Source organism: Flavobacterium sp. DW-iso2, from assembly GCF_058725285.1.
This window is the reverse complement of sequence record NZ_JBZXDY010000017.1, coordinates 1-57,671: the sequence shown is the minus strand read 5'-3', so window position 1 is coordinate 57,671 and position 57,671 is coordinate 1. Positions and strand designations below refer to the sequence as shown.

Genomic DNA, 57,671 nt, shown 5'->3' with positions numbered 1-57,671 from the left:
AAAATATCTTGCTCAAGATTTTGACTTGATGCCTTATATTACCGTGGCTGAAAATGTGGGTAAGTTTTTATCTAACGGATTTAACTGCATGAAAAAATTGCGTGTTGAGCAATTGCTAGAAATGGTCGAAATGACTGAATTTGCTAATGTTCAAGCTAAGTATTTAAGTGGAGGACAGCAGCAACGTGTGGCACTAGCTAGAGTTTTGGCGCTAGAACCTGAAATACTGTTATTAGACGAGCCATTTAGTCATATTGATAATTTTAGAAAAAATGCTCTTAGACGTAATTTATTTGCATATTTAAAAACTAAGGAAATCACTTGTATTATAGCTACTCATGATAGTACAGATGCATTGTCTTATGCAGATGAAACTATTGTTTTACAAAGCGGAATGATGATCGATAAAGCAAATTCATTCAGCTTGTACAACAATCCTATAAATAAATATGTAGCATCTCTTTTTGGAGAAGTAAATGAACTTAAATTGTCGCAATTAGTTCCTGTAGACGGGGAAGATGAAATGGTATTGCTCTATCCACATCAATTAAAAGTGGTCGACAATGGAATGTTAACAGCAATAGTGAAACAATCCTTTTTTAAAGGAAGCCATTATTTAATTAAGGCAGTTTTTGACAGAAAGGTAATTTTCTTTGAGCATGAAACTCCACTAGAGATCAATCAGGAAGTCAGTTTAATGATTTCATAAAAACAAAGCCCCGAAATTTAAAATTTCGGGGCTTTGTTTTTAATTAGTTTTTTAAATATTTATCTAAGAATTGCTCTTGTTCCCAAAGTAGGTGTAAAATATTCTCTTTAGCGGCATAACCATGAGCTTCTTTAGGTAAGATTACCATTCTTACAGGTGCTCCTAAACCTTTTAATGCCTGGAAGTAACGTTCCGTTTGTAAAGTGAATGTTCCTGGATTATTATCAGCTTCTCCATGTATAAGTAATATCGGAGTCTTCATTTTATCTGCGTTCATAAATGGAGACATGGTATTGTAAATTTCAGGTACTTCCCAGTAATTGCGTTGCTCTGATTGGAACCCAAAAGGAGTTAACGTTCTGTTATAAGCACCACTTCGTGCAATACCGCAAGCAAATAAATTAGAGTGCGTCAATAGATTCGCAGTCATAAAAGCGCCATATGAATGACCGCCAACAGCCACTTTCTTTCTGTTGATATAACCTAAAGCATCAACCGCGTTTATCGCAGCCTCAGCATTATCTACTAATTGTGAAATGAAATTATCGTTTGGTTCCGTAGTCCCTTCACCAATAATAGGAAAAGAAGCGTCGTCTAATACCACATATCCTTTGGTTACCCAATATACAAATGATCCGTAATAAGGAAAGGTAAATTCATTTGGGTTTTGGTTGTTTTGTCCTGCAGAGTTTTTGTCTTTAAATTCTGTTGGGTAAGCCCAAATTAATAAAGGCAACTTCTCTTTTTTTACTTTATCGTATCCTGCTGGTAAGTATAACGTTCCTGAAAGCGCTACACCATCTTTTCTTTTATATTGAATCACCTCTTTACTTACATTTTTAATGCTTTCAAAAGGATTTTTGAAACTTGTGATTTGAGTAAGCTGGTCTTTTTTCTTGATGTTTCTAAAGTAATAATTAGGATATTCATTCTTAGATTGAATTTGTACCAAAACCTCTCCTTTTTTAAAATCTTCTATAGACAGTAATTCTTCTTTTTTGTCTTTATATGTTGAGGTATACAGTCTGTTTGTGTTTAGACTTTTTAGGTTAAATTCAGCTATGAAAGGGAACTGCCCGTCTTTAGTAAAACCATCTCCTAACAAATAAAGATTGTTGTTTTCAATCGCAAGAACTTTTTTAGCATATGCGTTTTTAATAGTTTCAAAATTCCCTGGATCAGAGTAGATGTCTTGCGAGTTTCTATCTGTAATTATTTTTGGCTCTTGAGTAGCATCTGATGGATCGAATAAATACGTTTTAGTATTTCGAGTATCGTACCATTGATCAAAAGCAATTGCTGTAGTTTCATTACCCCAAATAATTCCTCCAAAACGTTGTTTGGTTTTAAGTATTTGCGAAGGGTTTTTGTCGAAAGGGGCTTTCCATTGGAATACTTCATCTCTAAAGTCGACTTTGTTTTCTGGATTTCCTTCATCGAGCGCTTCCACATAATATAAGGTCGCCGCTTCGTCATTTCTCCAATTCATATTTCTTTTACCGGTACGAGTTGCCATAAAACCTTTTGGCATAATTTCATTTAAGGCCACTTCGTTAACCATCTTAACTTCTTTTCCCTCTTTATCATAAACCACAGTTTTAGAAGGGAAACGGTTAAGCGGAACGATGTACGAAAAAGGTTTATGAATTGTGCTTATCATCAGGTAGTTTCCATTTGGAGAAAAGTTTTCGCCGGCATACATATCAGCCGATTTAAATAAAATTTTGCTTCCGTTAAGATTTACTTTGTACAACTCAGCAGTTATTATATTTTCAAAATTTGCGTCGTCAGTTTTATTTTTCAATAAATCTTGATACGTTCTATTTTGAGAAATTGTTCCACTTGCATTTGAAACAATTGGACCTGTTGGTAGGTTTTTCTTTTCATCTAATAAAACGGGTCTATTTTGGGGTAATATTTTTACCAAAATATTTTCGTTGTCGCTATACCAGCTAAAAGGATTTCCAAGGTTAGCATTTACATTGTTATCAGTAAGTTGAGTCGCTTTCGCGGAAGCAACATCAACAACCCATAGGGCTACCCCTAAATTTGTAGTATGTGAAAAAGCGATTTTCTTTTCATTAGGCGACCAAGAGATGTTAGTGATGCGAGGATTTTCGGGTAATCCGCTCACTTGAATTTCATTTTTATCTTTAATCTTGCGAAGCTTGATATTGTTGATATAGGTAACCGTACTGGAAATGTTTGTGGTAGGGTTTATTCGTAGACCGCCCAAACGCATTTCATCTTGATTTAAATCGTCTAACGTTTTATAGGTATTTCTATATGTTAGGAGCATGTATTCCTTTTTGGTATCCATGCTTACTGATGGTGCGCGCTCGTAGTCTGCTAAATCAAGAATTGACTTAGATGGTTTTTGATACGTAAGATTTTCTTGTGCAAAAGTAGGTAAGCTTAATGCAAGAAATAAAATCAGGCTAAATTTTAATTTCATAAATAAGGTTCGTTTTTTGATTAATTAGAAGTATAAGTGTAGTTTCTTTTTCACTTGTTACATTTATTGCCAGTTTATTGTAAAAATACTTTATTTTTTATTCTTTTAATATCTTTTTTAAAACGTATGTAACGTTCTACTTAAATTTATAAATTGTTAATTGCTAAAAAAAAGAGTAATTTGGTCGCTAATATTTTACAGTACAATAAAATTTACATTCTTATTATAATAAAACAACAATTATATGTATCATTCAAAAATTGCAGGATTAGGATTTTATGTTCCTTCCAATGTGGTCACTAATGACGATTTGTCAAAAATTATTGATACCAATGACGAGTGGATTCAAGAAAGAACAGGTATTCAAGAAAGAAGACACATTATAAGAGGAGAAGATACAACGACTTCAATGGGAGTAAAAGCTGCCGAAATTGCTATAGAACGTTCTGGCGTTGCCAAAGAAGATATTGATTTTATTGTTTTTGCTACCTTAAGTCCTGATTATTATTTTCCTGGGCCAGGAGTTTTAGTACAACGTGATTTAGGTTTGAGAACCGTAGGGGCATTAGATGTTAGAAATCAATGTTCGGGATTTATCTATGCTTTGTCTGTTGCGGATCAATATATTAAAACCGGAATGTATAAGAACGTTTTAGTTATTGGATCAGAAGTACATTCGACTGGATTAGATATGACATCACGTGGTCGTGGAGTTTCTGTAATTTTTGGAGATGGAGCAGGAGCAGCCGTTTTGAGTAGAGAAGAAGATTTAACGAAAGGAATTCTTTCTACGCATTTGCATTCTGAAGGTCAACATGCTGAGGAATTAGTCCTTACAGCACCAGGAATGGGAGCGAGATGGGTGACTGATATTCTTGCGGATAATGATCCTGATGATGAAAGTTATTTTCCGCATATGAATGGACAATTTGTATTTAAAAATGCAGTGGTTCGTTTTGCTGAGGTAATTAATGAAGGGCTTGAAGCGAATAATCTATCGGTTTCTAATATTGATATGTTGATACCACATCAAGCAAATTTGAGAATTTCTCAATTTATACAAAAGAAATTTGGTCTGAATGATGATCAAGTTTATAATAATATTCAACAATATGGAAATACAACAGCCGCTTCTATTCCAATTGCTTTGACTGAAGCTTGGGAAAAAGGAAAAATTAAATCTGGAGATACAGTAGTTTTGGCTGCTTTTGGAAGTGGATTTACTTGGGGAAGTGCAATTATTAGATGGTAATTTCTTATTTAAAAAAAAACATCCTTATCATATACAATAAAACCCGAAGTCATAACGACTTCGGGTTTTTATTTGGGAAACCTAGTTTTTAAATTTTATACTATAGAAGTCCGCCTCCTTGGCTTTCATTTTTGTCTCTTTGCTTTCTTTCAGCAGCTTTGTTTTTGCCACTCCCAAAACGATAATTGAATCCTAGATATACGGTTTGACTTTCCCAATTGAACTGTCCTTTTGACTTGTAGGGTCTGTCATTATCAAATGCAAAACGCATGGTGTTAAAAATATCACTTAAGCGCGCACTAATCGTTCCGTTACCTTTTAAGATATTATAACTGGTTCCAACGTCCATTTTCCACATGTTAGCAACGTCAAACTGAAGACTACGATCTCTACCTTTGTACATAGCAAATAATTGAATACGTAAATCTTTTGTCGCTTTAAAAGTATTATTTATTCGAGCATTAAATGTTGTAGCATTAATTTCTTCAAATTCGTAGTTTCCAGGAGTTGTTTCAATTGTTCCTTTTATTTTTTTCTGATAAGCGTCTAAGCTAATATTGGCACTCCACCATTTTTTAAAATCTAAATTACCTGACACTTCTAATCCGTACGCATTATTATTGTCAAAATTAGCATACGATAGTACTTGCTTGTTAGGGTTCACTAAATTTGTAAATAGAACTCTCGTTATTTCGTCTTCAATTTTTCTATAAAAAATACCCGAAGTAATAGAACCAATTTTTGTCTTTCTAGTATAGTTCAGTTCATAAGAATTTGTGAATTGTGGGATAAGGTTTGGATTTCCTTCTGAATCTATCGTAGCGGTGCTCCATTCTCTAATAGGGTTTACTTGATCAATACTCGGTCTGTCTACTCTTCGTGAAAAACTTAGATTGAAAGAGTTGTTGTCACTTGGATTATAACTCAAAAAAGTAGAAGGATAAATACTTAAAATGTCATCTTTAAATTGTCCATCAGCTAAAGTGACTTGTTTAAAGATGGCTTCAACATTGTATTTCTCCAAGCGGGCTCCAGCTTGAAAACTCCATTTTTTCCATTGTTTGCCAAGAGTAGCGTATCCTGAATAGATATTTCGATCATATGTAAAATTAGAACTATACGCATTATCTCGAAACAAATTGTTATCAGTAGTTTCATTTCTTAGTTCTAATCCAAGTTCTAATTTTATGGTTTCAGTCAATGGATTTACATAATCAAGATTGATAATTGTACTTTTGCTAAGTACACGCACATCGTTAGTGAAAGAGTTGATAACAGTATTGTTGTCTCTATTTAAGTTGGTATAGATTGCGTTTTCACGACTGTCATCTTCACCATAATTGGCCTCTAGTTCTAGATTGTGTCCTTCTTTTTTGAATTTTATTTTATAGTCAAAATTGTAAGTTTGACCTTGATTGTCTTGTTTGTTTTCATAAGGTTGTAATAGATCTATAGTAGTGGAGTTTGAAGTATAATCTACATCATTTCCGCCATAGCCTTTCGCTTTATAAAAAATTTGATTGGTGTAAAAAGAAACAGTATTGTTGTCGTTGATGTAGTAATCAAGACCAACTTTAGCTAGATGTGAGGTGGTAAGATTATTGAATTGAAAAAGCTGTGTATTTTCTTTGTTTTTTTCTTCACTTTTAATGATACCATGATTGTTGTTTTTACCGTGATTTAAACCGTAATTTCCGTAGAAATTAAATTTTCCATTTCTGTAATTTAAGTCGAAAGCTGAATTTACTTTTGGTGTTTTTCCAAAAGTGACCCCGTTATTGATACTTCCATTAAGACCGATTTTACTGTTTTTGTTCAAGACAATATTGATAATACCGCTCATTCCTTCTGGATTGTACTTTGCAGAAGGGTTTGTAATTAATTCAATTTGTTTGATTGAAGCCGAAGGGATTTGTTGTAATAATTGGGACGCATCAATATTAGATGGTTTTCCGTCAATTAGAACACGTACGTTGGAATTTCCTCTTAAACTGATCGCATTTGTTTGTGGATCAACACTTACTGAGGGAATATTATTCATTATTTCAGCGGCAGTAGCTCCAGCTGAAATTAAATCCTTCCCAACGTTTATTATTTTTCTATCGATTTTTTGTTCGATCGTCGATTTCTCACTGACGATATCGACACCTTTAAGCTCTATGGCGTCTTCTTTGAGTGCAAATGTACCTAGATCAGCGTTCTTTTTGTCTGTAGATAATGTAACTGTTGTTGAAATGGTCTTGTATCCCATAAATTGTATTTCGACAGTATAGTTTTTTAAATCTAGGTTTTTTATATAAAAAATTCCTTTGTCAGAGGTGATTCCGCCGGTAATAAATTTGTCGCCTTCTTTTATAATGATATTGACATAGGGAAGGGTTTCGTTATTGTTTTTGTCAATAACTTTCCCCGAAATACTTCCGGGATTTTCGAGAAGTGATGTTTTGACTGAAGTTTGCGCTTGCATCGAAACTAGGGTTCCGAATAGGCATGCTAAGATTAATTTGATTTTCATGATTGATGATTTTGATTAAAAATTTGATTGATGATGTAAAGGTATTCTTTTTATTTAAATAATAGGTTATACATAGTACTGTTTTATAAATTAATTTAAAATAGCATGATAGATAATAGACGATCAAGCAATTAATTTGTTACGCTTTTTTATAAAAAAAAAGACTTTCCTGCTGGAAAGTCTTGAGGTAAAATAATTTATGATTTATCTTTTTAATGAAAAATGCGACTTATATTCTTTAAGAACACCATTTTCAGTGTAGGATATATAAAACCAATAATCATCAGCGGGTAATGGGCGTCCATTTAGGTTTCCATCCCATCCAGCGCCGTTTGGTTTGAGTTGTTTTAGTAACGCTCCGTATCGATCAAAAATAAATAAGTTGGGCTTTTCTTGATCTGGCATGTCAGTTATATTCCAAGTGTCATTATATCCATCGCCATTTGGGGTGAAAAATTTAGGCGCATATATTACTTTAAAGACAAGTGGGGTAGTTGATCCACAACCATTACGATCACTAATTGTTATTTCATGTATTCCAGGTGTTAAATTTGTAAATATATTACTTACTTGTGGGGAACTTCCATCTATTGAATATAGAAAGTTTTTCCCATCACCTAAAGTTGGAATTGTATTTATCGTAATTGTTTGGTTGTCGGTGAACCAACCCTCTATTGTATATGAAATAGACTTTGGAGGTAAAGACTCAAATACGCTAAATAATACTAGATCTGAAGGACAGCTGAATATAGACAGATCTGTTACTGTTACTGAATAGTTTCCGGGTTGATTTGTTGAGAGACTTGATGAAGTACTTACCAATGTTCCATCTTCTTTTTTCCACTCAAACGCATATCGTGGAGCATCATATCCAGTTGTTATAAATGAATTAGTAATCAGACCTGTTTTGAAGTCATGACAAATTGGAGGGACATTTAGTATTGGCTTTGGTTTAGCCGTTATAGTAATCACCATCGGTTTCTCATCAGGACAAAGTATGGTAGCGAGAGTGCCTACTGCTGCATAAGCATAAATCGTTGTGGAGCTAGTAATGATATCTCCTGGAAATTTCTCTAGATTCGCGTTGCCGCCAGCTCCTGGCTGACTATAATAGTTGCTAATCGGAGCGATAAAAGGAGGTAATACATAAGATTCGCATCTAATGATGGGGGTTATGGGAGTAATTTTTGGACTATTATAAATTATAATATTAAAATCATCTTCATCGCTGCAATACACTCTATTATTATCTTCAGCAAAAAGATACAATCTAGTTGTTGTAGTTATTGGTGCATAAGGTATTGATAATTTCATTCCGGCACCGTGAGGGCCACCGGTTGCTGTGTAATAATCACCAAGTCCTACTATCGCCGGTAAAGCATACGAATCGCAAGCATATTGATCTTCAATCTCATTTACCATTGTAACTAAAACGAAGATGCTATATTCAGAAATACAAGTATTAGGCGCTATTGCTTCTGCATAAACATATATTGTTTTTGATGAAGTCAACTCATAACCTGGGGGAAGTACAGGATTCGCTGGAGTTGGCCCTCCTGGGAACTCATAATATTCACCAATATTTAAATCATCGAGTATATATGCTCGTCCACATTGTACAACTTCGACTGGTTTTGCATCAATTTTTGGAGATGAATTGATAGTTATAAGAAAATTTTCTTCTACATAACAAGGTCCCGTTACTGCTTTATCATAAAAATACATTCTTTGAGTTGTAGTGATTTGAAATCCAACAGGTCTTACTTCGCCAGTTCCCAATGGTCCTGTGTAATAATCTCCGGAATGATCAACGGCAGGTAAATAATACATATCGCATTGTGGATCAGTATCTTTAATAATTGGTAACGGAGTAATGTTTACAGTAATCGTAAACTCTAAATTGTCTGTACAACTTTCTCCGGGGACATAAAACCAAAGTGTTGTAGTAGCATTAATTGCAGTATTTACAGGTAGCTGAGTGCCACCACCCAGAGGCGCTGTTCTATATTCGCCTGCAAGTAATGAAGGCAAAATATAAGTGGAGCAAGAATTTACATCTCCTGGATGATTGATATCATCTAGACCAATGTAAACAGTAAATGTCTTTTCTGAAGAACAATTTGTTGGCGAAGTAGCGGTCTCTTTAAAAACATAAATTGGAGTTGTAGCGATTATAACCGTTCCTGCAGGAATAATAGGCAATCCCTTATTCGTTCCTGAATAATAAATCCCTCCATTTGGGTCAACAGGAAGCGTGTAGGAACTACAGCCAAATTGGTTTTTATAATTGGGTAATGTGACAAAAGGAATAATTGTGATGGTAAAGATTGCTTCTTGCGAGCAATTTGGTATTATCGTCGTGTTTTCATACCAAACATAAATTGTATTTGGCCCTGCAGAATTGATTAAAGATCCTGTTTCTAATTCGGTGTTGCCTGTGGTGTGTTGCCCACCTGATTTTGTGAAGTATTTACCATATGGCAATACTGGTAATTTATATACTGAACAATAAGACGATGAAGTTGGCGAAACTGTACTAACGCTAGCGATTGTAACCTTAAAACTGTGCTGACTTGTACAAGTTTCTGACTCATTAAAAACATATAGGGTAGTACTAGCAGCGATACTATTTCCTGCAAAAAGTTGTGTCCCTGTGCCATTAGTCCCTGTCCAATATTGTGCCCCATTTTTTGTTAAAACGGGTAGTATGTAATTATCGCATACCAGTACGTCCGGAAGGAGATCTACCTGTGGAATAGGTGTCACGATTAATTGAAAACTAGCTGTTACAAAACACTCTGGATTAGAAATATTTTGGACGCGCACCCACAAGGTGACTTCTGAAGTAAATAGTTCGTTTTTTGGATTTAGTATAATGACATCAGTGTTTGTATTCGCCCCATTGTTGGAGGAATGAAAAGAAAGAATGTTATAACTTATGTCTTGAGAACCCAAGATTAAATTTTTGTGGTTTGTTAAATCGAAAATAGCATGTGGAGATGGATCAGTGTTGTTTCTCGCACAAAGCGTTATGTCAGGTACCATACTTGCAATTACTGGACTAGGAACGACTAGTAGGCTGAACGAACGTATTTCAAAGCAGTATGAAGTGGAGCTTTCTATTCGCGCGTAAATTATTTTACCGCTTTCAGAGCTCATAATAGTATGAAGGTTTGCGATCTGACCTATTTTGTTTGCTGCATCATCATTAGAAAGATGATAGCTAATATTTGTTCCCGAAGGGAGGTCATCCAATATTCCAGTTGGAGTTGTCTTTTGATTTTTTCCTGCCAATATAATTTTGGTGTTTTTGGTTAAATCAAAATCATAACTCGCAGCACCAGAATCGCAGACATAAATATCAGGAATAGTTGGTAGTACTCCGATGGAAGGGGTTATTTGAACAGTAATATCGTCTGTTACGGCTGTACAACCTGGCTCCGTATAGGAAACACTGTATTTATGAATGCCAGAATCAATTAATGGTAAAATCAAATTTAAATTTAAGGTTGCTCCCGTTTGGGCAGGAGAAAAATCTATTCCTTCTTTTTTCCAAAGAAAAGTGGTTCCGGCGCTTAATCCATTTGCGGATAAAATGGGTAAGCTACTCTCTGGGCAAATGGCTTTATTGTTTGCAATAGTGTAATCAAGGCCTAGTACGTCTTGTCCAATATTAAAGCTGTTTGCATTTAAAAAAATGGCAGAATCATAACCTGTATTATTGCCTCCATCAGCAATTACTAGTTTTATTCGATACGTATGTGTAGTATCTAATCCAGTAGCAGAGGCTAGCATTTCAATCGTTTGGCCGTTAAAATTTATTGCGGGACCAAATCCTTCCCCATTGAATTTTCCAAAAAAAGCAACGTTTGCAGAGGAGCAATTAGTATTGTAAGCGCTATTTCGTATTGTTTCAACCGAAACAGGAATGTTAGTATTTGGAATTAATGCAATATTGTGATTTGTTCCTCCCGCAGTTATATCTTTTAATAAAAAAGCAAAAGCATCAGAGAATTTACATTGCGAAACTCCATATTCTTCGGAAGCAAATATAAAAGAAAAATCAAAGTCAGGTGTTTTAGGTTGGAAATCAAATTCGATGTAGGTGGCATTAATCGAATTGATTTTAATTCCTGATTGTGATGAAAGATTGTTCTCTAAATCAATATCACCAGTCCAAGAGTTATTTCCGTCACTCAATATGGTATTATTCGGTGAAGGTACTTTTGTCACATCGCCAGTTGTTAATACCACACCGCTTTTAAAAGGAAAGTTTGGATTTGTATTTTCAAAGTATCCAATGCTGTTTGTTGATCCAAAGGAAGATCCTGTTTTTGAGGAGACATTTGTCCCTGAAACACAAGGAGAGTTAATCAGTACTTTATTTACTAATTCTGGAATCGTATAGCTAGATGTATTTACCGTTATCGATTGTGAAAAGTTTTTTATCGTAAAAAACAATATCAATAGTACTACTGTTTTCTTCATTTCAAAGCATTTTCGATAAATAAGTATTTGGTAAACATAGTTACAAATCGGATTAAATGCCAAATTTAATCGTTTAAAAGCATTTATTTTGTTTTAATTGTTATTAGTATAAGACTTTACGTATTTTTATTACAATGTCTATTTTAGTGCTAGGCACGTTATTTTCTTAAAAAGTCTAATTCTTTAATCAATTAAAAAATTATAATTAAACACTATATTTGCAAGCTTAAAATAAACACGCAAAATGACATTATCAGAAATCCTTACCCCTTCAATTGAAAAAGCTGTCCAAGCCTTATTTGATATCGCTATTGACAAAGTAGAGTTTCAAACTACACGGAAGGAATTTGAGGGAGATATCACGATGGTAATTTTTCCATTATTAAAAGTAATCAAAAGCAACCCTGTAGAATTGGGGAATAAAATTGGAAACTATTTAGTAGAAAATGTTGCTGAAGTGAGCCGTTTTAATGTGGTTTCTGGATTTTTGAATATTGTGATCTCCGATGAATATTATTTAAATTTCTTTAACGGAATAAAGGATGATGCGAAATTTGGTTTCGTAACTCCAAACCCTGAAGATACAGCAGTAATGGTCGAATACTCTTCGCCAAATACAAATAAACCGTTGCACTTAGGTCACGTACGTAATAATTTATTAGGTTATTCTGTTGCTGAAATTATTAAAGCATCGGGTAAAAAAGTATACAAAACGCAAATCATAAACGATAGAGGAATTCATATTTGCAAATCGATGCTGGCATGGCAGAAATTTGGAAACGGAGAAACTCCTGAATCTACTGGTCAAAAAGGAGATAAATTAGTAGGAAACTATTATGTTGCCTTCGATAAAGCCTATAAAGTAGAAATCGCTCAATTAATGAGTGAAGGAAAAACAGAAGAAGAGGCCAAAAAACAAGCGCCCATCATTCTGGAAGCCCAAGAAATGTTGTTGAAATGGGAAGCTGGAGATGAAGAAGTTATTGCACTTTGGAAAAAAATGAACCAATGGGTTTACTACGGTTTTGCAACTACCTATAAAAACTTAGGAGTTGATTTTGATTGTTATTATTATGAAAGCAATACCTATTTATTAGGGAAAAATGTAGTTCAGATAGGTTTAGAAAAAGGGGTTTTCGAAAAAGATCCTGACGGTTCTGTGTGGATTGACCTAACGGATGAAGGTTTAGACCGTAAAATCGTATTGCGATCAGATGGTACTGCGGTTTATATGACGCAGGATATTGGAACTGCTATTCAACGTGTCAAAGATTATTCAGATGTGGGCGGAATGGTGTACACTGTGGGTAATGAGCAAGATTACCATTTTAAAGTGTTGTTTCTAATATTGAAAAAATTAGGATTTGATTGGTCTAAAAACCTATATCATTTATCATACGGAATGGTGGATTTACCTTCTGGAAAAATGAAAAGCCGTGAAGGAACTGTAGTCGATGCTGATGATTTGATGCAAGAAATGACAGATACTGCCCAAAAAATCGCTGAAGATTTAGGGAAATTAGACAGTTATTCTGCCGAAGAAAAAACAAAATTATACAATACAATTGGTCTTGGAGCTTTAAAATATTACATCCTTAAAGTAGATCCAAAAAAACGAATCCTTTTTAACCCAGAAGAATCTGTTGATTTTGCTGGAAATACAGGGCCGTTTATACAATATACGTATGCGAGAATCCAATCGATTATTCGTAAAGCTAATTTTGATTTTTCGAATGAATCAGGAATGGTGGAACTTCATGCAAAAGAAAAAGAGTTATTGAAACAATTGGAGTTGTTTCCTGAGGTAATTCAAAATGCTGCACATAATCATAGTCCTGCTTTATTAGCTAATTTTGTCTATGATTTAGTACGTGAATACAACTCTTTTTATCAGGCTGTACCCATTCTAGGTTCAGAAGTAGCAATAGAAAAAATATTCAGAGTGCAGTTGTCCAAAAAGGTGGCAGATACCATCGCGGCTTCTTTTAGTCTGCTGGGAATTAATGTTCCGGAACGCATGTAATTAAACCAAAACATTCAAAGAAAAGCGGCTCCAATTTGGGCCGCTTTTTTAGTTGAAATAATATCATAAGCGACCTGCCAATTATCTAATAATCTAATTGCCTAATAATCTAACTTAGTTTATCTTTGCATTTCAATAAAATAAAAAACTATGTTCGATAATTTAAGCGATAAACTAGACAAAGCCTTTCATATATTAAAAGGACACGGAAAAATCACCGAAGTAAACGTAGCTGAAACTTTAAAAGAAGTTCGTCGCGCCTTACTAGATGCCGATGTAAATTTTAAAATCGCGAAAGATTTTACGAATACAGTAAAAGAAAAAGCTTTAGGGCAGGACGTATTAACCACACTTCAACCAGGACAACTGTTAGTGAAGTTGGTCAAAGACGAATTGACAGCATTGATGGGTGGTGATGTTGCTGGAATAAACCTTTCTGGAAATCCTACCGTTATTTTGATGTCTGGTTTACAAGGTTCAGGTAAAACTACCTTTTCTGGAAAACTAGCAAATTACCTTTTGACAAAAAAGAATAAAAAACCGCTTTTGGTTGCTTGTGATATCTATCGTCCTGCAGCAATTCAGCAATTATACGTTGTTGGGGATTCTATAGGTGTTGAGGTATATTCAGAACCTGAAAATAAGAATCCAGTTGAAATTGCACAAAATGCAATTAAACATGCTAAAGCAAAAGGGTTTGATGTTGTTATTGTGGATACAGCCGGACGTCTAGCAGTTGATACTGAAATGATGAATGAGATTTCACGTGTTCATAAAGCAATTCAGCCGCAAGAAACCTTGTTTGTGGTTGATGCCATGACAGGTCAAGATGCGGTAAATACGGCAAAAGCTTTCAATGATATATTAAATTTTGATGGTGTTATATTAACCAAATTAGATGGTGATACACGTGGTGGAGCGGCTCTTTCGATAAAAACTGTAGTTAATAAACCAATTAAGTTTGTAGGTACGGGAGAGAAAATGGAAGCGATTGATGTATTCTATCCTATTCGTATGGCAGAACGTATCCTGGGAATGGGAGATGTTGTGTCGTTAGTAGAAAGAGCACAAGAGCAGTTTGATGAAGAAGAAGCTAGAAAAATTCAAAAGAAAATCGCTAAAAACGAATTTGGTTTTGATGATTTCCTTTCTCAAATTCAACAAGTGAAGAAAATGGGTAATATGAAAGACTTGGTTGGAATGATACCAGGTGCTTCAAAAGCCATGAAAGATGTCGAGATAGAAGATGATGCTTTTAAACATATTGAAGCTATTATTCATTCGATGACTCCAGCAGAGAGAAGCAAACCTTCTCTAATTGATGTGAAAAGAAAAGCAAGAATATCAAAAGGTTCAGGGACAAAAATTGAACAAGTCAATCAATTGATGAAACAGTTTGAGCAAATGAGTAAAATGATGAAAATGATGCAAGGGCCAGGAGGGAAAAACCTCATGAAGATGATGGGCGGAATGAAAGGAATGCCTGGAGGCGGAGCGATGCGCTAAAATATTTGGTTAAGGTTTAAAGTTTCATGTTTATTGAAATTTTAAACCTTACTCTTTTATAGGGATATCAGTTCTTGTAAAAAAAATAGAAACTAAAAATAGAAACTTAAAATAAAATGCAACTACTAGACGGAAAAAAAACAGCGGAAGACATTAAAAGTGAAATCGCAGTCGAAGTACAAAAGATGAAAAATAATGGGGAAAAAGTCCCTCATTTAGCCGCAGTTATTGTGGGCAACGATGGAGCAAGTTTAACTTATGTAGGAAGTAAGGTAAGAGCATGTGAAAGAGTTGGTTTTGAATCTACTTTGGTAAAGATGCCAAGTACTACTTCTGAAACTGAATTGCTTAAAAAAATTAAGGAGCTAAACGAAGACGATAATATTGATGGGTTTATAGTTCAATTACCGCTTCCGGAGCAAATTGATGAGCAAAAAGTATTGATGGCTGTTAGTCCAAGTAAAGATGTTGACGGATTTCATCCTGAGAATTTTGGAAAAATGGCTTTGGATATGAGCACTTTTATTCCTGCCACACCTTTCGGAATTTTAGAATTACTGGAGCGTTATGGAGTAGAGACTAAAGGAAAACATACCGTTGTAATTGGTCGTAGTCATATTGTGGGAAGACCTATGAGTATATTGATGGGAAGAAAAGGGTTTCCTGGAAACTCAACGGTTACTTTGACACACAGCTACACTAAAAACATCGAAGAAATCACTATTCAAGCGGATATCATTATCACAGCGTTAGGCGTGCCTAATTATCTAAAGGCTGATATGGTTAAAGATGGAGTTGTTGTCATTGACGTGGGAATTACTCGTGTTCCAGATGAAACAAAGGATAAGGGTTATGTAATTACCGGTGACGTAGATTTTGAAAATGTAAGCAAAAAAGCAAGTTTTATTACCCCTGTTCCTGGTGGAGTGGGGCCTATGACGATAGCGATGTTGTTAAAAAACACGCTGTTAGCTAGAGAAATGAAAATACTGAAATTAGATAAATAAATAAATAAATAAATATAAAGCCTATTCGTCTGAATAGGCTTTTTTTAGCATTATGGAAAATCCACAAGAAATAGAATTCAAATCTATAGAAGAGTTCTTGGGCTATTTGCCGGAATCAGAATTGGAAATCGTTCTCTTCCTTCGTAAGATTGTGCTGGAATGTATGCCGGACTGTAAAGAGAGATTAGCCTCTAACGTGCCTTTTTATTACCGACATTCTAAGATTTGTTATATTTGGCCATCTTCCATTCCCTGGGAGAAGGTTAGTAGTGGTGTTGGAATAGGTTTCTGTAAAGGCGCTTCATTTTTAGATGAAACTTTTGAAACCGCTAGTTTCAGTTCGAAGTCACTATTTTCTTCGATTAAAGAGATTGATGTCGTTTCTTTAAAGCAGCAAATTGCTGAAGCTATTTCAATTGATGAACAGATCGTCAAAGCCAGAAGAAGAAGGATACAATAAGCTTTATTAATGCTCGGTAGAAATTATGTGATTTTTATTAAAGTATCCGTAGGTTCAAAATCATATTAATGGTCTGTTTTTTTTTCGAATGATTAAAGCCGGTTGACAATAGTTTTATTGTTAATAACCAAATAGGATTGCCATTTGTAATCCTTGTTCATTTTAAAGACATTAGAGTCATTACTATAAGCTTATTTTTGCACCAAAAAGGAGTCCGTATAAAGAGCGGACTTTTTGATGGGGTTACTAATTATCACTGGTAGATATAAAGGAACTACTATAAAATAGCTGTTGTTTAATATGTTTTTGTCTATATTTGGCGTAAATGTCGGTATAGTCTTAATTATTTCGTGAATTTTCAGCGACTTATGCATAATTCAGATTGTTTAATGTCATTTGTTTTAATTGAAATCTTAACATTAATTTAATTATACAATTATGAGCACAAACAATGCAAGTACACAGGCTTTAATTTCAACTCCTCCTGGGGAACTGGTTAAGGAATTAACATTTTCAGAAAGTGGTAAAATATCGTTTACAAACAAACGGCCTAATAAACCATTACAACCTCTTGTTGAGGTATATTTAGACGCTTCTAAAAACATTCAAGTGAGTACTGTCTTTTTTATTGATGCTGCTATAACAGGATTAGATGCAAATAGTTTTACTATTTATCAAGATTATTGTGTTAGTGATTTTGGTTCGCCAAGACTGCAGTTTTTTATAAGCTATGATGCACAAGAAACTGACGCTACTGATTTTCAAGCGTATCAAATTTCCTTTCAAGCATTACCGTCGATATTTTCAAATGAAGATATAACTACTATACAAACCTTTCTTTGGGATATAGATCCAATTACTTCTAGAGGTACTGAGACGACTGTGCAGGGTTAGTATATGCCGGTCCTACTAAACAAAACATTATTGTCATATAGTATATATACTATCAAAAAACACGAGTATGATATTAAATATTAAATTAATTTTTATTTTCGTACTCTTGTTTTTTTCTTTTTTTCTTTGTTCACAAGAACATTCTACCAAAATAATCTTTAAAATAGAATTGGAAAATATTGCAAGAAGGTATAAAAAAGAAATTAATTTCCAGAAGGCTAATTATTTTTTTTTAAGAGAGGAATGGGATTCTACTCTTGTATATTCCATGAAACAACTAGTAGTTTCTCCTAATACTGAATTGAATAATTATAGTCATTATTTTAGAGCAAATAGTTTCAGAAAGAAAAAACTATTTGTAGAGGCAAAAAAAGAATATGATTTAATAGCTACCACATTTCCGTTCTATTATAATGTTAAATTTGGTTTAGGTACAATTTCATTAGAGCAAAGAGATTTTGCTAAAGCAGTTATTTATTTTCAAGAAATAGAGAACTCGCCTAGTAACAGCACTTATGACTATGACAACAGCACCTTAATTCATAATATAGGGATATGCTATATAGAGTTAGAGGAGTATGATAAAGCAGAAGAATACTTATTAGAAGCAATTGAGTTACAGAAGTCAGAAAAAGAGAAGCCTTTACTTATCGGTTCGTATATGGATATTGCCAATCTCTATTATGTTCAATTCAAAGACAATCAGGCAATTCCTTATTTTGAAAAAGCCTATCAATTATCTAAAAAAATAAAAGAATTCGAACCTAAAAAAAAGGCTTCTTTTAACATGGCAGTGGTAGAAGAAAACAGGAAAAATTTCCCCAAGGCGTTAGCATATCGTAAAGAATACGAACAATGGAAAGACTCTCTAAACGATCAAAATAAAGTATGGGCTATTGCTGAGATAGAAAAGAAATTTGCGGTCAAGCAAAAACAAAAAGAGGTAAATGTACTCCAGACAGAAAATGAGCTAAAAGAAGTACAGAGAAACAGCCTATTGTATTCTTCGATTTTGTTGTTGCTGTTGCTGGGTGTTAGTTTTTATTTTTACAAGCAAAAAACGAAGCAAAACAAAATTATATTAGCCCAAAAAGAGGAGTTAGACGCCCTCAATGCTACCAAAGATAAATTGTTCTCTATTGTCAGTCATGATTTACGTTCCTCAGTAAATGCCTTGAAAACCAGTAATACTAAATTACAGGAAAGCCTTGTGACCAAAGATTTTTCGGCTTTAGACCAGCTACTTGATAATAATAGTTCTATTGCTAATGGTACTTATAATTTATTAGACAACTTGTTAAATTGGGCATTATTGCAAACCCAACAAGCTTATTTTTATAAAGAATCCTTACATTTACAATCTATTATTGCGCATATAGCCTATAATTACAAGCCGTTATTGTTAAATAAAAATATCAGCTTCGAGAATAAGGTGCCTGCCGCTATTTTTGTAATGGCAGATCAAGATTCGCTAAAAATAATTATTAGAAATATTCTAGACAATGCGTTTAAATTTTCTAATGAGAATGGTGTAATTACGGTTTATATTCGACCTACTGAGGATGATTGTTGTTATTTAGTTATTGAAGATACTGGAGCTGGAATGAGCGAAGCAAAGCAACAAGAACTCCTTAAAGAGACGGTTTTGCTTTCTAAAAAAGGAAGTGATGACAGCATAGGAACTGGATTAGGAATGCAGTTGTGTAAAAGTATGATTCATAAAAACGGCGGTAGATTAGCAATAGAGAGTCAAGAAGGTATTGGAACCAGAATCATAATTATTTTGCCAAAAACAGAAAATAATGGATAATATAAATGTACTTATTATTGAGGACACACCAGCAGAAAGTGATGCGTTGATACAAGTTTTAAAGGCTAATAATTATACTGTGGTTGGTGTAGCGCGTACTTATACTGAAGCCTTAAGGTTGTTTTACAATAGTGAGATTAAGATTGATATTGTGGTTATTGATATTTTTTTAGACGGGAAACCAGATGGTATTACTTTTGCAGAGACAATTAATATTGTGCCAAATAAGTCAAAACCATTTGTTTTTTTATCAAGTTCTAAGGATAGACAAATTTTTGAAAGAGCTAAACTCACACAGCCTTTTAGTTTTTTGTTAAAACCATTTAATGAACTCGAGATTTTATATGCACTTGAAATGGCGGTCGAGAAATTTTATGGACAAACCAATGTTTTTCTAAGTGAAGTTCAAGATACAGTAATAAGTGAGGATTACCTGTTTGTTAAAAAAAACAAATCCTTAAAAAAAGTACTGATTGATGATATCGTTTATATTGAAGTTGAAGATAGGTATTGTAATATAGTTACCGAAAACGAAAAATTTGTAATTTTAATGTCGTTGACTAAACTCATTCAGCTTTTAGATCCAGAAAAATTTTGCCAGACCCATAGAAACTTCATTGTTAATACAAATAAAATAGAAGAGATTATTGTTAATGATAATCTACTTATTTTAAAAGGAAACCATAAAGTTACATTAAGTGATAAATACAAGGACTTTGTAAAAAAGTTCCGCATATTGAAATAGCCTTATTTCATTATTTTTTTTAAATCAGGACTTCCTTAATTAATAAGGGAGTTTTTTTGTTTTAGGATATTTATTTCCCAGTATTAGATCTATTACTCCATTTTTCAATTGGGGTAAAATCTCTTTTTTGAATTCTTATGACAAAGAATTGGTGTCTTATGTCATTATACTTTTCTTACTTTTTACAATGGGTTAGTTTTATCCCAGTAATTTAGGTGAAGTTCGCATTTATAATATGAATGTAGAAAATAGTACTTCAATTATCGTTGGTTTAGTCCCGACAATTTGTAGGTCGGTAAAACCCAATTAGCTGTTATTATAATTTTTCACTAGAACGAAATATATTTTTCGCAACAAAAAATACAAGCTTTAAAATTCAAATACATTTAAGAATAAACCAAGTCAATAAAACCTATTAAACATGAAAAAAAACAAAACAATCGTATCGTCATTCGCAATTTGTTGCACTATTATCTTTTTTTGCCTTTCGTGCAAACAAGATAAATATAGTGAATCTACACATATTATTCCGCAAGCTTTTCCTAGTGAAGCAATTACAGGAATTAAATTCCCAACAGATTCCACCTTAATTTATAAATGGTTAAGTGAGCAAGATACAATTAGTATTTCTAAGCATGCATGGGGAATTTGGGCGGGACTTACTGCAGCAACAAATGAAACCATTGGAGGCGATAAACTGTTAGTTTTTGAAACATGGACTGGTACAAACGAGTTGCAAATCATGATGCAAAATGGTGGTTCAAAAATTCCTAAAACGAGTAGAACATTGCTTACGCATCCTAGCCAGTTTCATCATGCCGTTATTGATGATCAAGCTGTAGATTCAACTGATCGTCAATGGGTAACTGTGAACTACAGTCCTGATGCCGCAGCATTTGCATTAAATAAAGACATTTTTAATATAAAGAATTTAACGCCTTATTTGAAATCTAATAAAGGATCTGGTGCGATACCTGAATTCCCTAGTTCTTCAATTACTATTAAACCAACTTATTTGTATGTGAAGAATAATGGCAAGGAGTTAATTGCTATTCCAGTGTGGCCAGGGATGCCTGCGGTTGCCGATTCTATTCCTACTTTTAAAAAATATTGGAAATATGTTTTTGTTGACCCTACAAATAAAAGAGGGGTGAAAATTCCAATTCCTGTAGATTTTAGTGCAGAAAAAGATGTATCAAAAATTAGTAATGCTACTGTTAATATTAAGGATTTTATTCATTTTAAGGTCGATGCTGTAATGGCTGAATATCTTAATAAGGAGCAGGGGCAAGGTACGGCCCAAAAAGGGGATCTGGCTTTATTAATGGGTATGCACGTATCAACTAAAGAAATTGCTAATTGGACTTGGCAAACGTATTTTTGGGCTCCAGATCCTGCTAATCCTCCATCTCCAAGCTCTAAGTTTAACTATGATCAGCTTGTTAAAAGTAATATAAAGCTGAGTAAAGCCGCTGCTCATTATGCCGTTTTACCTGCTTATAATATGGTATGGCCAAACCAGCCAATAAATAACGGTACAAATGAAAATACTAAAGCTGTTTTTGGATTTAATCCCTACTTAGAAGCGTCTTTTGGACCCAGTACTTTTCCTGCTGAAAGTGTTCTTAAACAAAAGATGCCTAATGCAAAAGGATTTCGATATGGTATGCAAACGAATTGCATGAGTTGCCATGCAATGGCTACTGTAAATGGAGGTGGATATACTTCCAAAAACAAATCGTTTAATGGTCTTCCTTACATTACAGATCAATACATCAGTATGAATGATACTCTTTTTAACCGTTGGGTAAAACTTGATTTTGCATGGTCTATACAAGCGATGGCTTATCCAGATTCTTTGCGCAAGGCAAACAGTGAAAAATAGTAATTAGATATTTACTACGTTAAGTTATTAAAGCAATTTGTTATCTGAATTTTCAGAATCAGGTTTGTTTACAGCCAAGTGATTTTATTTTAATTACAGGCTAGTATTTAAAAATGTAGTAGTTATGGCTTAAGAATACAAAATAAAAAAGCAGTTGGTAATTATTTACCAACTGCTTTTTTTGTCTAAAATAGAGTTCGAAAATCTAGAAAAGCTTTAAAACGGTAATTTCATAACATATTTTCACCGTTCTATGACATATTTTTTATCAGAAAGGATATTCTAATGTAATTTCATACTATTAAAATCAATTTCAAATGAAAAAATTAGTCTTGAGTTTGAACGTCATCTATGATTCATTAGATAATATCAGTGTTTTTCGATTGGTAGCTGTTTTTTGTCTTGTAAGTTTAATTTTAACCTTTTTTATTTTATCTTTTCAATTTATTTGGTTAACTAGTATATAATTTTATGCAGCTTAGCGTTTTTGGAAAGCGATACGTTATTTGTTCGTAATTCCCCGATTCTTATTTTTATAAAACAGGGTATTCTTCGCAGGATAACAAGTCCTTCCTCTTTTTTTAAGTTATTAATACTATTTCAGCTTTTTTTCTAATTTAAGCGATTGACATTGTTTATGTCAATTAGAAATATAGTACGCTCCCTAATTATAAATAGGGTTCTATTCTTGCACAAACTACACCACTTAATTTGTCTCGCTGATAGCGACTCCAGATACGTCAGCAACTTTGCTGAGAAGCTTTCAGCATGCTAAATAGTAAAAGTGATTGTTAACTAAAGCACATTGGACTATAAAATAAATATAATTAGTATTATTTATAGTAGCAGCGTCGATGAAGCTAGTAGCAGAAAGATGCAAGACGCTTTTAATAGTCCTTTTGGTAATTATTGCTAATTGTATTTAAGTTGAACTCTTGTTTTACTTTCAACTTAAATTTTTCTTAAAAAACATACAAATAGTTAGGGAGTATGAAATAAAGAATACTTTTGCAGCACTAAAAAATAGTACTTTATAATGGACGATTATTATTCGGAAATGTTGAACTAATTGTAGCGCTTGTGTTATTTCAAGAGGCTATGCTAAACCTATAGAATTTTGAAATGAGAGCTTTTTATAAAAACAATAACGGATTAATTGCAGTGCAAGAATGGTTTCCAAACTGCTGGATAAATATCGAATGTCCAACGGAAGCCGAAAAGAAATACTTACTCGAAGAGCTTCAAATCCCCGAAGCCTTTTACAATGACATTGAAGATATTGACGAAAGACCTCGTATCGAGGTAGAAAACGGATGGACATTAATCATCATGCGTATTCCTGTGAAGAGCAATGATGTGAAACTTCCATTTCATACAATTCCTGTTGGGATTGTGTTTAGAGAGGAGGTTTGTGTTACTGTTAGCTTTCATCAGACTGAGATGCTTACCGACTTTGTAACATATACACAGAGAAAGAGTATTGATATCAAAGATAATTTCGATTTGGTTTTAAGACTACTGTTATCTTCAAGTATTTGGTATTTAAAATATTTGAAACAAGTCAATCAAAAAATAAAACTAGCCGAAGACAATTTGGAGAAATCCATAAAAAATGAAGAATTACAGGCTTTGTTGCAAATAGAAAAATGTTTGGTTTTCTTCATGACCTCTTTAAAGGGAAATGATATTTTACTGCATCGAATTAAAAACATCAAATCACAACGTGTTAATTATGATCTTGACTTGCTAGAAGATGTAGAAATTGAATTGCGCCAAGCTCAGGAAACAACTAATATTTATAGTGATATCTTGACTGGAACGATGGATGCGTATGCTTCAGTTATTTCTAACAACATGAATAATATCATGAAACAGATGACCTCAATCTCCATTATCTTGATGATTCCTACGGTAATTGCCAGCTTCTACGGGATGAATGTTCCTAATGGTCTGCAAAGCAACCCAATGGGTTTATGGATACTTGTATTAGTCTCTATTATTCTCTCTATTTTTGGGGTATTCTTGTTTAAGAGAAAAAGATGGTTTTAAAAATAAAAAAACGGTGTAAATAATTTTACACCGTTTTTGTTTTAATAGTCACCTCTTCCTTTAAATCTAGGATCATCTCTTTTGATGAATTCCGTTCTTCTTTTAGGAGTTTCTGCTTTTGGTAAACTCGCTTCTTCTGTTTTACTAGAAGGTTCGATAAGTTCGTTTAGTTCTTTTATTTCGGCGTCAGTTAAATCACGGTATCGCCCCATGGGGATATCAAGTGAAATATTGATGATTCGGATTCGTTTTAAGCCAATAACTTCATATCCTAAATACTCGCACATTCTACGGATTTGTCGATTTAAACCTTGTGTAAGAATAATTTTAAAGATATCATGACTGATTTGCTCTACTTTACAATTTCTGGTCACGGTATCCAGAATTGGAATTCCATTTCCCATTCTTTCAATAAAACGATCTGTAATGGGTTTGTTTACCGTTACCGTATATTCTTTTTCGTGATTGTTTCTAGCACGTAATATTTTATTGACAATATCACCATCGTTGGTCATGAATATTAATCCTTCACTGGCTTTGTCTAATCGACCAATTGGGAAAATACGTTTCGGGTAATTAATATAATCGATGATATTATTACGAACATCTAAGTTAGTTGTGCATTCAATTCCCACAGGTTTGTAGAAAGCCAAGTAGACTGGCTTCTCGTGTTTTTCACGGATCAGTTTACCGTCAATACGCACTTCATCATCCGGCGAAACTTTTGTCCCTAATTCCGGAACAACTCCGTTTAGGGTTACACGTCCTTCATCGATTAGTTTATCAGCTTCTCGACGGGAGCAATACCCAGTTTCTCCTATGAATTTATTAAGGCGTTTTAGATTATCTTCCATCTTGCAAAAGTAATCAATTTGGTAATTAGATACTATTTAAAATTGATTTGAAAAGTATTGTTACACAAAGATGCTCAAAGTTAAAACGCAGAGATGCTCAAAGTTTTTTTAAAAAAATTATAAAATTCTTCGTGAAGCTTTGTGTATCCTTTGTGAATCTTTGCGAAATAGTTTATTTTAAATTATTCAAATAAAAACCGAGAAATTTTAGTGTATAATTCGTCACTGTGCATGCTGTGACCTAGGCCACTAGTTTCAATGAAAACAGAATCTTTCCAGGTACTTGCTATTTTTTTTCCTTCTTCAAATAAAACTACGGTGTCATCTTTGTCATGAGCAATAAACCCTTTTGTTTGTATATCGGCGGCAAATATTTTGCCAGAAAAATTTTCTAATTTTAGTTTAAAATGCTTGAGGTAGTGTGCTTCTAAACCTCCTGAAATTATCGAATTTAAACTAAGCATTTCAATATAATTATTGAGTATGATTTTGAAATCACTTGGCGAACCTAATATGACTGTCTTTTCAATACTGTTATTGAGGTAGTTAGATTGATAGTACAAACAGGTTTTAGCACCTAACGAATGTCCGATGAGGTATTGCGGGTTGAATTTTTGAACTAGAACATCAATGAATTCGGCATACTGTGGAATATTGAATTCCTTGCCGCCCGAAAGACCGTGAGCAGGGGCGTCAATGGCAATAATGGTACTTCCTGACTTTCTTAAATAAGGTAATATATTTTCCCATCGTGAGGCATTACTTTCCCAGCCATGAGCTAAAAGAATAATAGTATCATTTCCTTTCCAAGTGTAGGTTTGAAAATGAGTTTTGTTGTGATAGTAGGTTTCTTTTTCTGCTTCTTGTAGTATTGCAGGAAGATTGTCTTTAGAGAGCTTGCCGTCTCGGGGTTCACTAAATAAAGTATACGCAAGTTGGGTGGCTTTTTCAGGCAATAGAAAACTTAGAACATTAATGTACAATCCGACAGATTTGGTAAAGAGGAAGTAGATTGTTTTTTTCACATGTAGATATTTATTGATTTTTATCGGTCATGTGTAATTCGCATACGATTATTGGTGTTTGCGAAGAAATTACGGTCATGCTCATTTCATAAAAAAAAAGTCCCGATATGAATCGGGACTTAAATAAATTTAAAATTTAGAAAATAATTTTTCCATTTTTTCTTTTTCTTCATCAGCTAGAACGCTGTCAACTAATATTCTTCCTGAATGTTCGTCGATTATGATTTTCTTTCTAGAAGCAATCTCAACCTGTGTTTGAGGTGGAATTGTAAAGAAAGATCCTGCAGATGCACCTCTTTCGATAGAAACAACAGCTAAACCATTACGAACGCTTGTTCTAATTCTAGTATAAGCAGCCATTAATCTAGCTTCAATTTGGCTTTGGTATTCATTAGATTTCTCTGTTAAAAATTCCTCTTCCTTTGCAGTTTCAGACATAATAGCGTCTAATTCTGATTTTTTATGTTTCAAGTGATTCGATTTTACTTCTAATCTTTCTTTAGATTGAGAAATAACGTCTTTCTTGTGCTCAATAGAAGCTTTCATTTCTTTCATTTGCTTTTCAGCCAATTGAATTTCAAGTTCTTGAAACTCAACTTCTTTTGTCAAAGAGTTGAATTCTCTATTGTTACGAACAGTTTCTTGTTGTTTCGTGTATTTTTTGATAGCCTCTTTGTGCTCGTCAATTGCATTCTTTTTTCCTTTGATAAGGTCTTCGATAACTTCGAGTTCACTTTTCAATTTTTCAGAACGTGTGCTTAAACCTGCAACTTCATCTTCTAAATCTTCCACTTCTAGAGGAAGTTCCCCTCTTACGTTTCTGATTTCGTCAATCCTAGAGTCAATAAGTTGTAAATCGTAAATTGCTCTTAACTTGTCCTCAACACTTAATTCTTTCGTATTCGCCATATTCTATAAGTACTTAACTGGATTTGTATTTTCTTCTGATAAAATGATTGCAAAATTAAGGATTTTTTTCCGAAGATAATCAACAATATAATTTTTTGTATAGCGTTCGCTTTCAAAATGTCCAATATCTGCCAAAAGAAGCTGATTTTCGGCCTCATAAAACTGATGGTACTTCAAATCAGCGGTTAAAAAAGCATCGGCTCCAGACCTAATTGCATTTTTTATCGCATAACTACCAGATCCACCTAAGACGGCCACCTTTTTTATCGGTTTTCCTGTAAATGCAGAATGCCTAATTCCTTCTGCCTGCATTTTTTGTTTCACAGCAGTTAAAAATGCTTTTTCATTCATTGGAGTTTCAAACTCACCAATCATTCCCAAACCTATATTTTGATGGCTATTTTGTAATTCATAAATTTCATACGCGACTTCCTCGTAAGCATGATTACTAAATAGGGTTTTAAGTATTTTTGATTCTAGATATTTTTCGAATGTCACTTCGATCTTAATTTCAGCGGTTTCCACAAATTCAAATCGCTCTCCTAATTGTGGATCGCTATTTTCGTTACCCATATAGGTTCCAATCCCTTTAGAGTTGAAACTACAATCTTCATAATTACCAATGTTTCCGGCTCCGGCGTCAAATAGTGCGTTGCGCACTTTTTCAGCATTTTCAGGAATAGTATAGGTAACTAATTTTCGAATGAAATTTTTTTGGGAATCAAGACCTTGGTGTTTTTAAGTCCTAATGCATCACAAAATATTTTATTAACTCCGTTTTGATGGTTGTCTAAAGCCGTGTGAACAGCATAAATGGCAATATCATTTTTTATGGCTTTGATTATGGAACGTTCCACGTAATTTTTGCCTGTTATTTTCTTTAATCCTGAGAATAAAATAGGGTGGAAGCATACGACTAGATTGCATTTTTTTGTAATCGCTTCATCGATCACATTTTCCAGTGCATCATGACATACCAATACGCCCGTAGCTTCTGTGTTTTGGTCTCCAACAAGTAAGCCTACATTATCAAAATCTTCCGCATAAGCAAGCGGTGCCATTTCTTCGAGTACTGAAAGGATTTCTTTTATTTTCATGATATTGGATTATTTAGTGGCTTGATTTTTCGAAAAAAAGAATACTCAAGCTAACAAATACACTTTTGATTTCAATTCAAAGATAATTTATTATACTTTCGTATAATGATTTTACTGCGAAAAATACTCTTTCCGTTTGCTGTTTTATATGGTTTCATAACGGGTATTCGGAATTTTCTGTTTGATCATGGAATTTTAAAATCCTATTCTTTTGATCTACCTATTATAGCAGTTGGGAACCTTAGTGTGGGTGGTACAGGTAAAACACCTCAAATAGAATACTTAATTAGGTTGCTTGCAAAGAACTACAATGTCGCGACATTAAGTCGGGGATATAAGCGAAAGTCTGAAGGTTTTATTTTAGCGGACGCTACATCTAATGCTGAAGTGTTGGGCGACGAACCTTTTCAATTCTATAAAAAATTTAAGAACGTTCAAGTGGCTGTTGATACCAATCGGAAGAACGGGATCGAACAACTGCTTTCGCAAAAGCAAAAGCCAGAGGTTATTTTACTGGATGATGCGTACCAGCATAGGAAAGTAAAAGCGGGTTTCTATATTTTGCTTACGTCTTATGGCGAGTTATATTGTGATGATTTTATTCTTCCTACGGGGAATTTAAGAGAAAGTAGGAGCGGAGCAAATAGAGCTACTATTATTATCGTTACAAAATGTCCTTCAAACCTTTCAGTAGCAGAACAAAATAGCATTAAAATCAGATTAAAAATCGCCAACAATCAAGAGCTGTACTTTACAAGCATTGAGTACGATGAATTTGTTTTTTCTGATGAAGAGCAAATAAAAGTAACGGATTTAATAGGGCGAGATAAATTACTTTTGGCGGGTATTGCAAAACCAGCATCTTTTTTTGCATATTTGCAGGCTGCAAATGATGTAACGATGGATTTTCCAGACCATCATCATTTTAGTGAAAAAGACATTTTAGACATTAAAAATAAATCGCTAAACAAGATCATTATTACTACTGAGAAGGATTATGTTCGATTGCAGGGACGATTGCCCGCCGATCAGCTTTTTTATCTACCGATAAAAAGTCAATTTCTCACAGCAGATGAAAAGTTTAGAAAAACAATTATGAATTATGTGGGAACAAGTACAAGAGACGGTAGGTTATATCAATAAAATAAATAATTTCAATCCTGAATACGGGATTATATTAGGTTCTGGATTAGGAAGTTTTACGGAGGATATTAAAATAGAATTTACACTACCGTATAATGAAATTCCTAATTTTCCTGTATCTACTGTTCAGGGCCATAAAGGGGCTTTGGTTTTTGGGACTATTGGTGATAAAAAGGTAGTAGCCATGCAAGGGCGTTTTCATTTCTATGAAGGCTATTCTATGAAGGAAGTTACTTTTCCAGTACGTGTGTTGAAATTTTTAGGAGTTAAAAAACTAATAGTTTCAAATGCATCAGGTGGAGTGAATCCTATTTATAAAATTGGAGAAATTATTATCATAAAGGATCATATTAATTTTACGCCAGAGCATCCGTTACGTGGTGTAAATGATGAACGTTTTGGTCCGCGATTTGTAAACATGAGCGAGCCTTATTCGAGAAAAATGATCGCAAAAGCAAAAGAGTTAGCTTCAGAATTAAATATAGAAGTGAAAGACGGTATTTATTTAGGTTTGCAAGGACCTAGTTTTGAAACCTTAGCTGAATATAGAATGGTAAAAATTTTAGGAGCTGATTGCGTAGGAATGTCTACTGTGCCTGAAGTTATTGTTGCACGTCACATGGATTTAGAAACGTTTGGAATTTCAGTAATTACTGATATAGGAGACGAAGATAATATTGATGCAATCTCCCATGACGATGTATTGGAAGCAGCCCAGAGTGCAGAGCCTAGCGTGAGACGCCTTATTCGAGAGCTGATTTTGAAGTACTAGTATTCTTGAAATTTTGTGCAATAATGGAATAAAAATCTTCAGGAGCAAACGGTTTTGTAATTACATCATCCATTCCAAAGGATAGTAACATGTCTCGGTTTTCATTTAATGAAATAGCGGTTAATGCTATGATTGGAGTATGGCTGTCAAATTCTCTAATGCTTTGTGTAGCTATCGTCCCATTGATTCCGGGTAAATGAACATCCATTAGAACTAAGTCGTAGGTTTTATTTTTGACAGCTTCAATTGCATCTTCACCGTTGTCTAGTACTTCACAGGATATTCCTTTATTCTCGAGCATTTTAGTAGTGATCATTTGGTTGATTTTATTATCCTCAACCACAAGTATTCTTTTATCTTTTAAAATAGATTCGTTAAAAATATGGATTTTTTCCTCAATTGCCAGGTGATGGTCGTTTACTTTAAATTGTAAGTCAAATGAAAATTTTGAGCCTTTCCCTATCGTGCTTTCTAATTTTATTTGCCCCCCTAGAATGTTAATTAATTTTTTTACAATTGTGAGCCCTAAACCGGTTCCTCCATATTTTCGATTTATTTCGATGGATCCTTGCGAAAAACTTTCAAAAACGGTTTCTAGTTTATCGGCATGAATACCTATTCCTGTGTCGATTATTTCAAATGACAAAATTGCATTCTCATTTTGTAATGATAGTAACTTGGTGATTGTAGTCACATTTCCATTTTTAGTGAATTTTAAGGCGTTGTTCATTAAATTCATAAAAATTTGTGACAATTTTGTGGGGTCACCCATCAAATTATCGGGTATGTTTGGGTCAATTACTAATGTGAAATTATTGTTGTTTTTTGTGGCTACTTCTATCAAAGAATTTTGAATTCCTTCTAATAAATGTTTGAGGTTGAAATTGATATTCTCCACTTCAACCTTGTTTGATTCTATTTTATTTATTTCTAGTATTTCATTGATAAAAGTGGTCAAATAATTTCCTGAAAATTTTAGAGAAGATAAATAATGTAGTTGGGATGTTTTAGGGTTTTCCTCTAGTAATAAATGGGTAATTCCATTAATGGCATTCAAAGGTGTTCTTAATTCATGACTCACGGTTGATAAAAAGTCAGCTCTTGCTTGCGATGCTTTTTCTGCTTTCTCTTTTGCTATGATTAACTCGTTATTTTTTTCTTGTAATAATAAATTTGATTTATTTCTAATGATGTTGTTTTTATATAGCGATAAACTCAATAGGGATAAAATTGAAATTAACGCAATGGCCAGAATATTAATAAGCTTAGAAAATTTACTATTTTTTTCTTTTTCAATATCTTGTAAATTAGATTTTTGTATTTTTTTTAATCGCTGGGCTTCCTTGAAATTTTCATATTCATCAATTCCAAGTTTTTCATTATTTGAAATCGCGAGGCTTTGTTTTAAATTTAAATGTTGCTGTAAAAAGGAGTACGCTGTGCTTTTATCTAAAATGCGATCATAAACGGAACTCAGCGCTAGCAAAATATTTGATTTCTGCGCTAGGTTCTTGTTTTTGGAATTTATGGCTAAGGCTTTGTTGTAATAGTTTAATGCTAAGTTATTTCTAGCGTTAATTTCTTCAATAAGTCCAATTTGGTATAATGCCTCTGCTTTTATATCCAAGGTAGTTGGACTGTCCGGTTTAGCAATTACCGAATTAAAACAGAATGAAGCTGCATTATAATTGCCGTTAGCTTTGTAAATAATACCTTTTTGAAGATTGATTAAATTATCATCAGTATCTATATTTAATTCTTTATAAATGGTCAATGCTCTAGTAAGAGCAGCTTCGGCAGCTTTGTAGTTCTTTGTGGCAATAAGGGAAAGGCTAAGGTAATAATAGCTATTGGCAGATTGAGCTGTATTATGTGGCAAGCTCTCGAATAAAGTGATGCTTTCGGTAAAATTTTCTGACGCATCGCTGTATTTATTAAGGTCATAATAAATTTTACCTAAATTATAAGTTTGGATAGCTTGGGCTTCAATTTTACCATTCTTGTCGCAATAAGTGATTGCTTTCTGGGTGAAACAAAGTGCGTTTTTGTATTTGTTTTCTCTGATGTTAGAATTTGCCTGATTGGTATAATAGGAAATACTGTCTGTACTCTCTTTTTTTTGAGAATAAAGAAATGAACTAATAAAAAACATATAAACCAAAAGGTATCTCATCTGTTATTTATTTTCTAAGCAGTTTTTATTTTACTGTCAATAGTATTAAATCTATTATTCTTGACGAATATCCTATTTCATTGTCATACCATCCCACTACTTTTACCATTTTATCAATCACGGATGTAAGTTGTGCATCAAATACACATGAATTGCTGTTTCCAATAATGTCTACTGAAACTATTGGATCTTCCGTATAATCTAAAATGCCTTTTAAATTATGTTGGGCAGCAAATTTAAATGCTTCATTGATTTCATCTATTGTAACGGCGCGCTTTACATTGAATGTAATATCCGTTAACGATCCATTAGGAACGGGTACCCGAATACCGCAACCCCCTATTTTGCCGTCTAATATAGGAAAAATTTTTGTTAATGCCTTAGCTGCTCCAGTTGTTGTAGGTACAATAGATTGGCTTGCCCCTCGTGCTCTGCGTAAATCTTTATGGGGTTGATCGTGCAGGCTTTGGTCTGTGGTATACGAGTGGATGGTAGTGATATAGGCTTGTTCGATGCCACATAGCTCGTCAATTACCTTCATCATGGGTGCAGCATTATTCGTCGTGCAGCTAGCATTAGAAATAATAGTTTCTGTACCGTCAAGGATATCATCGTTTACACCTACAACAACAGTTTTTATGCTGTCGACTTCAGAAGGAGCGGATAGGATTACTTTCTTGGCTCCTGCGATTATATGCGCATTTAGTTCTTCAAAAGTTTTATATTTTCCAGTAGCCTCGATCACATAATCGATATCTAAGCTTTTCCAATCTAAATTTGAAATTTGTTTCTCATGAAAAAATAAAAAATAGTCTTCTTCTACAAGAATTCCTTTTTCATCTGCGCTTACTTTGTAAGGTAAAACGCCATGAATGCTGTCGTATTTTAATAAATGAGCCATGGTTTTAGTATCGGCAAGGTCATTTATGGCAACAACCTCAATAGTAGGGTGGTTTAAAAGCAATCGAAATAGATTTCGACCAATTCTTCCAAAACCATTTATGGCAATTTTTGTTTTTTTATTCATTTTAAACTTTCATCTGTCCCTTCATAGGGTAGGCTTATAGAATATGCTTTTGTGCTTTGTAAGAGGAACGTACTAATGGGCCACTTTCTACATGACGGAATCCTAATTCTAATCCGTATTTTTCATAGATGGCAAATTGATCCGGTGTGATAAATTCTTTAACTGGTAAGTGTTTTTTGCTGGGCTGCAAGTATTGGCCTATTGTCACCACGTCTACATTAGCGTCACGAAGGTCTCTCATTGTCTGAAAGACTTCTTCTTCCTGTTCGCCAAGACCAAGCATAATCCCAGACTTTGTTCTCTTTATTCCTTTTTCTTTCAAGTATCTTAAAACTTCTAAGCTTCGGTCATATTTCGCTTGAATACGCACTTCACGAGTCAGTCTGCGTACTGTTTCCACATTATGGGAAACTACTTCAGGATTAGCGTCGATAATGCGGTCTATATTTCTTTCGATACCTTGAAAATCAGGGATCAAAGTCTCTAGAGTAGTCGTTGGGTTCATTCTACGAATGGCTTTTACAGTTTCTATCCAAATAATAGAACCTCCATCTTTCAAATCATCTCTGTCAACACTGGTAATTACAGCATGCTTGATATTCATGATTTTTATCGAACGTGCTACTTTTTCAGGCTCATCCCAATCTACCGTTTCTGGTCTACCGGTTTTTACACCACAAAAACCACATGAACGGGTACAGGTATTTCCTAAAATCATAAAAGTTGCAGTCCCTTCACCCCAGCATTCGCCCATGTTTGGACAGCTTCCTGATGCACAAATTGTATTCAAACTATATTTATCTACTAAGCCTCGAAGCTCAGTGTATTTTTGTCCTATCGGGAGTTTTACCTTCAACCATTTCGGTTTTTGAACAGGTAAAGTATTTTCTAAAACAGTTTCCATAAATTAATTATAAGACTGCAAATATAAGGAATGTTGATTTAAAATAGGGTGTTTCGAGTGTGAAGCTTGAGGATGGTTTTTATATTGCTTGTTTGTACCATTTTTGGAGCTATTCCCAGCTATTTATTGCAATCTTGCCTTTTAAAAAGGGTTTTTCTAAATCAAAATAAAGGAGCTTCTTTCAGTCGCTCTTTTTTTTGAAGAAAAACACCTTTTCAAAAGGCAAGGATTTTCATTGCTATCTGGGCTAGAATTAGAGAGACTTATTCGTGTTTTGTTCTAATTATGACATAAAAAAAGCAGAACCTTTCGATTCTGCTTTTTTGTCTACTCTTACTTCGTCTGAACGATAATAGGAAGATTGTACGCGGTTCGTACTGCTTTTGATCCTATCAGACCGGGAGCCCATTTTGTTCTCAAAGATTTCAGCACCCGAATTGCTTCTGCTCCCAATCCATAACCAGGATCATTTTTTACTTGAATATCAGTCATGCTTCCGTCTTTTTCGACCACAAAAGAAACGTAAATTCTAATATTTCTCTCCCCGTTTATTTCAGGGCTTTCAAAATTTCTCCCTACGTAGGTGTAGAATTTAGCAATTCCCCCAGGGAACTCAGGAAGTTTGTCTAATACCGCACTGGTCACAACCGTATTCCCGTAATCAGCAATTGCAGGAATAGTATTCGCTGTTCCTGGCGATGCAACAGGATTAGTGCCAGTAATTGCAATTCCATCCTGACTATTACTTATGGGAGTTGTGTTTTCAATGTTTTTCGCAATAGCTACGGTCGCTAGGGAAGACTGTACAATTATCGGATTTTTAAACTGTTGTTTTTCAACGAGCACCGCAGGTTTTTGTTGGATTACCTTCGGGAGAGCGGGTTGTTCAATTTTTTTTACTTGATTGGGAAAAATTTTTGTTACCTGAATTATTTGATCAATAGTATCAGGAATAAGCTCAGGCAGCGCTTTTTCAGGACTTAATAGACCTACAATGGTTGGAATACTTACCAAGGAAGCACATAATAAGATACCCATAAAAAGTGCTGTAAAGGAAGTTTTGGCACTTTCCTGACGCAATTGATATGCCCCGTATTCTTTGTTTTTGTTTTCGAAAACTAGATTAATCCAGCTGGTTTCGTAAAGACTTAGTTTTGACATAATTAATTGGATTTAATGGTTAGGTATCAGTTAAATCATAAGCATGTGCTATTTTAAGTAGTAACGCAAATAACAAGAATTTTAGTATGTGGATTAGAGGTTATTTTTACGAAATAATAAGAAGAATAAAAAAGAATAGGGTAGGAGAACTGTTTTAGCCAATTGAATGCTAATTATCGTTTATCACGAATAATTTCGGCCAATAATTTTTTTGCGCGAAGTAGCTTAATTTTCACGTTGCTTAACGGTTCGTCAATTTTATTGGCAATTTCCTGATAGCTCATTTCTTGGAAATAGCGCAATTGGATTACTTCTTGGTAATGAGGTTTCAGCTCTTTTATATATTGTAAGAGTTGAGAAAGATTTTGTTCTGTTATCAGTTCGTCTTCCTTAGAAGGTGTAGTGTCAGCAATATTATAGGCCTTTCTATCTTCTTGGTCTGTGATTTCAACAAAAAGACTGGATTTTTTTTTGCGTAGTAGATCGATATGAACGTTTTTGGCAATACTAATTAGCCAGGTGTTAAATTGAAATTCAGGATTATAAGTTGCAATTTTATCAAAAGCTTTTGAAAACGTTTCTATAGTGATATCCTCAGCATTGGTCTCGTTTTCGGTACGCTTTAACATGAAGCCATACACTTCATTCCAGTAATAATTCAATAGAAAGGTGAAGGCCGCTTGATCGCCTTGTTTTGCTTTTTCGATTTGATTATTTATTTCCAATGTACTGGTTTTGAGAAAGTATTCATTATAAAGATATTGATTTGTGTGAATATAAGAACTAATTCAACAATAGGAAACCAATATTTCAAATCATTTTCCTTTAATTTACCTGCTGAAAAACCAATTACAATCCAAGCAGACAAATATCTAACAACAATTAAACTCAATACTAAGATCCATTGAAATTGAAAAGATAACAAGATAATAGGGAGTAAAATAAATAATAACTGGGAACAATAGAAAAGTCCTAATTGTAATTTATCTAATGTATTATAATGGTTTGCCGTAGCAACATGTCTTCTTTTTTGAGTAATCCAATCGCTATATTTGGTTTTCGGTTTAGAATACGTGAAACTTTCTGGAGTGTAAGCAATAGCAGTATTTCTAGCTATTGCCGCTTCATTTATAAACAAATCATCATCACCAGATCTCACCTGAATGTGATTAATAAATCCATTTACATTAAAAAACTCTTCTTTTTTATAGGCAAGATTTCTTCCTACTCCCATGTAGGGTTTGCCAATTTTTGCCCAAGAGAAATACTGTATTGCAGTAAGTAAAGTCTCAAAACGAATTAATTTGTTGAGAAAAGAGTTGGCGATTTTTTCGTATCCTCCATATCCTAATACAATCGTTTTTTGCACAGTAAACGGGGAAATCATCGCACTAATCCAATCTTTTGAAGTGGGATAGCAATCTGCATCTGTAAATAATAAATACTCGTTTTTGGCGGCTTTTATTCCTAAGGTTAACGCATATTTTTTATTTCCCCAAAAGGCTTCGTTATTTTGAACTTTTACCAATCTAATATTTGGGTATTGTTTTTCAAAGTCTTCAAAAATATCCAAAGTACCATCACTTGAAGCGTCATCGATCAAGACAATTTCAAAATCGGGATAGTTTTGTTCAACAAGTAGCGGAATAAAATTTGCCACATTTTCCTCTTCGTTTTTGGCGCAAACAATAACAGATACTGAAAGGTGTTTGGGTGTTGTTGTTTGTGCTTTTGCAAAAGAAAATCTACCGAAAACGCCTAAATAATATAAAAGTTGAATAGCAACGACAACAATAAAAAAGTAAAGAATTATTATAAGCATCTGAGTTTTATGAGTTATTAAATCGAGCGCAAAGGTATGAATAGAATTGTGAATTGTAAATGATTAATTATTGAATTTTTAAAAAATTATCGAGGACATTTTTTCATCTCATTTGCGAGCGCAACTGATTGATTGTCTTTGGTTTTTTCTAATTCTGAGATGATATTTTCATGGTTTTTGACATCTCGATTTTGAGACAACTTTTTTGTCGCTTGAATTTCGGTAATTTCAATTTCAAAAGCTACAATTCCACGTGTTTGCATCATGGTTTTTTTGGATAATTCTTCCACTCGAACAGGATTTTTAGAGGCTATTTCATATTTATCCACTAATTTTTTTAGTGATGCTATAACGGCTTCCCCTTCGATGATTTTAATTTTTCCATAGACATGCACTGCAATATAATTCCAGGTAGGTACATTTTCGTGATCGTACCATGAAGAAGAAATATAGGAATGTGGCCCAGAGAAAATGGCCAATATTTCATCGTTCTCAGAGAAAGCTTTCCATTGTGGATTTTCTCTCGATAGATGTCCTTGCAAAATCAGATTTCCTTTTATGTTGGTGTCTAGTTCCAGCGGGATGTGGGTTGCCGTTAACCTGCCTTCCGTTTGATTGATAAGGATACCAAAACTATTTTCCCGTAGAAAAGCATGAATGTCTTCTTGATTTTCGTTTTTGTAAATATCAGGGATGAACATGGGATTTTAGATTAACTTTTTTATAATTGGGTCGCTAAATCGTATTCCTCATTATTGGGATTTATTTTATATTATGTTTACTTCGGCTTCAATATGAATACCAAAAGTAGCAAAGATTGTTTCTTGTATGTTTTTTGAAATAGTTAGGATTTCTTGTCCTGTAGCGTTTCCGTAGTTCACTAAAACCAGCGCTTGATTTTTATGGATTCCTGCGTCTCCAAATCGTTTTCCCTTAAAGCCAGCCTGTTCTATCAACCATCCTGCAGGTACTTTTACTTCGGTTTCTGACACATCATAGTATTTCATTTCTGGAAATTTCTGATGTATTTTTTCGAAATCAATTTTTAAAAGGATTGGATTTTTAAAAAAACTACCGCTGTTTCCCAGTTCTTTTGGGTCTGGTAATTTACTTTGTCGAATCGCTATAACAGCATTGCTTATTTCCTTTAAACTAGGATTAAGAATGTTGTTTTTGGCTAATTCATTTGTAATATCACCATAGGATGTATTGATATTATGGTTTCGTTTTGTTAATTTAAAAACCACTGTTGTAATTATGTATTGGTCTTTTACTTCGTTTTTAAAGATACTTTCGCGGTACCCAAAATGACACTCTTCTTTTGTGAATGTTTTTAAATCTAGATTTGCAACGGTTACCGCTGCGCAAGACACAAAAGTATCTTTGACCTCGGTTCCATATGCACCGATATTTTGTACTGGAGTAGTTCCTACATTACCCGGAATCAGCGACATGTTTTCTAGTCCGCCAAAATTTTGGCCAATAGTCCATAATACGAATTCGTGCCAGTTTTCACCGGCTTGGCTTTCGACCCAAACAAAATCTTCATTTTCACTAATAATTCTTTTCCCTTTTAGGTCAATATGGATTACTAAAGCGTCTATATCTTTGGTTAAAAGCATGTTGCTGCCACCACCAAGGATGAATTTATTCTCGGATCTGTTTTGCTCTAAAATAGTTGTCAATTCGGCGATAGTATGCACGGCCACAAATTGTTTTGCTTTGGCTTCAATGCCAAAAGTATTGTAGTTTTTTAGAGAAAAATTAGTTTGTATTTCCATGAAAGAAAGTGCTTTTTATGAATGATTTCTGGGCTCAAAAGTAAGAATTAAAATTTATTTGCATAGCTTTTCATCCAGATATGCATCATAAATAAAGGCATAATGTAAGGAATCATTCTAATATCTCCTTTTTCTAAATTCTGGATAAGTTGTTTGATGTTTATATTTTCGAAATAAGGCATTCGAAAAAGATCACTTTTCGAAAAAGAGTTTAATTCGTCTTTGAAAGCGGGACTTTTTATTAAATAATTACCCCATGGAGTACTTAATCCTACCTTTTTAAACTTTAGAATTTCTTCGGGTAGGCGGTCTTCCATTGCTTTTTTTAGAATAAATTTCCCTTTTTTTCCGGTAAACATCCATTTATCATCGAGAGATCCTAAACCAATTATTAATCTTTGGTCTAAAAAAGGTTCGCGGCATTCTATTGACGCACCCATGGTGACACGATCATTCCGGTCTAGGAGTGAGCGTAAATAGGTTTGCTGATCAAAATAAAGTGCTTGTCTTCTTAAGTTGTCCGGATACAATGATTTAGCCTCTTTATATATTTCTCTTCTATATTCATTTTTTGGTGTATCATGAATTCCGAAAGTTTTTGAAATATCTCCAGGATAAATATTGGAACCATTATAGAATATCAAATCAGATTTTTTACTGATTTTCGCGTAGCGAATTAATTTTTCATAGCGCGGATTTTTTTCAAAAAGATCCAAATTTCCCATTGTCCCAATTGATTTTAATAGCGCTGGGTATTGTAATGTTTTGTATCTAACATAACCACCCATCAATTCATCAGCACCTTCGCCAGACAGCAAGACTTTTACCAGAGGTTTTGCCAGTTTAGAGATAGCCAATAGATGTGGTTCGCTTAAATGCATTATGGGCTCATCTTGAAGATAAGTGGACTGTATTATATTGTCATAGAGATCTTTACCCTCGAGTTGCATAGTGTGAAAGTCATAACCTAATTTTTCAGCCATCTTTTTAGCCAAGTACGATTCGTTGTGTTCTTCCTCCTTGAAACCAATATTGAAGGTTTGTATGTTTTTATAATTTTGGTGGTTTAAAGAAGCGAGAATTGAGGAAGAGTCGAGGCCTCCACTAAGTAAAACGCCCGCAGGCACGTCACTTACCATTCTTAACCTTACTGAGTCATCAAAAGTTTCTCTAAACCATTCAACCGGATTTTTAATTTCAGGTTGGTTTTGTATTTCCTTTTTTAAATCCCACCATTTTTTAACAGTGATTTTTCCTCCTTCATGAATGGTCATACTATGTCCGGGAAGGACTTTGTTGACGTTTTGATATAAAGTATTTTGCCCAGCTACAAAGCGGTTAAAAATATATTCTTCTAGTCCGTCCTGCGCTATTTTAAGAGGAACTCCAGCTGTAAAAAGGGCTTTTTGTTCAGAGGCAAAATAAAAGGTTTCATTATAAAAAGAATAATATAAGGGTTTAACGCCCATTCTATCGCGCACTAAAATAAGCTTCTTTTTTAATTTATCCCAAATGGCAAATGCAAACATTCCGTTGAGACGAGAAAGCATTTTTAAGCCATAGAGCTCATAAAGCTTCAGTAAGACTTCAGTGTCAGAGCTGGTATTGATATCAAATCCGTTACTTTTTAGTTCAGGATAAAAATCCTTGAAGTTGTAAATTGCACCATTGTACACCATTACATATCTTTCATTATCTGAAAGAAAGGGTTGATGACCAGCCGCTGAAACATCAAGAATTGAAAGTCTTCTATGGCCGAAACCAATATTGTTTTCAATAAAAACGCCGGAATCATCAGGACCGCGATGTTCTAGTGAATCGCGCATCTTTGCCAAGATTCGACTATCCACTTTTTTTTGTGATTGTATATGTAAGATTCCATTAATTCCACACATTGCTAATCTGTTTTAGTAGTGTTGATTAATTCGTGGTATTTGTTGGCAATTATTTTCATGTTAATTTTGTAATCGGCATTTTCTTCTATAAATTTTCGGTTGCTCAAAGCAGATTCTTTTCTATATGCATTGTTCTCAAAAGCCCACAGTATTTCTTCAGCAAGCATATTTGAATCATCTACGGTAATTAACTGTCCGTTTTTGCGATGGGTAATCCAACTTTGATTGCCGGGTATATTGGAAACAATAGGATAACAATTACAGGCCATTGCTTCAAATAATGATGCTGAGACGCCTTCGGTTGTTGGCATGCTGATATAAAAATTAGACTGCTGTAATAATTTTGGTAATTCCGTATTTTGAATTCTTCCTGTAAAAAAAACCTTCTTTTCAATGTTTAATTTTTTCGCTAGGTCTTTTAAGTTAGAAAGCTGTGTCCCGTCGCCTACCACAGTCAGGGCGAAGTCTATTCCTTTTTTGTTTAAAAGGCCAAAAGATCTTAAAATAACATCATGGCGGTATTCAGGGAATAAAGAACGGGTTACAATCGCACTGATTTTTTTAGGATTTGCAGTGTTTTTATTATCAAATTTCACTAAGTCAATCCCTTTGGGTAGCACTAAGACTTTGTTTATATCTACATTGGCTTTAGCCATAGAAATAGTCATGACCGGCCCCCAAGCATGAATTAGAGTTGCTTTTTTGAAGGCGTAATTTTGAATTATTATTTTGAGCGGCAATAAAATAGAATCTTTTGGCCATAAATCAGTTATGCCTTGTTGTGCGATAACTACTGGTTTTATTCCAGATAAAGCAGCAAGAAAGCCGTAGCTCGTTGTTCTTTCGGCAATAACCATGTCTGGTTGCTGCAGCTTTATGATCTTGTTAATTTTAAACCAGGCAAAATTAAATTCGCAAAGCCGTTTTGTTCTGTTGAAAAAAGTATCACTTGGTGTTTTTAACTCCCAACTGATTATTTCAAAATCGCCAAATTCCTTTAGCCCATTGGTCCAAGTTAGAGCATCAGCTCTATAGGATTCACCAAGAAAAAGTATTTTTCTTTTTTTCATCGAAACAAATTAAAATTCGTCAGAGGTCAATGCACGATTAATAAACTCATTCAAAGGTTTTAAAAGGATGAGTTTTTTACTCATTTTCGAAACAAAATCTTTTTGCAAGATTTCTGAAATATCAAATTGCACACTGGTTTCAAAACTTTTTAGTTTTAATAGTTCGATTGCGGGGTGTTCTTTGTCATATCCTCGAGGAGGGTTTTTGAGGGTGCTTTTTTCATTTCGATCAAAATCACCAAACTCCTTTTTGAAGTTTTTTTCGTTCAGAATTACTTCTAAATCATCATGGAAATAGGCAATTTCTTTGCGCACCTTTTTCAAATCATCTGGCATGGGCGCATAGAATCCGCCAGCGATAAAACTGGCTCCTTTTTCGATATGTACATAATAACCAGCACGATTTTGTCCCTTAGTTCCAGATGAAAGCCAAACTCCTAGGTGTGATTTGTAGGGTGATTTATCTTTAGAAAAACGAATGTCTCGATTGATTCTGAAAGTGCAGTTTTTCACTTCAAGTAGTTCTAATGTAGGATCCAATGGTTTCATGATGTCAAGAAAATCAGCAACCAATTGATGATAGTCTTTTTTGAAAATCTCGTATCTTTTTTTATTATCTAAAAACCAATCCCTATTGTTATTTGCTTTTAAATCTTCGAGGAATTGTAGTGAATCTTTTGAAAGCATACGATAGTTATTATACTGGGGTTGTTAAATCTACTTTGTTTATTAAATTGGGACCTTTTCATTTCACTTCTTTGTCTTTGTTACAATAGAGGTGCAGGAAGTTTGTCAATGTTATTTTCTGATGGCTAGGTTTTTTTATCCGGAATTCATGCGAATAATCACAACATTATCAGTTAATTATGGTTGCATCTTTGTGGGGTAAGGATCCGTTTTTTACATCGAATGCACCATTCTGCGTTGAAACAATTAATACTTGTTTATTTGTATTTAGTGATTCATCATATTCCGGGCTTCCTCTACCAATAGTTTAGTCTGTTGATTTGTTAAGACCTTCAGCGCTCCATTTCATAAAGCCACCTTCTAGTTCATATATATTTTTGAAACCTAATTCCTGAAGCTTTTCAGTTGCTTTAGTACTTCTGCCTCCACTTTTGCAATAAACAAAAACCGGTTTTGTCTTGTCAAATTTTCCTGCCTCCACAACAAAACGGTGTCCAAGCCAGTTTACATTTGCAGCATTGTCAATATGCCCTTCTGTAAATTCCTCAGGGGTACGTACATCCAAGATTTGCGGGTTTTGGGTTGTGTTTATTTTTTCAGCAAAATCTTTTGCTTCAATCGTTTGTATGTTTTTGGAGGTTTGTCCGGTACACGATACTATCGCTAATGACACCAATAAGAAGAATATTGAACGAAATTTCATTAGAATTTATTTAGAAATTGAATAAGCAAAATTAAGAAAATAATAAGCATTGTAGATTTTTAAATCATAAAATAAATCACCTATAAGTTAAATATTTTATAGGATTGATGTGTCGATTTTACGATTGCTTCGGTGCGTTCTGGGTGTGTGTCTGAGATGAAAAGTTGTCCAAAAGTGTCGCTATTAACCATTTCTATTATTTTTGCTACACGACTTTCATCTAACTTATCGAAGATATCATCAAACAGTAAAAGGGGTTTTACACCGCTTTGTTTTTTTAGAAATTCAAATTGTGCGAGTTTTAAAGCGATCAAGAACGATTTCTGTTGTCCCTGAGAGCCAAATTTTTTAATAGGATGGCCATCGATTTCAAATGATAAATCGTCTTTGTGTGTGCCCACACTAGTATAATGCAACGCTCTATCTTTATTGATGTTTTCTTGTAAAAGCGTTAGTAAGTTATTTTCGAATAAATGACTTTCATAAACTAGTTGAACTGTTTCTTGCGATCCGGTTATAGCATGGTGATGTGTGTTGAAAATAGGTATGAATTGCGCTATGAATTCTTTTCTTTTTTCGAAAATGTGTTTTCCGTAACCATCAAGTTGTTCGTTATATATAGAAAGAGTGTCGTTTTCAAAAACGCGGTTTAAAGCAAAGTATTTCAGTAAAGCATTGCGTTGGTTTAGTACTTTTTGGTACTGGATTAGTTGTTGTAAGTATTGAGGGTCTAACTGGGAGATGACGCTGTCCATGAATTTTCTTCGTGTTTCGCTGCCTTCAACAATCAAATCTCGGTCTGCTGGGGAGATGATGACCAAGGGAATAAAGCCAATATGGTCTGAAAATTTATCGTACGCTTTGCCATTGCGTTTTAGTACTTTTTTTTGACCTTTCTTTAAACTGCAAACTACTTGTTCGTTTCTTTCATTTTTTATAAACTCGGCATCAATAACAAAAAATTCTTCGCCATGTTTGATGTTTTGGACTGCTAAAGGGTTGAAATAACTTTTGCCATAGGATAAATGATAGATGGCGTCTAGTACGTTTGTTTTTCCGATACCGTTTTTACCTACAAAGCAGATTATTTTCTCGTCAAATTCGAAATTAGCTTCTGAAAAATTCTTGTAATTGAATAATGAAATTTTTTTTAAATACATCTTTAGGGCTTACTGGTATTGAGGAGTTTGTTGTTTTTGAAGGGCTTTTTTAAAGTGGGTGCAAATTATTGAAAAATATTGATATAAAGTCGTTTTGAGCATTTTCTGTGCTAATTATTTTTGCTTAGAAAAGAATTATAGATGCCTGAAAAAAAATATTTTTTTTATTTAAATATAAAATCCTAGTTTTTTTGTGTCGGTTTGAATAAAAATTTTATTTTTGCCGTTCACTAAATTAAAATTAAATGGCTACTTACAGTAAAAGAGGATATAAAGCACCAAAAGAAAAAGAAGTAAATAATTCTGTTGAAGAGGTAATTACTGATGAAAAAGACAGTACAACTGCTGGTGTTTTTTCAACATTGGACAAAACTGCTTCAAAAACGGAAGCTTTTGTTGCTAAAAATCAAAATTTCATTATTGGATTTGTAGGAGCTGTTGCATTAGTAACTATTGGTTATTTAGTGTATCAAAAATTTATTGCTGAGCCAAAACAACTGGAAGCTGCAGATGAAATGTTTGTAGCACAACAAAACTTTCAACAAGCTACAGACGGAATCGCAAGTGATTCATTGTATAAATTATCTTTAAACGGTTCTGAAGGTAAATTTGGTTTTATTAAAATTGCAGATGAGTATTCAGGTACTGATGCTGGAAATTTAGCTAATTATTATGCTGGAATGGCTTACTTGAACACGGGTAAATATGCTGAAGCAATTGATTACTTAGGTAAATTCAAATCAGAAGATGTTATTTTAAGTAGTTTGGCAATTGGTGCAATTGGAGATGCTTATGCAGAAACTAACAAGCCAGAAGATGCGCTTAAAAATTACGTTAAAGCTGCTGGAACAAATAAAAATGACTTTACTACACCACGTTTCTTGTTGAAAGCAGGAAAAACAGCTTTGGCTTTAGGTGAAAAAGAAGATGCATTAAAATATTTTACTGATATTAAAGACAATTATGAAGCGTCTCCAGAGGCTGCATCAGTTGATGTTTTGATTGGTTTAGCGCAATAGTAAAAAAGGATTTAAGATTCTAGTTTAAGACTGCAGTTTTTTGATTTCAAAATTCTATCTTTAACTTATAAAATCTAAAAGTCAATTTTAAAAAAACTATATCACATGGCGACCTTAAATAAAAACTTATCCGTTTATGATAAAAACAGTGTTCCAAAAGCGAAAAATTTTCGTTTTGGAGTCGTTGTTGCTGAATGGAACGAAGCTATAACTGAAGGGTTATACAATGGAGCAGAAGAAGCATTTCTAGAAAACAGTGTTCCAGCGGAGCATATTATTCGATGGAATGTTCCTGGAAGTTTCGAACTTGTTTATGGATGCAAAAAAATGCTGCAAACTCAGAACGTAGATGCTGTAATAGCTATAGGTTGTGTGATCCAAGGAGAAACCAAACATTTTGATTTTGTTTGTGAAGGTGTTGCTCAAGGCATAAAAGATTTGAATGTTCAAACGGATATTCCTGTTATCTTTTGTGTTCTCACAGATAATACCATGCAACAATCAATTGATCGAAGTGGTGGAATTCACGGCAATAAAGGAACAGAAGCTGCAATAGCCGCGATTAAAATGGCCTTTATTCGTCAACAGGCTTCGTTAACGCATCAAAAAGGGAATCAAAATTTGTTGTCAACAGGTCCTTTGAGAATAGAGGAGGGGACGCCTTTAGAACTAAAGGAATAAAGCAATAATATATTATAATAAAACCTATACTGTTTAGTTAATAGTATAGGTTTTTTTGTTTTATTTATCACTGAGTAAACCCTAAAACCCAACATAAATTCATTAAATTTGTGCACTTTGGTTTTAAAAATAAAATCTAAACTTTAAATAAATATTTTTTAATGTCGAGTATCATTCAATTGCTTCCTGATCATGTTGCCAACCAAATTGCTGCTGGAGAAGTCGTACAAAGACCCGCTTCAGTTGTTAAAGAATTACTTGAAAATGCGGTCGATGCAAAGGCAACCGATATTAAATTGATTATAAAAGATGCAGGGAAAGCACTAGTTCAGGTTATTGATAATGGTTTAGGAATGAGCGTTACCGATGCGCGTTTGTGTTTTGAACGTCATGCAACTTCAAAAATACGTAAAGCAGAGGATTTGTTCTCGTTGCATACCAAAGGGTTTCGCGGGGAAGCGTTGGCTTCCATTGCAGCGATTGCGCATGTGGAGATGAAAACAAAACAAGATCAAGAAGAGTTAGGGACACAAATTATTGTCGAAGGCAGTAAGTTTGTCTCTCAAGAAGTAGCTGTGCTGCCAAAAGGGACTTCATTTGCGGTCAAAAACCTGTTTTTCAACATTCCTGCTCGTCGTAATTTTTTAAAGTCGGATACGGTAGAATACCGTCATATTATTGATGAGTTCCAACGTGTCGCTTTGGCACACCCAAATATCTATTTTACTTTTTTTCATAATGGAAGCGAAATGTTCAATTTGCCTCCTTCAAGTATGAGGCAGCGAATAGTTAATGTCTTTTCTGGCAAAACCAATGAGAAACTAGTTCCAGTGCAGGAAGAGACAGAAATCGTGACGATTCAAGGTTTTGTTAGTAAGCCTGAATTTGCCAAAAAAAGTAGAGGAGAACAGTTTTTCTTTGTCAATGATCGATTCATTAAAAGCGGTTATTTGCATCACGCAATAATGGCTGCTTATGATGGTATTTTGAGAGATGGAGCGCAACCCAGTTATTTTCTATATTTAACGGTGCCGCCTAATACGATTGATATCAATATTCATCCAACCAAAACAGAGATTAAGTTTGATGATGAGCATGCGATGTATGCTATTTTAAGAGCTTCAATTAAACATAGTTTAGGTCAGTTTAATGTCGCGCCGGTTTTAGACTTTGACAGAGATTCTAATTTAGATACTCCGTATAGTTATAAAAATTTAGAGGGTGCTACGCCTACGATACAAGTGGACGGTAGCTTCAATCCTTTTTCTGATGATAAAATAAACAAGCATTATTCGGGTTCGAATTATAAAAAACCAGAGCCTACAGCTAGTTGGGAAAGTTTGTACGTAGGATTAAAACAAGAAGGGGAGTTTATTTCTGGGAGTAGTGATTTTTCATTTGAAAGTGAAGAAGTGACAGGGTCGTTATTCAATGAGGAAGAAGTCGAGCAAACCGTTAATAATGCGTACCAAATTCATAAAAAATACATCGTTTCTCCTATAAAATCAGGTATGGTTATTGTGGATCAGCAGCGGGCTCATCAAAGAGTGTTGTACGAGCAATTTTTGACTAATATGACAGTAAATCAGGCATCAAGTCAGCAATTGTTATTTCCTTTGGATTTGTTTTTTTCGGCTACTGAAATGGAGCTTATCCAAGATTTAAAATTGTCTTTGGTGAATACCGGTTTTGTTTTTGAGGAAACTACTACGGATCACGTTGTTATTTCTGGGATTCCAGTAAATGTGACTGAAAGCGAAGTTTCTTTGGTTTTAGAGCAATTATTAAGTGATTTACAAGATGGAATTCCCGACAGTAGTTTTAGTCAAAATGATACGATTGCAAAATCAATGGCCAAAAGTTTAGCTGTAAAAACAGGGACGGCTTTAACAGTAAAAGAACAAGAGAATTTGGTAAACGGTCTTTTTGCCTGTAAAGATCCTAATGTTTCCCCTTTTCAAAAACCAACTTTCATCACAATGCGTGTGGAAGATTTAGATAAAAAATTTGCACTATGAGAAATGTAACCGAAACGGTAAAACAATTAATTATAATTAATGTTCTTTTTTTTATTGGAACTTTAATCGTTGGAGATCCTGCTTACAAAATGTTAGCGATGTTTTTTCCTGAAAATAGTGGTTTTCAAGTATGGCAACCGATCACTCATATGTTTATGCACGGCGGTTTTATGCATATTTTTTTCAATATGTTTGCTTTGTATTCCTTTGGGTCTGCTCTGGAAAGTTTTTGGGGAAGTAAAAAATTCCTATTCTTTTATATTTCTTGTGGTTTAGGTGCGGCATTGCTACATACAGGAATTAATTACTACTATTTTAATGATGCGGTAAATACACTAGTTGCTAATGGTTTTCCAAAGGCTGAGATTCTTCAGCTTTTGAATCAAGGAAAAGTAAATACGCAGTGGCAAGAGCTATTGACCGTTTCGCAATATCAAAATTTCACTAGTGCTTATATGGGAACCGTAGTTGGAGCCTCTGGCGCTATCTATGGTGTAATTGTAGCATTTGCATTTATGTTTCCTAATGCTGAATTAGCTTTGATGTTTATTCCTGTACCTATAAAAGCAAAATATTTTGTTCCTGGTTTAGTTTTAGTAGATTTGTATTTAGGAGTTTCTGGACAATCTATATTTGGCGGTGGTGGTATCGCGCATTTTGCTCACGTGGGTGGTGCGTTATTTGGATTCTTGATTATGTGGTACTGGAAAAAGAATCAGTTTAATGACAATAGATGGAACTAAACCGTTTCTCGTAAAGATCTTATTTCATAAAAATCCTAAATACAAAGAATGAATATTTTAGATGACTTAAAAATGCAGTATAAGTTAGGGGGTGTAGCTCATAGATTGATCTATTGGAATGTTGCCTGCTTTCTTTTTTCGTTGGTCTTTTTCTATGAATTTAAGGTAGGATCATTTTATTTTCCCAATTGGGTCGCTTTGTCTACAGAGCCTTCTGTTTTTGGATTAAAGCCCTGGACATTCTTAACCTATTCGTTTTTTCACGACGGGTTTTGGCATTTGCTTTTTAATATGATGGTTCTGAATTTTTCTAGTTCTCTATTTTTGACTTTTTTCACACAAAAACAATTATTGGGACTCTATATATTAGGCGCTATTTTTGCTGGGATTTCGTTTGTTACTGGTTATTATATTTTAAACTTAAGCGCATCCATTGTTGGTGCATCTGCGGCGATTATGGCTGTTTTAGTAGCAGTTACCACTTATCAGCCCTTAATGAATGTTCGGTTGCTGCTGATCGGGAATATCAAGTTATGGCATATTACAGCGGTGATTTTAATATTGGATCTAATGCAATTTCGTTTGGACAATACAGGTGGGCATATCTCTCATTTAGCGGGTGCATTTTTTGGATTTCTTTTTATCCGATTTTTGCAAAAAGGAACAGATTTGAGCGAAATAGTAACAAGGGTTATTACTTTTTTTACCAATTTGTTTAAAAAATCACCTTCGACGCCCTTTAAAAAAGTGCATAAAAATTACAGTATGCCAGTAGAAAAAAAGCTTTCTAAAATTATTACAAAAGACAAAGCGCAGCAACAAATTGATGAAATCTTAGACAAAATTAGTCAGTCAGGATATGATAGTTTGACTAAAGAGGAGAAAGAATTTTTGTTTAAAGCTGGAAAATAAGAGTTTTATTGCATATTTTAGAAATAAATTAAATAGTTAGCCGTTAGTAATTTGACAATCTAATTAATGGAACAAGTAGAAATATGAAAAAACTTTCCTGGTTCAATAAAGCAATGTATAGTTTGAACATTGTTCTTATTATTGTCACTTTTGTCGCTTATATCCTGCCTTTTTTGGCTCCAAAAATATTTCCGATTTTATCTGTGTTAACACTTTTTATGCCAGTGTTTTTCATTTTAAATGGCCTGTTTTTTTTGTATTGGGGAATGCAGTTTAAAAAACGCATGATTTTGTCTGGCTTGGTACTCCTGATTGGTATTACCTTTATTAATAAATTTTATAAGTTTTCTGCAAAAACGTATCCGCCTGACGAAAAGAATTTCACTATAATGAGTTACAATGTCCGCTTGTTTAATCTATTTAAGTGGCTAGACAAAGCAGATGTACCTGGGGATATCCTCGAGTTTATAAATGATAAGAATCCTGATATTTTATGCATTCAGGAGTTTTCGTCTTCCGCAGTTATTGATCTTAAAGTGTACCGCCATAAATATATTTTAATGGAAGGGGACAAAATAAAAACGGGACAAGCCATTTTTTCTAAATTCCCCATAATAAATCAAGGAAGTATTATATTTCCTAGCTCTAATAATAATGTTATTTATGCTGACATAAAGAAAGGAAAGGATATAATTAGGGTTTATAATATGCACTTGCAATCCATTAAGATTTCGCCTGATGTTAATGAAATATCGGAGAATATAGATGTGATTAATAAGAATAAATCGCAAATGATGCTTTTTAGAATTAGTAAGGCTTTTAAGCAACAACAGCAACAGGCAGAGATTTTTAAGAAGCATGAAAAGGAATGTGAATACCCTATTATCATATGCGGTGATATGAATAATAGTGCGTTTTCTTATGTTTATCGAAATATAAAAGGAACGCTAAAAGATAGTTTTGAAGAAGCGGGTAAAGGATTTGGAGCAACGTATAAGTTCAAGTATTACCCAACTAGAATCGACTATATTTTTGCTGATGAGAAGATGACTGTCAAAAGGTTTGAAAGCTTTCCTGAATTCGAAAACTCCGATCATTATCCCATTATGGCACAGCTGTCATTAGAATAAAAGAATAGTAATTTTTATTTAATTACCAATTTTTGATTTTTCATATAATCTAAGGCAAATTTTCCTTCATTAAAGAGTAAGTCTAGAACGCTTAGGTTATTGATGAACCCATGTTTGTCATCAAATACTTGAATGTATTTTTCAAAAGAAGAAGTGTCTTTTTTTCCATCCGCTAGAGATCTGCGATCTAAAACTAGGTTGGTATCTACTTTCTGTACAAATTCATCAGTGGTCACATAGTCAAACTTTACTCGCATACATTTAGAGATAATTTCTAAGGTCTCAAAGTTTAAATCTAATAAAAACTTATTTTTTTTTTCAAAGAAAGGACGAATGTCGTCTTCAAAAAACTCAAAAAAAGGAGAACTTCTATATGCTGTTTCCAGAGATTTGTAGTGTTGTTTCTGCCAGTCAAAATCATAGTCGATCTGAATGTCTTTAGTGCTTTGATGATTATCTTTTGAGTGTTTAACAGGAATATTCAGTAACTGAATTCCATTAGGACTATAGATATAAGTACGGTTTCTATTAGTTTGTTTTTGGAAATTATCCTCTATTTCAAATATAATACCGTCTGATTGCGATATGGCAACAAAATGGCTTATTGATGGGAAGTAAGTAGGATGGATTAGAAGTTTCATTCGGAGATTTGATTGTTTTGGTTTCAGATTAATCCAATTGATAATCTCTGTATTTGTTGATCTATTTGTGGATTTGATTATTTTTTTTTCAAATAACCAAATCCATAAATAACTCAATTATGCTTTCTTTCTTTTTTTCCAAAAATAATCTCCAGCAAAAAAGATTGCTAAAGCAATTAAGAAATATTGAAAATAGGACTCTGGTTGTCCCTCACCGCTTACGGTTGTGAAAACTCTATCCCATCTTATCTTATTCAATCCTTTTCCATTAGTATCCCAGCTCATCCAAATGAATACTGGTTTTCCAACAATGTGATTTTCTGGCACAAATCCCCAGTAACGGCTATCTTCAGAATTATGACGGTTATCACCCATCATCCAATAGTAATTTTGTTTGAAAGTGTAATTTTTAACGATTTCACCATTTAGTCTAATTTCGCTTCCTGTGACTTTAAGGTCGTTTTTATCTCCGTTATCATTTAATTCATAGTCGGTGATAATTCTTTTGTAAAACGGCAATGTTTCTGTGCTAAGTACTACTGTTTTTCCTTTTTGAGGAATATATAGCGGGCCAAAATTATCGCGATTCCACTTATTGATATGCGGGAATATGCCGTCTTCTGTTCCTTTAAAGATTTCCTGCGTCACAGCTGTTATTCCAGGGACATTTCGCAGTCTTGCAGCTCCTGCAGCAGTTAATGCTCTGAAAAGTAAGGTGTCTTTTGACACACCTTTATATCCAATACCGTCAGTTATGTCCATGTCTTTTAATAGGTATTCAAAATCAATAGGTGTTTTACCATCTAAGGCGACTGAATAAGAAAACTGAGGCTTAGCTCTTTCTGGCAATTGCAGTACTTTTCCATCGATATAAACGATGCCGTTTTTTATTGACAGACTATCTCCAGGAACGCCTACACATCTTTTTACATAATTCGATTTTTTGTCGATTGGCTTGATTACGCCGGGGGTTCCTTTTGCTTCAAAAAAGTAATGTACGGTATCTACAGGCCAATTAAAAACCACAATATCTGTGCGTTTTATATCTTCTATTCCAGGTAATCTTAAGTAAGGGATTTGCGGCCAGTTCAGGTATGATTTAGTTTTGACAATTGGAATTGAATCATGAACCATTGGAAACGCAACAGCCGTCATAGGGACTCTAGCACCATAATTCACTTTGCTCACAAACAGAAAATCTCCAACCAATAATGATTTTTCCAAAGATGATGTTGGAATAGTATATGGTTGCACAAAATAAGTGTGAACTAAGGTAGCTACAATAATGGCAAACAATAGGGAACTTACGGTATCTGCCGTTTTATTTTGAGGATGGATACTTCGGTCAACAACGTAATCTAATTTTTGGGTGTAATTGACGTAATAGATATATAAACCAAATGTAATTATTCCTAAAAAACTGTCTAAGCTCGTTTTTTTTCCAAAACTCCTCAATGTTTCGATCCAGATTACAGGAAACATAATCAAGTTTATAATTGGAATAAATAGCAACAGGGTCCACCAAGATGGGCGACCAATGATTTTCATCAATACAATAGCATTGTAAACTGGAATTGCTGCTTCCCAACGTTTTCTACCGGCGGCTTCATATAATTTCCAAGTTCCTAAAAAGTGTACTATTTGTACAAGTAGGAAAAACACAAACCATTGATATATAGACATAGCTTAATTTTTTAGTTTTATAGAACGGGAAGTGTAATAACAGTTCCCTAAAAGGTTATTTGATTTATTTTAATTCTAAAACGTCTTTCATTGTAAAAACACCTTGTTTACCTACAATCCATTCGGCTGCAATTACGGCACCAAGAGCAAATCCTTCACGATTGTGTGCGGTATGCTTTATCTCGATACTGTCAACTGCTGAATTGTACGTTACTGTATGTGTTCCAGGAACGGTACCTATTCTTTTTGCTTCAATATGAATTTGATTTGCTGCGGGGATTTCTAATGTCCAATTCGTGTAATGACTGTTTTCAATTACTCCTTTGGCTAGTGAGATTGCAGTGCCGCTTGGTGCATCTAGTTTTTGAGTATGGTGGATTTCCTCCATGTCAATGGTATAACTATCTAGCGTTGCCATCATTTTAGCCAGGTATTCGTTGATTTCGAAAAATATATTAACGCCTAAACTAAAATTGGAGCTGGAAATGAAAGCGCCATTTTTTGCTGTGCAAAGCGCTACCATTTCATCATAATGTTCCAGCCAACCTGTTGTTCCTGAAACTACAGGCACATTAGCATGAAAACAATTGGAAATATTAGGTACTGCCGCAGTAGGGACACTAAAGTCGATGGCAACATTAGCAGCTGAAAGTCCATCATAGGTATTGTTCTCATCTTTTTTCAAAACAATTTCATGCCCCCTTTCAAGTGCAATTCTTTCGATTACCTGACCCATTTTTCCGTATCCTAAAAGCGCAATTTTCATTTGGTATGTATTTATAAATTTAAAAATCAGATGCTAAACGAGTAGTCTTATTTAAGATCTAAAAATTATAATTAAGTGTTAGACCTACATTTGTCTTTAATGTTACATCATTAGGATAAATTACTGGTCGAACTGATAAGTTTTCATCAACATTAAACTGCAGTAAGGCAGCATCTACATTAGCGTCGATAATATTTAATGCATAAAATGCGACAACAAACAAGGCAGATAAATCTCGGTTTCTTTGGTAGAATTTTTGTCCGGCAATTAATCGGGAGTTATCAAGGTACGAGTAATTGTCATCACTATAGCCTTCAATTCTACGCTTGTAAGCATCTCTGTATTGATGGTATTTTTTATTATTGTCTAAGTAGAAATAAAGACTAGTTCCAATAGCACCGTAAACAAGAGGAATTTTCCAATACTTTTTATTGTATGCTTGTCCCAAACCAGGTAAAAGAGCAGAATAGAATGCCGCTTTTGCAGGGGTAAGCGGATCTATTTCATTTGTCTTTACCGTGTCTTTAGCCACAAGAGTAGCTTCTTTTTTTACTTGAGCAAAAAGAGTGGTGTGTCCTATAATAAAAAAGAACAATCCTATGTAAAGAGCTTTATGCACTATTCTTTTATTAATTCTAAAATTCTATTGAAGTCTTCCTCTGATTGAAATGGAATTGTGATTTTTCCTTTTCCGTTTCCAGCTACTTTTACATCTACAATGGTTCCGAAATAATTAGTAAAAACCTTTTTCTGAATTTCTTCGATTTCAAATCCTAATGATGATTTTGCTTTTGCTGCTGGTTTTGGTTTGAGACTTTCCTGATAGTTTTTTACCAAAGCTTCCGTATCACGAACAGAAAGGTTTTGACTAACTATTTTTTGATAGATATCAGTTTGAATGTCTAAATCCTCGATGTTGATAATAGCGCGTCCATGCCCCATGCTGATAAAACCATCACGAATTCCTGTTTGGATAATCGGATCCAGTTTTAAAAGACGCAAATAATTGGCAATAGTAGAGCGTTTTTTTCCTACTCGCTCACTCATCTGTTCCTGTGTCAATTGGATTTCATCAATTAATCTTTGATACGATAATGCAATTTCTATAGGATCTAAATCATGACGTTGAATGTTTTCGACCAGAGCCATGGTCAAAGATTCATTGTCATTTGCAATACGTATGTAGGCTGGAACAGTTGTTAATCCTATTAGAGTGGAAGCTCTTAAACGGCGTTCCCCTGAAATCAACTGATATTTATTGAATTCTAATTTTCTAACGGTAATAGGTTGGATAACTCCCAACTCTTTTATAGAAGTGGCAAGTTCTCTTAATGATTCTTCATTAAAATTACTTCGAGGTTGAAAAGGATTTATTTCAATAGCCTCTATTTCAAGCTCAATAATATTACCAACGACTTTGTCGGCATTTCTATCGTTTACTGATTTGATGTCGTTATCAGGATCTTTTAATAGTGCGGATAATCCTCTGCCTAGGGCTTGTTTCTTTATTGCTTTTGCCATAAAACTATTTGCTGTTTTTCTTTATAATTTCCTGAGCTAAATTTAAATAATTTGTAGCTCCTTTGCTGGTTGCATCATAGTTGATGATGCTTTCGCCAAAACTAGGCGCTTCGCTCAACTTTACATTTCTTTGAATAATAGTATCAAAAACCATATCGTTAAAATGCTTTTGCACTTCTTCTACAACTTGATTTGATAGTCTCAAGCGGGAGTCAAACATAGTTAATAGTAATCCTTCTATATCTAGATCTGGATTGTGAATTTTTTGAATGCTTTTTATCGTATTTAGTAATTTCCCCAAACCTTCTAGTGCAAAATACTCACATTGAATAGGAATTATTACTGAATCTGCTGCTGTCAATGCATTCAAGGTAAGTAGTCCAAGTGAAGGTGCGCAATCTATGATTATATAATCATAGTCATCTTTTACACTTTCTAGGGCTTTTTTAAGCATATATTCTCTATTTTCCTTGTCTACCAATTCGATTTCGATAGCAACAAGGTCAATATGTGATGGAATTACATCTACATTTGGTGCTGAGCATTTTATGACAGCCTCTCTGGGTGTATTGCTATGTTCCAGAATTTGGTATGTCCCAATTTCAACTTCGTCTACGTTGATTCCTAATCCAGAACTGGCATTGGCCTGTGGATCAGCATCTATAAGTAAGACTTTCTTTTCTAAAACACCTAAGGAAGCGGCAAGATTTACTGATGTTGTAGTCTTTCCAACTCCTCCTTTTTGATTAGCAATCGCAATGATTTTGCCCATTTATTTTATAATTTTTGAACGGTAAAAATACAATTTATTATGGTTTCTAAAAATCTATTTTGTTAAAGATTAATTAGGACTGTATTGCTTTTTAGTAAGGAGTTCACTTTATTGGTCTCAAATTATAGTTAAAACTATGTGCTTTAGTGCATCTTGCTTTAGCTTCTAAAAATGTTTGTCGCCACGAATCTCACAAATTAGCACGAATTAATAAGTATTAGGTTTGTGAAATTCGTAACGAAATTTTAACCGTGCAGACTTTCGATCTGTCAAACCAAATCTGTGGACTTTCATTCCGTAGTGGTTTAGTTTAGATTAGTTTTAGAAATTTAGAGGTTACTGCCGCTGCCTAGTATATTGCCGTATTCTAAGGTTTAAATACTAAAATCACCATTGTTTTGTGCTAATAATACTAAAGAAGTTCTTTCTTATATCGAAGTTAATAGCCAGATTGATAGGACAGTGGCTTTAGTTTTAAACCAAGCAGGTGATGGTGCAGATTTAAATAGTAAAAAACGAATTTTTTATAGAAAATACATTAACAAAATTTTTAAATAAATATTTTTTAGATCTTATTTTTTAAAAGTAGTGTTTAAACAAAAAATAGTTTTATATTTGCACCCGCTTACGGGGTGTAGCGTAGCTCGGTTATCGCGCCTGCTTTGGGAGCAGGAGGCCGCAGGTTCGAATCCTGCCACCCCGACGAAAAAACCTTCTTGTAAATCAAGAGGGTTTTTTTATGTCTAAGAATTAGACAAAGATGTTGTGCTTAAAATGAATAGTTCCTAATGGATCAAGTTTGAAAGTTGGGGACTAAGGAGTAAGTCGATAATCTGTGGAGCAATAAAAATCAGGTTTAAGTCGAAAATGTTTTTATTTTTCTCTGTTCAAGGTGATTTGTTTCGACTAACAGATAATTTGGGCGTTTCCCATTATAAAAAAAGAGGCTATACCTATATATAAAGGAGTAGCCTCTTTTTTTTTAGGAGCTATTTCCCGCTATTCGTTACAATCTACTGAGCCAATCCCGATGTTTCGGGACTGGCTCAGTAGGATTTCCACTGCTATCGGGGCTAGGGCAATTGTTTTTAGCAGGGTTATTTCGAGATTATCGATAAAGTCTCTAAAAATACAATACCTAGTTATATAGTAGTAAATAAACCAAAAGCACTAAATGATATGGGAATAATGAGTGGTTTAGCTGTACGGTATTACTATGGATTCAATAAAAAGAGCTGTATTTACATAGAAATAATGCAAACCACGTCCGAAAAGGCTCTTTGTCCTTTGGAGAGGGTTGGGGAGAGGAAAAAACTTTCGTCTTCAAAAAGCGTATTTCCAGCGAGTTAAACCCAAGGTTAAGAAAGCGTCAAAAAATAGTCAATTAAAAGTATTGTTTAACGGTATAAAGTTGCTACTTTTGCACCCGCAACAACGAATAAGTTCTTAATATCCTGGTAAGCCAACGAAATAATAGAGAAAATTTATTTTCTAAAAATTTCAAAAAAAGCTTGTGAGAATTAAAAGAGTTTATTACTTTTGCACCCGCTTCGAGAAACACGAAAAGTGAATATCGAGACGAATAAAAAGAGAAGAACACGTTCCTAGACATATTGAATTGACAGCCGTCTCGTCCACAAGACGAGACAAAAGAATAAAGAGTAATAGAATTGAAAGATTTGAAAAAACCACTAGACCTTCAGTCAAACATAAATAGAATCAAAGAGATTTGATTCGCATAATATACGATGAAGAGTTTGATCCTGGCTCAGGATGAACGCTAGCGGCAGGCTTAACACATGCA

The 57,671-nt window shown here is 34.1% G+C and carries 44 protein-coding genes, 1 tRNA gene and 1 pseudogene (1 of these 46 running past the window's edge); 20 read left to right on the top strand and 26 right to left on the bottom strand.

Annotation, left to right across the window (positions count from 1 at the left end; all coding sequences use genetic code 11):
- Positions 1-709 carry the 3' portion of an ABC transporter ATP-binding protein gene (locus tag AC4PRO_RS12180; protein ID WP_074724384.1) on the top strand. The gene continues 236 nt to the left of window position 1, outside the view, so the window shows 709 of its 945 coding nt (coding positions 237-945); its start codon lies beyond the left edge, outside the window; its stop codon occupies positions 707-709.
- 43 nt (positions 710-752) lie between these two features.
- Here the strand turns inward: AC4PRO_RS12180 and AC4PRO_RS12175 are convergent, their stop codons facing one another.
- Entirely contained in the window at positions 753-3,164 is a 2,412-nt protein-coding gene (locus tag AC4PRO_RS12175; protein ID WP_492117526.1) for an alpha/beta hydrolase family protein, read from the bottom strand.
- A gap of 244 nt (positions 3,165-3,408) precedes the next feature.
- On the opposite strand from AC4PRO_RS12175, the gene AC4PRO_RS12170 reads away from it, so the two are divergent.
- Complete coding sequence (locus tag AC4PRO_RS12170) at positions 3,409-4,416, top strand: 3-oxoacyl-ACP synthase III family protein (RefSeq protein WP_074724386.1); 1,008 nt, start codon at positions 3,409-3,411, stop codon at positions 4,414-4,416.
- Positions 4,417-4,516: 100 nt separating this feature from the next.
- Here the strand turns inward: AC4PRO_RS12170 and AC4PRO_RS12165 are convergent, their stop codons facing one another.
- Both AC4PRO_RS12165 and AC4PRO_RS12160 read right to left on the bottom strand, forming a co-directional pair.
- Positions 4,517-6,931, bottom strand: coding sequence for a TonB-dependent receptor (locus AC4PRO_RS12165; protein ID WP_492117525.1), 2,415 nt, complete (start codon positions 6,929-6,931; stop codon positions 4,517-4,519).
- Positions 6,932-7,135: 204 nt separating this feature from the next.
- Positions 7,136-11,419: a T9SS type B sorting domain-containing protein gene (locus AC4PRO_RS12160; RefSeq protein WP_492117524.1), complete on the bottom strand. Its 4,284-nt coding sequence runs from the start codon at positions 11,417-11,419 to the stop codon at positions 7,136-7,138.
- Between the two features lie 244 nt (positions 11,420-11,663).
- On the opposite strand from AC4PRO_RS12160, the gene argS reads away from it, so the two are divergent.
- The 9 genes from argS (at position 11,664) to AC4PRO_RS12115 (ending at position 23,798) form a co-directional block, all read left to right on the top strand.
- The gene (gene argS / locus AC4PRO_RS12155; RefSeq protein WP_492117523.1) at positions 11,664-13,442 is read left to right on the top strand and encodes an arginine--tRNA ligase; all 1,779 of its coding nucleotides are present in this window, start codon (positions 11,664-11,666) and stop codon (positions 13,440-13,442) included.
- Positions 13,443-13,592: 150 nt separating this feature from the next.
- Positions 13,593-14,948, top strand: a complete 1,356-nt coding sequence (ffh, locus tag AC4PRO_RS12150; RefSeq protein ID WP_074724390.1) for a signal recognition particle protein — start codon at positions 13,593-13,595, stop codon at positions 14,946-14,948.
- A 116-nt stretch (positions 14,949-15,064) separates the two neighbouring features.
- Entirely contained in the window at positions 15,065-15,955 is an 891-nt protein-coding gene (locus AC4PRO_RS12145; RefSeq protein WP_074724391.1) for a bifunctional 5,10-methylenetetrahydrofolate dehydrogenase/5,10-methenyltetrahydrofolate cyclohydrolase, read from the top strand.
- A 52-nt stretch (positions 15,956-16,007) separates the two neighbouring features.
- Positions 16,008-16,415: a DUF1801 domain-containing protein gene (locus AC4PRO_RS12140; RefSeq protein WP_492117522.1), complete on the top strand. Its 408-nt coding sequence runs from the start codon at positions 16,008-16,010 to the stop codon at positions 16,413-16,415.
- Between the two features lie 438 nt (positions 16,416-16,853).
- Positions 16,854-17,309, top strand: coding sequence for a hypothetical protein (locus AC4PRO_RS12135; protein ID WP_074724393.1), 456 nt, complete (start codon positions 16,854-16,856; stop codon positions 17,307-17,309).
- A 169-nt stretch (positions 17,310-17,478) separates the two neighbouring features.
- On the top strand, positions 17,479-19,119 hold the full coding sequence (locus tag AC4PRO_RS12130; protein WP_492117521.1) for a tetratricopeptide repeat-containing sensor histidine kinase: 1,641 nt from the start codon (positions 17,479-17,481) through the stop codon (positions 19,117-19,119).
- On the top strand, positions 19,112-19,864 hold the full coding sequence (locus AC4PRO_RS12125) for a LytR/AlgR family response regulator transcription factor (RefSeq protein ID WP_492117520.1): 753 nt from the start codon (positions 19,112-19,114) through the stop codon (positions 19,862-19,864). Before AC4PRO_RS12130 ends, AC4PRO_RS12125 begins: the two co-directional genes overlap by 8 nt.
- Before the next feature lie 421 nt (positions 19,865-20,285).
- A complete protein-coding gene (locus AC4PRO_RS12120; protein WP_492117519.1) occupies positions 20,286-21,749 on the top strand; it encodes a hypothetical protein in 1,464 nt (487 codons plus the stop codon).
- A 1,122-nt stretch (positions 21,750-22,871) separates the two neighbouring features.
- On the top strand, positions 22,872-23,798 hold the full coding sequence (locus AC4PRO_RS12115) for a magnesium transporter CorA family protein (RefSeq protein WP_074724396.1): 927 nt from the start codon (positions 22,872-22,874) through the stop codon (positions 23,796-23,798).
- Positions 23,799-23,839: 41 nt separating this feature from the next.
- Here AC4PRO_RS12115 and rluF read toward each other — a convergent pair whose 3' ends face one another.
- The 4 genes and pseudogenes from rluF to AC4PRO_RS12095 form a co-directional block, all read right to left on the bottom strand.
- Complete coding sequence (rluF, locus tag AC4PRO_RS12110; RefSeq protein ID WP_074724397.1) at positions 23,840-24,652, bottom strand: 23S rRNA pseudouridine(2604) synthase RluF; 813 nt, start codon at positions 24,650-24,652, stop codon at positions 23,840-23,842.
- A 182-nt stretch (positions 24,653-24,834) separates the two neighbouring features.
- Positions 24,835-25,677 carry an alpha/beta hydrolase gene (locus tag AC4PRO_RS12105; RefSeq protein ID WP_074724398.1) on the bottom strand — a complete coding sequence of 281 codons (843 nt, stop codon included), beginning with the start codon at positions 25,675-25,677 and terminating at the stop codon, positions 24,835-24,837.
- A gap of 129 nt (positions 25,678-25,806) precedes the next feature.
- A complete protein-coding gene (locus AC4PRO_RS12100; protein ID WP_492117518.1) occupies positions 25,807-26,586 on the bottom strand; it encodes a zinc ribbon domain-containing protein in 780 nt (259 codons plus the stop codon).
- A gap of 3 nt (positions 26,587-26,589) precedes the next feature.
- Positions 26,590-27,683 (bottom strand): annotated as a pseudogene (locus tag AC4PRO_RS12095) (Nif3-like dinuclear metal center hexameric protein).
- 105 nt (positions 27,684-27,788) lie between these two features.
- On the opposite strand from AC4PRO_RS12095, the gene lpxK reads away from it, so the two are divergent.
- The gene (lpxK, locus tag AC4PRO_RS12090) at positions 27,789-28,826 is read left to right on the top strand and encodes a tetraacyldisaccharide 4'-kinase (RefSeq protein WP_492117517.1); all 1,038 of its coding nucleotides are present in this window, start codon (positions 27,789-27,791) and stop codon (positions 28,824-28,826) included.
- Positions 28,786-29,598 carry a purine-nucleoside phosphorylase gene (locus AC4PRO_RS12085; RefSeq protein ID WP_492117516.1) on the top strand — a complete coding sequence of 271 codons (813 nt, stop codon included), beginning with the start codon at positions 28,786-28,788 and terminating at the stop codon, positions 29,596-29,598. Before lpxK ends, AC4PRO_RS12085 begins: the two co-directional genes overlap by 41 nt.
- Here the strand turns inward: AC4PRO_RS12085 and AC4PRO_RS12080 are convergent.
- The 13 genes from AC4PRO_RS12080 to recF form a co-directional block, all read right to left on the bottom strand.
- Positions 29,570-31,771: a tetratricopeptide repeat-containing hybrid sensor histidine kinase/response regulator gene (locus tag AC4PRO_RS12080; protein WP_492117515.1), complete on the bottom strand. Its 2,202-nt coding sequence runs from the start codon at positions 31,769-31,771 to the stop codon at positions 29,570-29,572. The two genes, AC4PRO_RS12085 and AC4PRO_RS12080, sit on opposite strands and share 29 nt — an antisense overlap.
- Before the next feature lie 25 nt (positions 31,772-31,796).
- Positions 31,797-32,798: a type I glyceraldehyde-3-phosphate dehydrogenase gene (gene gap / locus AC4PRO_RS12075; protein WP_492117514.1), complete on the bottom strand. Its 1,002-nt coding sequence runs from the start codon at positions 32,796-32,798 to the stop codon at positions 31,797-31,799.
- 34 nt (positions 32,799-32,832) lie between these two features.
- Positions 32,833-33,702: a lipoyl synthase gene (gene lipA / locus AC4PRO_RS12070; RefSeq protein ID WP_074724405.1), complete on the bottom strand. Its 870-nt coding sequence runs from the start codon at positions 33,700-33,702 to the stop codon at positions 32,833-32,835.
- A gap of 333 nt (positions 33,703-34,035) precedes the next feature.
- Positions 34,036-34,863: an energy transducer TonB gene (locus tag AC4PRO_RS12065; RefSeq protein ID WP_492117513.1), complete on the bottom strand. Its 828-nt coding sequence runs from the start codon at positions 34,861-34,863 to the stop codon at positions 34,036-34,038.
- A gap of 173 nt (positions 34,864-35,036) precedes the next feature.
- On the bottom strand, positions 35,037-35,588 hold the full coding sequence (locus tag AC4PRO_RS12060) for an RNA polymerase sigma factor (protein WP_074724407.1): 552 nt from the start codon (positions 35,586-35,588) through the stop codon (positions 35,037-35,039).
- On the bottom strand, positions 35,579-36,685 hold the full coding sequence (locus AC4PRO_RS12055; protein ID WP_492117512.1) for a glycosyltransferase: 1,107 nt from the start codon (positions 36,683-36,685) through the stop codon (positions 35,579-35,581). Before AC4PRO_RS12055 ends, AC4PRO_RS12060 begins: the two co-directional genes overlap by 10 nt.
- 86 nt (positions 36,686-36,771) lie before the next feature.
- Positions 36,772-37,386: an FMN-binding negative transcriptional regulator gene (locus tag AC4PRO_RS12050; RefSeq protein WP_492117511.1), complete on the bottom strand. Its 615-nt coding sequence runs from the start codon at positions 37,384-37,386 to the stop codon at positions 36,772-36,774.
- A gap of 66 nt (positions 37,387-37,452) precedes the next feature.
- Positions 37,453-38,466 carry a UDP-N-acetylmuramate dehydrogenase gene (gene murB / locus AC4PRO_RS12045; RefSeq protein WP_492117510.1) on the bottom strand — a complete coding sequence of 338 codons (1,014 nt, stop codon included), beginning with the start codon at positions 38,464-38,466 and terminating at the stop codon, positions 37,453-37,455.
- A gap of 47 nt (positions 38,467-38,513) precedes the next feature.
- Positions 38,514-40,361, bottom strand: coding sequence for an asparagine synthase (glutamine-hydrolyzing) (gene asnB / locus AC4PRO_RS12040; protein ID WP_492117509.1), 1,848 nt, complete (start codon positions 40,359-40,361; stop codon positions 38,514-38,516).
- 2 nt (positions 40,362-40,363) lie between these two features.
- On the bottom strand, positions 40,364-41,431 hold the full coding sequence (locus AC4PRO_RS12035; RefSeq protein ID WP_492117508.1) for a glycosyltransferase: 1,068 nt from the start codon (positions 41,429-41,431) through the stop codon (positions 40,364-40,366).
- Between the two features lie 9 nt (positions 41,432-41,440).
- Positions 41,441-42,118 carry a DUF2461 domain-containing protein gene (locus AC4PRO_RS12030; RefSeq protein WP_074724412.1) on the bottom strand — a complete coding sequence of 226 codons (678 nt, stop codon included), beginning with the start codon at positions 42,116-42,118 and terminating at the stop codon, positions 41,441-41,443.
- 307 nt (positions 42,119-42,425) lie between these two features.
- On the bottom strand, positions 42,426-42,821 hold the full coding sequence (locus AC4PRO_RS12025) for a rhodanese-like domain-containing protein (protein WP_492117507.1): 396 nt from the start codon (positions 42,819-42,821) through the stop codon (positions 42,426-42,428).
- Between the two features lie 80 nt (positions 42,822-42,901).
- On the bottom strand, positions 42,902-43,981 hold the full coding sequence (recF, locus tag AC4PRO_RS12020; protein ID WP_074724414.1) for a DNA replication/repair protein RecF: 1,080 nt from the start codon (positions 43,979-43,981) through the stop codon (positions 42,902-42,904).
- A 245-nt stretch (positions 43,982-44,226) separates the two neighbouring features.
- Between recF and AC4PRO_RS12015 the strand changes: the two genes are divergently transcribed.
- From AC4PRO_RS12015 to AC4PRO_RS11990, 6 genes are all read left to right on the top strand, one after another.
- The gene (locus AC4PRO_RS12015; RefSeq protein WP_492117506.1) at positions 44,227-45,000 is read left to right on the top strand and encodes a tetratricopeptide repeat protein; all 774 of its coding nucleotides are present in this window, start codon (positions 44,227-44,229) and stop codon (positions 44,998-45,000) included.
- A 105-nt stretch (positions 45,001-45,105) separates the two neighbouring features.
- On the top strand, positions 45,106-45,681 hold the full coding sequence (gene ribH / locus AC4PRO_RS12010; protein ID WP_492117505.1) for a 6,7-dimethyl-8-ribityllumazine synthase: 576 nt from the start codon (positions 45,106-45,108) through the stop codon (positions 45,679-45,681).
- Positions 45,682-45,842: 161 nt separating this feature from the next.
- Positions 45,843-47,699 carry a DNA mismatch repair endonuclease MutL gene (gene mutL, locus AC4PRO_RS12005; RefSeq protein ID WP_492117504.1) on the top strand — a complete coding sequence of 619 codons (1,857 nt, stop codon included), beginning with the start codon at positions 45,843-45,845 and terminating at the stop codon, positions 47,697-47,699.
- Positions 47,696-48,442, top strand: a complete 747-nt coding sequence (locus AC4PRO_RS12000) for a rhomboid family intramembrane serine protease (RefSeq protein WP_074724418.1) — start codon at positions 47,696-47,698, stop codon at positions 48,440-48,442. The genes mutL and AC4PRO_RS12000 overlap by 4 nt, the downstream gene beginning before the upstream one ends.
- A 48-nt stretch (positions 48,443-48,490) precedes the next feature.
- Complete coding sequence (locus AC4PRO_RS11995) at positions 48,491-49,354, top strand: rhomboid family intramembrane serine protease (RefSeq protein WP_492117503.1); 864 nt, start codon at positions 48,491-48,493, stop codon at positions 49,352-49,354.
- 83 nt (positions 49,355-49,437) lie between these two features.
- A complete protein-coding gene (locus AC4PRO_RS11990) occupies positions 49,438-50,484 on the top strand; it encodes an endonuclease/exonuclease/phosphatase family protein (RefSeq protein ID WP_074724420.1) in 1,047 nt (348 codons plus the stop codon).
- A 14-nt stretch (positions 50,485-50,498) separates the two neighbouring features.
- Here AC4PRO_RS11990 and AC4PRO_RS11985 read toward each other — a convergent pair whose 3' ends face one another.
- From AC4PRO_RS11985 to AC4PRO_RS11960, 6 genes are all read right to left on the bottom strand, one after another.
- Positions 50,499-51,125: a WbqC family protein gene (locus tag AC4PRO_RS11985; protein WP_492117502.1), complete on the bottom strand. Its 627-nt coding sequence runs from the start codon at positions 51,123-51,125 to the stop codon at positions 50,499-50,501.
- Between the two features lie 117 nt (positions 51,126-51,242).
- On the bottom strand, positions 51,243-52,808 hold the full coding sequence (gene lepB / locus AC4PRO_RS11980; RefSeq protein WP_492117501.1) for a signal peptidase I: 1,566 nt from the start codon (positions 52,806-52,808) through the stop codon (positions 51,243-51,245).
- Positions 52,809-52,872: 64 nt separating this feature from the next.
- The gene (gene dapB / locus AC4PRO_RS11975) at positions 52,873-53,574 is read right to left on the bottom strand and encodes a 4-hydroxy-tetrahydrodipicolinate reductase (RefSeq protein ID WP_492117500.1); all 702 of its coding nucleotides are present in this window, start codon (positions 53,572-53,574) and stop codon (positions 52,873-52,875) included.
- A 58-nt stretch (positions 53,575-53,632) separates the two neighbouring features.
- Positions 53,633-54,193, bottom strand: coding sequence for a DUF5683 domain-containing protein (locus AC4PRO_RS11970; protein ID WP_492117499.1), 561 nt, complete (start codon positions 54,191-54,193; stop codon positions 53,633-53,635).
- Positions 54,193-55,095 carry a ParB/RepB/Spo0J family partition protein gene (locus tag AC4PRO_RS11965; protein ID WP_074724424.1) on the bottom strand — a complete coding sequence of 301 codons (903 nt, stop codon included), beginning with the start codon at positions 55,093-55,095 and terminating at the stop codon, positions 54,193-54,195. Before AC4PRO_RS11965 ends, AC4PRO_RS11970 begins: the two co-directional genes overlap by 1 nt.
- Before the next feature lie 4 nt (positions 55,096-55,099).
- Complete coding sequence (locus AC4PRO_RS11960) at positions 55,100-55,867, bottom strand: ParA family protein (RefSeq protein WP_074724425.1); 768 nt, start codon at positions 55,865-55,867, stop codon at positions 55,100-55,102.
- 628 nt (positions 55,868-56,495) lie between these two features.
- On the opposite strand from AC4PRO_RS11960, the gene AC4PRO_RS11955 reads away from it, so the two are divergent.
- Positions 56,496-56,570: transfer RNA gene (locus tag AC4PRO_RS11955), tRNA-Pro, on the top strand.
- Positions 56,571-57,671 lie beyond the last annotated feature (1,101 nt).

Coding starts and splice junctions, on each gene's coding strand:
- AC4PRO_RS12175 (WP_492117526.1), bottom strand. CDS start 3,164: ATGAAATTAAAATTTAGCCTGATTTTATTTCTTGCATTAAGCTTACCT.
- AC4PRO_RS12170 (WP_074724386.1), top strand. CDS start 3,409: ATGTATCATTCAAAAATTGCAGGATTAGGATTTTATGTTCCTTCCAAT.
- AC4PRO_RS12165 (WP_492117525.1), bottom strand. CDS start 6,931: ATGAAAATCAAATTAATCTTAGCATGCCTATTCGGAACCCTAGTTTCG.
- AC4PRO_RS12160 (WP_492117524.1), bottom strand. CDS start 11,419: ATGAAGAAAACAGTAGTACTATTGATATTGTTTTTTACGATAAAAAAC.
- argS (WP_492117523.1), top strand. CDS start 11,664: ATGACATTATCAGAAATCCTTACCCCTTCAATTGAAAAAGCTGTCCAA.
- ffh (WP_074724390.1), top strand. CDS start 13,593: ATGTTCGATAATTTAAGCGATAAACTAGACAAAGCCTTTCATATATTA.
- AC4PRO_RS12145 (WP_074724391.1), top strand. CDS start 15,065: ATGCAACTACTAGACGGAAAAAAAACAGCGGAAGACATTAAAAGTGAA.
- AC4PRO_RS12140 (WP_492117522.1), top strand. CDS start 16,008: ATGGAAAATCCACAAGAAATAGAATTCAAATCTATAGAAGAGTTCTTG.
- AC4PRO_RS12135 (WP_074724393.1), top strand. CDS start 16,854: ATGAGCACAAACAATGCAAGTACACAGGCTTTAATTTCAACTCCTCCT.
- AC4PRO_RS12125 (WP_492117520.1), top strand. CDS start 19,112: ATGGATAATATAAATGTACTTATTATTGAGGACACACCAGCAGAAAGT.
- AC4PRO_RS12120 (WP_492117519.1), top strand. CDS start 20,286: ATGAAAAAAAACAAAACAATCGTATCGTCATTCGCAATTTGTTGCACT.
- AC4PRO_RS12115 (WP_074724396.1), top strand. CDS start 22,872: ATGAGAGCTTTTTATAAAAACAATAACGGATTAATTGCAGTGCAAGAA.
- rluF (WP_074724397.1), bottom strand. CDS start 24,652: ATGGAAGATAATCTAAAACGCCTTAATAAATTCATAGGAGAAACTGGG.
- AC4PRO_RS12100 (WP_492117518.1), bottom strand. CDS start 26,586: ATGGCGAATACGAAAGAATTAAGTGTTGAGGACAAGTTAAGAGCAATT.
- lpxK (WP_492117517.1), top strand. CDS start 27,789: ATGATTTTACTGCGAAAAATACTCTTTCCGTTTGCTGTTTTATATGGT.
- AC4PRO_RS12085 (WP_492117516.1), top strand. CDS start 28,786: ATGTGGGAACAAGTACAAGAGACGGTAGGTTATATCAATAAAATAAAT.
- AC4PRO_RS12080 (WP_492117515.1), bottom strand. CDS start 31,771: ATGAGATACCTTTTGGTTTATATGTTTTTTATTAGTTCATTTCTTTAT.
- gap (WP_492117514.1), bottom strand. CDS start 32,798: ATGAATAAAAAAACAAAAATTGCCATAAATGGTTTTGGAAGAATTGGT.
- lipA (WP_074724405.1), bottom strand. CDS start 33,702: ATGGAAACTGTTTTAGAAAATACTTTACCTGTTCAAAAACCGAAATGG.
- AC4PRO_RS12065 (WP_492117513.1), bottom strand. CDS start 34,863: ATGTCAAAACTAAGTCTTTACGAAACCAGCTGGATTAATCTAGTTTTC.
- AC4PRO_RS12055 (WP_492117512.1), bottom strand. CDS start 36,685: ATGCTTATAATAATTCTTTACTTTTTTATTGTTGTCGTTGCTATTCAA.
- AC4PRO_RS12050 (WP_492117511.1), bottom strand. CDS start 37,386: ATGTTCATCCCTGATATTTACAAAAACGAAAATCAAGAAGACATTCAT.
- murB (WP_492117510.1), bottom strand. CDS start 38,466: ATGGAAATACAAACTAATTTTTCTCTAAAAAACTACAATACTTTTGGC.
- asnB (WP_492117509.1), bottom strand. CDS start 40,361: ATGTGTGGAATTAATGGAATCTTACATATACAATCACAAAAAAAAGTG.
- AC4PRO_RS12035 (WP_492117508.1), bottom strand. CDS start 41,431: ATGAAAAAAAGAAAAATACTTTTTCTTGGTGAATCCTATAGAGCTGAT.
- AC4PRO_RS12030 (WP_074724412.1), bottom strand. CDS start 42,118: ATGCTTTCAAAAGATTCACTACAATTCCTCGAAGATTTAAAAGCAAAT.
- AC4PRO_RS12025 (WP_492117507.1), bottom strand. CDS start 42,821: ATGAAATTTCGTTCAATATTCTTCTTATTGGTGTCATTAGCGATAGTA.
- recF (WP_074724414.1), bottom strand. CDS start 43,981: ATGTATTTAAAAAAAATTTCATTATTCAATTACAAGAATTTTTCAGAA.
- AC4PRO_RS12015 (WP_492117506.1), top strand. CDS start 44,227: ATGGCTACTTACAGTAAAAGAGGATATAAAGCACCAAAAGAAAAAGAA.
- ribH (WP_492117505.1), top strand. CDS start 45,106: ATGGCGACCTTAAATAAAAACTTATCCGTTTATGATAAAAACAGTGTT.
- mutL (WP_492117504.1), top strand. CDS start 45,843: ATGTCGAGTATCATTCAATTGCTTCCTGATCATGTTGCCAACCAAATT.
- AC4PRO_RS12000 (WP_074724418.1), top strand. CDS start 47,696: ATGAGAAATGTAACCGAAACGGTAAAACAATTAATTATAATTAATGTT.
- AC4PRO_RS11995 (WP_492117503.1), top strand. CDS start 48,491: ATGAATATTTTAGATGACTTAAAAATGCAGTATAAGTTAGGGGGTGTA.
- AC4PRO_RS11990 (WP_074724420.1), top strand. CDS start 49,438: ATGAAAAAACTTTCCTGGTTCAATAAAGCAATGTATAGTTTGAACATT.
- AC4PRO_RS11985 (WP_492117502.1), bottom strand. CDS start 51,125: ATGAAACTTCTAATCCATCCTACTTACTTCCCATCAATAAGCCATTTT.
- lepB (WP_492117501.1), bottom strand. CDS start 52,808: ATGTCTATATATCAATGGTTTGTGTTTTTCCTACTTGTACAAATAGTA.
- dapB (WP_492117500.1), bottom strand. CDS start 53,574: ATGAAAATTGCGCTTTTAGGATACGGAAAAATGGGTCAGGTAATCGAA.
- AC4PRO_RS11965 (WP_074724424.1), bottom strand. CDS start 55,095: ATGGCAAAAGCAATAAAGAAACAAGCCCTAGGCAGAGGATTATCCGCA.
- AC4PRO_RS11960 (WP_074724425.1), bottom strand. CDS start 55,867: ATGGGCAAAATCATTGCGATTGCTAATCAAAAAGGAGGAGTTGGAAAG.